The 56928-nt window shown below is 39.6% G+C and carries 66 protein-coding genes and 3 pseudogenes (1 of these 69 only partly in view); 5 read left to right on the top strand and 64 right to left on the bottom strand.

The features are described 5' to 3' along the window. The first annotated feature begins 111 nt into the window (after positions 1-111). On the top strand, positions 112-483 hold the full coding sequence (locus ACIRUQ_RS05090) for a plasmid mobilization protein (protein ID WP_081695198.1): 372 nt from the start codon (positions 112-114) through the stop codon (positions 481-483). Next, on the top strand, positions 470-2017 hold the full coding sequence (locus ACIRUQ_RS05085; protein ID WP_021738332.1) for a relaxase/mobilization nuclease domain-containing protein: 1548 nt from the start codon (positions 470-472) through the stop codon (positions 2015-2017). The genes ACIRUQ_RS05090 and ACIRUQ_RS05085 overlap by 14 nt, the downstream gene beginning before the upstream one ends. A gap of 66 nt (positions 2018-2083) precedes the next feature. Here ACIRUQ_RS05085 and ACIRUQ_RS05080 read toward each other — a convergent pair whose 3' ends face one another. From ACIRUQ_RS05080 to ACIRUQ_RS05045, 8 genes and pseudogenes are all read right to left on the bottom strand, one after another. Continuing rightward, positions 2084-2239, bottom strand: coding sequence for a rubredoxin (locus ACIRUQ_RS05080; RefSeq protein WP_021738136.1), 156 nt, complete (start codon positions 2237-2239; stop codon positions 2084-2086). Between the two features lie 90 nt (positions 2240-2329). Further along, the gene (locus tag ACIRUQ_RS05075; protein ID WP_023920586.1) at positions 2330-2704 is read right to left on the bottom strand and encodes a desulfoferrodoxin family protein; all 375 of its coding nucleotides are present in this window, start codon (positions 2702-2704) and stop codon (positions 2330-2332) included. A gap of 83 nt (positions 2705-2787) precedes the next feature. Further along, a complete protein-coding gene (gene rbr / locus ACIRUQ_RS05070) occupies positions 2788-3459 on the bottom strand; it encodes a rubrerythrin (protein ID WP_404856549.1) in 672 nt (223 codons plus the stop codon). A gap of 105 nt (positions 3460-3564) precedes the next feature. Further along, positions 3565-3954: pseudogene (locus ACIRUQ_RS05065) on the bottom strand (flavin reductase family protein); the annotation flags it as partial. 7 nt (positions 3955-3961) lie between these two features. Beyond that, entirely contained in the window at positions 3962-4369 is a 408-nt protein-coding gene (locus ACIRUQ_RS05060) for a Fur family transcriptional regulator (RefSeq protein WP_055288775.1), read from the bottom strand. 128 nt (positions 4370-4497) lie between these two features. Further along, complete coding sequence (gene yaaA, locus ACIRUQ_RS05055; RefSeq protein WP_055288777.1) at positions 4498-5247, bottom strand: peroxide stress protein YaaA; 750 nt, start codon at positions 5245-5247, stop codon at positions 4498-4500. After that, positions 5247-5702 carry a thioredoxin-dependent thiol peroxidase gene (bcp, locus tag ACIRUQ_RS05050; protein ID WP_021737556.1) on the bottom strand — a complete coding sequence of 152 codons (456 nt, stop codon included), beginning with the start codon at positions 5700-5702 and terminating at the stop codon, positions 5247-5249. Before bcp ends, yaaA begins: the two co-directional genes overlap by 1 nt. 3 nt (positions 5703-5705) lie before the next feature. Next, positions 5706-5915 (bottom strand): DUF6219 family protein, encoded by a 210-nt coding sequence (locus ACIRUQ_RS05045; protein WP_055288779.1) that lies wholly within the window; start codon positions 5913-5915, stop codon positions 5706-5708. Positions 5916-6366: 451 nt separating this feature from the next. Between ACIRUQ_RS05045 and ACIRUQ_RS05040 the strand changes: the two genes are divergently transcribed. After that, positions 6367-7026 (top strand): Crp/Fnr family transcriptional regulator, encoded by a 660-nt coding sequence (locus tag ACIRUQ_RS05040; protein ID WP_242831169.1) that lies wholly within the window; start codon positions 6367-6369, stop codon positions 7024-7026. A 122-nt stretch (positions 7027-7148) separates the two neighbouring features. Here ACIRUQ_RS05040 and ACIRUQ_RS05035 read toward each other — a convergent pair whose 3' ends face one another. The 56 genes and pseudogenes from ACIRUQ_RS05035 to ACIRUQ_RS04760 form a co-directional block, all read right to left on the bottom strand. Beyond that, positions 7149-8840, bottom strand: coding sequence for an FAD-dependent oxidoreductase (locus tag ACIRUQ_RS05035; RefSeq protein WP_021737560.1), 1692 nt, complete (start codon positions 8838-8840; stop codon positions 7149-7151). A 1-nt stretch (position 8841) separates the two neighbouring features. Continuing rightward, on the bottom strand, positions 8842-9162 hold the full coding sequence (locus ACIRUQ_RS05030) for a rhodanese-like domain-containing protein (RefSeq protein WP_021737561.1): 321 nt from the start codon (positions 9160-9162) through the stop codon (positions 8842-8844). A gap of 12 nt (positions 9163-9174) precedes the next feature. Further along, positions 9175-9480, bottom strand: a complete 306-nt coding sequence (gene trxA, locus ACIRUQ_RS05025) for a thioredoxin (protein WP_021737562.1) — start codon at positions 9478-9480, stop codon at positions 9175-9177. Between the two features lie 92 nt (positions 9481-9572). Next, positions 9573-9983 (bottom strand): annotated as a pseudogene (locus ACIRUQ_RS05020) (hypothetical protein); the annotation flags it as partial. Positions 9984-10127: 144 nt separating this feature from the next. Beyond that, a complete protein-coding gene (locus tag ACIRUQ_RS05015) occupies positions 10128-10730 on the bottom strand; it encodes a Type 1 glutamine amidotransferase-like domain-containing protein (RefSeq protein ID WP_021737564.1) in 603 nt (200 codons plus the stop codon). A gap of 439 nt (positions 10731-11169) precedes the next feature. Next, positions 11170-11604 carry a bacteriohemerythrin gene (locus ACIRUQ_RS05010; protein WP_044963926.1) on the bottom strand — a complete coding sequence of 145 codons (435 nt, stop codon included), beginning with the start codon at positions 11602-11604 and terminating at the stop codon, positions 11170-11172. A gap of 75 nt (positions 11605-11679) precedes the next feature. Further along, positions 11680-11844: a rubredoxin gene (rd, locus tag ACIRUQ_RS05005; protein WP_022035254.1), complete on the bottom strand. Its 165-nt coding sequence runs from the start codon at positions 11842-11844 to the stop codon at positions 11680-11682. A 565-nt stretch (positions 11845-12409) separates the two neighbouring features. Beyond that, complete coding sequence (locus ACIRUQ_RS05000) at positions 12410-12583, bottom strand: hypothetical protein (protein WP_022035256.1); 174 nt, start codon at positions 12581-12583, stop codon at positions 12410-12412. A 356-nt stretch (positions 12584-12939) separates the two neighbouring features. Beyond that, entirely contained in the window at positions 12940-15069 is a 2130-nt protein-coding gene (locus tag ACIRUQ_RS04995) for a hypothetical protein (RefSeq protein WP_021739639.1), read from the bottom strand. Between the two features lie 302 nt (positions 15070-15371). Continuing rightward, entirely contained in the window at positions 15372-16202 is an 831-nt protein-coding gene (locus ACIRUQ_RS04990; RefSeq protein ID WP_055288781.1) for an LPD16 domain-containing protein, read from the bottom strand. Between the two features lie 24 nt (positions 16203-16226). After that, positions 16227-17546 carry a YodL domain-containing protein gene (locus tag ACIRUQ_RS04985; RefSeq protein ID WP_021739641.1) on the bottom strand — a complete coding sequence of 440 codons (1320 nt, stop codon included), beginning with the start codon at positions 17544-17546 and terminating at the stop codon, positions 16227-16229. Between the two features lie 122 nt (positions 17547-17668). After that, entirely contained in the window at positions 17669-18046 is a 378-nt protein-coding gene (locus tag ACIRUQ_RS04980) for a DUF5684 domain-containing protein (protein ID WP_021739642.1), read from the bottom strand. 6 nt (positions 18047-18052) lie between these two features. Further along, entirely contained in the window at positions 18053-18979 is a 927-nt protein-coding gene (locus ACIRUQ_RS04975) for a DUF5688 family protein (RefSeq protein ID WP_044963920.1), read from the bottom strand. A gap of 64 nt (positions 18980-19043) precedes the next feature. Further along, positions 19044-19262 (bottom strand): hypothetical protein, encoded by a 219-nt coding sequence (locus ACIRUQ_RS04970; RefSeq protein ID WP_044963921.1) that lies wholly within the window; start codon positions 19260-19262, stop codon positions 19044-19046. A 234-nt stretch (positions 19263-19496) separates the two neighbouring features. Next, on the bottom strand, positions 19497-19904 hold the full coding sequence (locus ACIRUQ_RS04965) for a hypothetical protein (protein ID WP_055288784.1): 408 nt from the start codon (positions 19902-19904) through the stop codon (positions 19497-19499). Between the two features lie 90 nt (positions 19905-19994). Then, the gene (locus ACIRUQ_RS04960) at positions 19995-20372 is read right to left on the bottom strand and encodes a hypothetical protein (protein WP_055288786.1); all 378 of its coding nucleotides are present in this window, start codon (positions 20370-20372) and stop codon (positions 19995-19997) included. A 36-nt stretch (positions 20373-20408) separates the two neighbouring features. Then, positions 20409-20846 (bottom strand): hypothetical protein, encoded by a 438-nt coding sequence (locus ACIRUQ_RS04955; RefSeq protein WP_055288788.1) that lies wholly within the window; start codon positions 20844-20846, stop codon positions 20409-20411. Positions 20847-20865: 19 nt separating this feature from the next. Then, on the bottom strand, positions 20866-21492 hold the full coding sequence (locus tag ACIRUQ_RS04950) for a hypothetical protein (protein ID WP_055288790.1): 627 nt from the start codon (positions 21490-21492) through the stop codon (positions 20866-20868). A gap of 156 nt (positions 21493-21648) precedes the next feature. Next, entirely contained in the window at positions 21649-22134 is a 486-nt protein-coding gene (locus ACIRUQ_RS04945; protein ID WP_021738793.1) for an SMI1/KNR4 family protein, read from the bottom strand. Positions 22135-22190: 56 nt separating this feature from the next. Beyond that, on the bottom strand, positions 22191-22802 hold the full coding sequence (locus tag ACIRUQ_RS04940; RefSeq protein WP_021738792.1) for an SMI1/KNR4 family protein: 612 nt from the start codon (positions 22800-22802) through the stop codon (positions 22191-22193). A gap of 62 nt (positions 22803-22864) precedes the next feature. Further along, positions 22865-23575, bottom strand: coding sequence for a hypothetical protein (locus ACIRUQ_RS04935; RefSeq protein WP_021738791.1), 711 nt, complete (start codon positions 23573-23575; stop codon positions 22865-22867). A gap of 15 nt (positions 23576-23590) precedes the next feature. Further along, positions 23591-23878, bottom strand: coding sequence for a hypothetical protein (locus ACIRUQ_RS04930; RefSeq protein WP_404856536.1), 288 nt, complete (start codon positions 23876-23878; stop codon positions 23591-23593). A 196-nt stretch (positions 23879-24074) separates the two neighbouring features. After that, positions 24075-24350: a hypothetical protein gene (locus ACIRUQ_RS04925; RefSeq protein WP_404856535.1), complete on the bottom strand. Its 276-nt coding sequence runs from the start codon at positions 24348-24350 to the stop codon at positions 24075-24077. Positions 24351-24690: 340 nt separating this feature from the next. Next, on the bottom strand, positions 24691-25314 hold the full coding sequence (locus ACIRUQ_RS04920) for a hypothetical protein (protein ID WP_021738788.1): 624 nt from the start codon (positions 25312-25314) through the stop codon (positions 24691-24693). A 3-nt stretch (positions 25315-25317) separates the two neighbouring features. Further along, on the bottom strand, positions 25318-26733 hold the full coding sequence (locus ACIRUQ_RS04915) for an AAA family ATPase (protein ID WP_242853555.1): 1416 nt from the start codon (positions 26731-26733) through the stop codon (positions 25318-25320). Positions 26734-26827: 94 nt separating this feature from the next. Continuing rightward, positions 26828-28702: pseudogene (locus ACIRUQ_RS04910) on the bottom strand (AAA family ATPase). A 277-nt stretch (positions 28703-28979) separates the two neighbouring features. Further along, on the bottom strand, positions 28980-30242 hold the full coding sequence (locus ACIRUQ_RS04905; protein WP_022036570.1) for a DNA primase: 1263 nt from the start codon (positions 30240-30242) through the stop codon (positions 28980-28982). Between the two features lie 19 nt (positions 30243-30261). After that, on the bottom strand, positions 30262-31428 hold the full coding sequence (locus ACIRUQ_RS04900) for a DUF1351 domain-containing protein (RefSeq protein ID WP_055288796.1): 1167 nt from the start codon (positions 31426-31428) through the stop codon (positions 30262-30264). A gap of 26 nt (positions 31429-31454) precedes the next feature. Next, positions 31455-31835: a hypothetical protein gene (locus tag ACIRUQ_RS04895; RefSeq protein ID WP_021738783.1), complete on the bottom strand. Its 381-nt coding sequence runs from the start codon at positions 31833-31835 to the stop codon at positions 31455-31457. Then, positions 31828-32028, bottom strand: coding sequence for a hypothetical protein (locus ACIRUQ_RS04890; protein ID WP_404856534.1), 201 nt, complete (start codon positions 32026-32028; stop codon positions 31828-31830). Before ACIRUQ_RS04890 ends, ACIRUQ_RS04895 begins: the two co-directional genes overlap by 8 nt. After that, positions 32022-32408 (bottom strand): hypothetical protein, encoded by a 387-nt coding sequence (locus ACIRUQ_RS04885; protein WP_022036568.1) that lies wholly within the window; start codon positions 32406-32408, stop codon positions 32022-32024. The genes ACIRUQ_RS04890 and ACIRUQ_RS04885 overlap by 7 nt, the downstream gene beginning before the upstream one ends. Then, positions 32353-32832: a hypothetical protein gene (locus tag ACIRUQ_RS04880; protein WP_022036567.1), complete on the bottom strand. Its 480-nt coding sequence runs from the start codon at positions 32830-32832 to the stop codon at positions 32353-32355. Before ACIRUQ_RS04880 ends, ACIRUQ_RS04885 begins: the two co-directional genes overlap by 56 nt. A 236-nt stretch (positions 32833-33068) precedes the next feature. After that, positions 33069-33914, bottom strand: coding sequence for a sigma-70 family RNA polymerase sigma factor (locus ACIRUQ_RS04875; protein ID WP_055288798.1), 846 nt, complete (start codon positions 33912-33914; stop codon positions 33069-33071). Between the two features lie 48 nt (positions 33915-33962). Further along, positions 33963-34292 carry a hypothetical protein gene (locus ACIRUQ_RS04870; RefSeq protein WP_055288800.1) on the bottom strand — a complete coding sequence of 110 codons (330 nt, stop codon included), beginning with the start codon at positions 34290-34292 and terminating at the stop codon, positions 33963-33965. A 40-nt stretch (positions 34293-34332) separates the two neighbouring features. Then, on the bottom strand, positions 34333-34908 hold the full coding sequence (locus ACIRUQ_RS04865) for a sigma-70 family RNA polymerase sigma factor (protein ID WP_055288802.1): 576 nt from the start codon (positions 34906-34908) through the stop codon (positions 34333-34335). Beyond that, positions 34902-35303 (bottom strand): zinc-finger-containing protein, encoded by a 402-nt coding sequence (locus ACIRUQ_RS04860; RefSeq protein ID WP_021738776.1) that lies wholly within the window; start codon positions 35301-35303, stop codon positions 34902-34904. The genes ACIRUQ_RS04865 and ACIRUQ_RS04860 overlap by 7 nt, the downstream gene beginning before the upstream one ends. Before the next feature lie 426 nt (positions 35304-35729). Then, the gene (locus ACIRUQ_RS04855; RefSeq protein ID WP_070103928.1) at positions 35730-36899 is read right to left on the bottom strand and encodes a tyrosine-type recombinase/integrase; all 1170 of its coding nucleotides are present in this window, start codon (positions 36897-36899) and stop codon (positions 35730-35732) included. A 167-nt stretch (positions 36900-37066) separates the two neighbouring features. Then, a complete protein-coding gene (locus tag ACIRUQ_RS04850; protein WP_021740065.1) occupies positions 37067-38077 on the bottom strand; it encodes a GGGtGRT protein in 1011 nt (336 codons plus the stop codon). A gap of 6 nt (positions 38078-38083) precedes the next feature. Beyond that, positions 38084-38776 carry an iron-sulfur cluster assembly scaffold protein gene (locus tag ACIRUQ_RS04845; RefSeq protein WP_021740064.1) on the bottom strand — a complete coding sequence of 231 codons (693 nt, stop codon included), beginning with the start codon at positions 38774-38776 and terminating at the stop codon, positions 38084-38086. 256 nt (positions 38777-39032) lie between these two features. Next, complete coding sequence (locus tag ACIRUQ_RS04840; RefSeq protein WP_055288804.1) at positions 39033-39698, bottom strand: UDP-N-acetylglucosamine pyrophosphorylase; 666 nt, start codon at positions 39696-39698, stop codon at positions 39033-39035. A gap of 228 nt (positions 39699-39926) precedes the next feature. Continuing rightward, complete coding sequence (locus tag ACIRUQ_RS04835) at positions 39927-41282, bottom strand: APC family permease (protein ID WP_021740061.1); 1356 nt, start codon at positions 41280-41282, stop codon at positions 39927-39929. 105 nt (positions 41283-41387) lie between these two features. Continuing rightward, on the bottom strand, positions 41388-42089 hold the full coding sequence (locus ACIRUQ_RS04830; RefSeq protein WP_021740060.1) for a cysteine hydrolase family protein: 702 nt from the start codon (positions 42087-42089) through the stop codon (positions 41388-41390). 341 nt (positions 42090-42430) lie between these two features. Next, positions 42431-44449, bottom strand: a complete 2019-nt coding sequence (locus ACIRUQ_RS04825; RefSeq protein WP_055288806.1) for a DNA topoisomerase — start codon at positions 44447-44449, stop codon at positions 42431-42433. 144 nt (positions 44450-44593) lie between these two features. Then, complete coding sequence (locus tag ACIRUQ_RS04820) at positions 44594-45244, bottom strand: YkgJ family cysteine cluster protein (protein ID WP_055288808.1); 651 nt, start codon at positions 45242-45244, stop codon at positions 44594-44596. A gap of 144 nt (positions 45245-45388) precedes the next feature. Further along, the gene (locus ACIRUQ_RS04815; protein WP_055288810.1) at positions 45389-47626 is read right to left on the bottom strand and encodes a beta-galactosidase; all 2238 of its coding nucleotides are present in this window, start codon (positions 47624-47626) and stop codon (positions 45389-45391) included. 641 nt (positions 47627-48267) lie between these two features. Next, the gene (locus ACIRUQ_RS04810; protein WP_055288813.1) at positions 48268-48447 is read right to left on the bottom strand and encodes a hypothetical protein; all 180 of its coding nucleotides are present in this window, start codon (positions 48445-48447) and stop codon (positions 48268-48270) included. A 15-nt stretch (positions 48448-48462) separates the two neighbouring features. Further along, entirely contained in the window at positions 48463-48615 is a 153-nt protein-coding gene (locus ACIRUQ_RS04805) for a hypothetical protein (protein ID WP_022036561.1), read from the bottom strand. A gap of 31 nt (positions 48616-48646) precedes the next feature. Then, the gene (locus tag ACIRUQ_RS04800; RefSeq protein WP_022036560.1) at positions 48647-49285 is read right to left on the bottom strand and encodes an NUDIX hydrolase; all 639 of its coding nucleotides are present in this window, start codon (positions 49283-49285) and stop codon (positions 48647-48649) included. Between the two features lie 35 nt (positions 49286-49320). Then, positions 49321-50310: a phosphotransferase gene (locus ACIRUQ_RS04795; protein WP_022036559.1), complete on the bottom strand. Its 990-nt coding sequence runs from the start codon at positions 50308-50310 to the stop codon at positions 49321-49323. 10 nt (positions 50311-50320) lie between these two features. Continuing rightward, positions 50321-50413 carry a DUF6219 family protein gene (locus ACIRUQ_RS04790; RefSeq protein ID WP_022036558.1) on the bottom strand — a complete coding sequence of 31 codons (93 nt, stop codon included), beginning with the start codon at positions 50411-50413 and terminating at the stop codon, positions 50321-50323. 19 nt (positions 50414-50432) lie between these two features. Then, entirely contained in the window at positions 50433-50840 is a 408-nt protein-coding gene (locus tag ACIRUQ_RS04785) for a thioesterase family protein (RefSeq protein WP_022036557.1), read from the bottom strand. Beyond that, positions 50840-51367 carry a flavodoxin family protein gene (locus tag ACIRUQ_RS04780; protein ID WP_055288817.1) on the bottom strand — a complete coding sequence of 176 codons (528 nt, stop codon included), beginning with the start codon at positions 51365-51367 and terminating at the stop codon, positions 50840-50842. The genes ACIRUQ_RS04785 and ACIRUQ_RS04780 overlap by 1 nt, the downstream gene beginning before the upstream one ends. Positions 51368-51397: 30 nt before the next feature. Further along, positions 51398-52384: a Gfo/Idh/MocA family protein gene (locus ACIRUQ_RS04775; protein ID WP_022036555.1), complete on the bottom strand. Its 987-nt coding sequence runs from the start codon at positions 52382-52384 to the stop codon at positions 51398-51400. Between the two features lie 223 nt (positions 52385-52607). Next, complete coding sequence (asd, locus tag ACIRUQ_RS04770) at positions 52608-53699, bottom strand: aspartate-semialdehyde dehydrogenase (RefSeq protein ID WP_055288820.1); 1092 nt, start codon at positions 53697-53699, stop codon at positions 52608-52610. Between the two features lie 131 nt (positions 53700-53830). Beyond that, positions 53831-55246, bottom strand: coding sequence for an argininosuccinate lyase (argH, locus tag ACIRUQ_RS04765; RefSeq protein WP_022036553.1), 1416 nt, complete (start codon positions 55244-55246; stop codon positions 53831-53833). Positions 55247-55294: 48 nt separating this feature from the next. Further along, entirely contained in the window at positions 55295-55951 is a 657-nt protein-coding gene (locus tag ACIRUQ_RS04760) for an epoxyqueuosine reductase QueH (RefSeq protein ID WP_055288822.1), read from the bottom strand. Positions 55952-56099: 148 nt separating this feature from the next. On the opposite strand from ACIRUQ_RS04760, the gene ACIRUQ_RS04755 reads away from it, so the two are divergent. Both ACIRUQ_RS04755 and ACIRUQ_RS04750 read left to right on the top strand, forming a co-directional pair. Further along, positions 56100-56870, top strand: a complete 771-nt coding sequence (locus tag ACIRUQ_RS04755; protein WP_055288824.1) for an ABC transporter ATP-binding protein — start codon at positions 56100-56102, stop codon at positions 56868-56870. Next, a protein-coding gene (locus ACIRUQ_RS04750) for an ABC transporter permease (RefSeq protein ID WP_055288826.1) crosses the window boundary here: on the top strand, positions 56857-56928 show its 5' portion. Its footprint extends 726 nt past the window's final position; the window shows 72 of its 798 coding nt (coding positions 1-72); it begins with the start codon at positions 56857-56859; its stop codon lies off the right edge, out of view. The genes ACIRUQ_RS04755 and ACIRUQ_RS04750 overlap by 14 nt, the downstream gene beginning before the upstream one ends.

Here is a 56928-nt window from a genome sequence, read left to right as displayed (position 1 = left end):
CACAAAAATGTGTTCGCAGCACGCCTTTACATATCGGAAGGGACAGCCGATATATATTTCGTGTGTTACTTCGTAACAGAAAAACATACCATGCCAGGAGATTTTCATTTCATGGAAAACAGAAAAAAAAGAACCAATTATCCTCACTTCATTGGTGTTCGATTATCAGATTTTGAACTTGACCGTTTAGATCAAAATGCAAAATTATTGGGAATCAGCAGATCAGAATACGTTCGTAAACTACTTATTGAAAAAGAAATAAAAAACCATATTGAAATCGTTGCAGACATGGATGACCTCAAAAAACTTGTTGGCGAATATGGAAAAATCGGTTCCAATTTGAATCAGATTGCAAAATATTTTAATACCGGTGGTATGCGCTCTCTTGCCATAGAGGATGAAATCCACCAGTGTATTGCAGATCTTTTCAAATTAAGGAAAAAGGTTTTGGAAATGGCAGGTGATACTGATGGCAGTTCTTAAACATATCAAAAGTAAAAATGCGAATTATTCAGATGCGATCGACTATCTGCTTTTTCAACATGATGAAAATAATGGGAAAAAGATACTTGATGATTCCGGCAGGCCTATCCTTCGGGAAGAGTATTATATCGACGGACTTTTATGTACACCGGAATCTTTTGATAAAGAATGTGAAATCACAAATAAAAAATTTCATAAAAATCAAAATGCATCTGACATTAAAAGCCATCATTATATTATAAGTTATGATCCTACTGATGTAACGGAATGTGGACTGACTGGGGAAAAAGCCCAGGCTCTCAGCCTGGCTCTTGCAAAGAAAATATTTCCCGGGTATCAGGCTCTTATAGTCACACATACAGACGGGCACAATAAATCCGGGAATATCCATACTCACATCGTGATTAACAGTGTTAGAAAATGTACTGCTGAAAGGGCACCCTATATGTCACAGCCCCATGATCATGAAGCTGGATATAAACATAGAGCCACCGATAAATTCACCAAATATTTCAAAAAGGAAATTATGGATATGTGCCAAGAACATGGGCTGCACCAGGTGGATCTACTCATTCCGGCCAAGATAAAAATTACAGATAAAGAATACCGATTGCAGCAATCCGGCCAGAAAAAACTTGATAAGATAAATCAGGAAATCATTGATTCCGGCTTAAAACCAACATCCGGAAAATTTCAAACACAGAAACAGTATCTCAGAGATGCCATCGATGAATGTGCCCCTGTCTGTAAAAATTTTGAAGAATTTCAATCTGTGCTTTTTGAAAAATACCAAATATCTGTTACTGACCATCGGGGTCGTTACAGTTACCTGCACCCAGAGCGTAATAAACGGATTACTGAACGTGCACTTGGAACACGCTACGGAAAAGAACACTTGGAACAGGTATTTCTTCAGAAAGATCCGCTGGCTATTATTTTTGTAAAATCACATTTACGCTTGGTTGTAGACCTACAGACAAATATAAAAGCCATGCAGAATTCGGCTTATGCAAATAAGGTAAAAATCACAAATTTAAAACAGATGGCAAATACGATCATCTATCTGCAAAAGCATGACATAGATAACAAAACTTCCCTTGAATCAGCTTATGCTGCTTCCTACATGCAACAACAAAAAGCACAGGATCAGGTCACGAATCTATCCTTACAACTAAAAGATTTGAACCAGCAAATTCATTATACCGGGCAGTATCTGAGCAATAAAAAGACATATACGGCATTTTTTAATTCCAAAAACAAAGGACTTTATCGAAAAAATCATGCCTCAGAAATTCAGGCATATGAGACCGCCAGAGATTGGTTAAAACAGAATTTATCAGAGGAAACCATACCTTCCCTTAAGAAATTATATGAAAAAAAATCCAGTCTGCAACTCTCTCTGAATGCCTACAAAGATGTTCTCTCTGATTGTAAAAGCCAGGTACATGAACTGGATGTTGTCCGACAAAATGTAGATTCTATTCTAAATCATCAGACGCCAGAATATTTCAAAACATCTGAACAAGTTTTATAATCAACTAAGGCAGAAAGCCAATGGCTCTCTGCCTGCATGATATTATTCAGCTATTAACTCTATCCCTTATGCTTCTGAGAACTGGTCTTTTCCTACAAAGCATAACGGACATTCAAAATCTTCCGGAACATCCTCCCACTTTGTACCAGGTGCAATACCACCTTCTGGATAGCCCTTCTCCTCATCGTATTCCCATCCGCAAACATCACATACGTATTTCATTCGTTGTTCCTCCTTGTAAATATATTAATACACAGCCTATATTACTGTTCTATTTGTGTTGTTCTGTAACCTTAATATGTATAAATGCTTTTAGCATTTCCATAATCCATGCAGGTTACAATATGCATATACTTCTTCTACCTGTTCACCATCGCAAAGACAAAAATCTGCTACCGGCTCCTGCCCTGGATTTAACTGTTTTCTGTATATTCCCTGGTTTGTATTTAATGTAATCCACTCAATGAAATGCTCTTCAAGCATTGGATGTTTTGTCTCTCCGACCACGACATGAACATGACTGCCTTCTATCGTATATACAGGTACATGCTTCTCGACAGCAGCATCTGTCACTCCGGCTTTTAATTCCTGCATAGGTTCTCCGCAACAAATTACAGGTACACCCTTATCCTTTACCTTTTCAACAATGTTTCCACAATGCTTACAAATATAATACCTTACTTCCATGCCTTTTTCTCCTTCCATGTGTAAAATTTATAATTCAATTTTTTTGAATTAATCACTTTCTTCTTTGTAATAATCTCATCTACTTAATAATTCTCTTCATGTACTTCAAAATAGCTCTGTGGATGATTACATACCGGACATACTTCAGGCGCCTTAGTTCCTACCACAATATGTCCGCAGTTACGGCATTCCCATACCTTAACTTCGCTCTTTTCAAATACCTGTGAAGTTTCAATATTCTTAAGAAGTGCACGATATCTTTCCTCATGATGCTTCTCAATCTCACCTACTGCCCTGAATTTTGCTGCAAGCTCAGGGAATCCTTCTTCCTCAGCTGTTTTAGCAAAGCCATCATACATATCTGTCCACTCATAATTTTCGCCTTCTGCCGCTGCCGCCAGGTTTTCCTTTGTATCACCAATTCCTGCTAATTCCTTGAACCACATCTTTGCATGTTCTTTCTCATTATCTGAAGTCTTTAAAAACAATGCTGACATCTGCTCGTAACCTTCCTTTTTCGCTACAGAAGCAAAATAGGTATACTTATTTCTTGCCTGTGATTCCCCTGCAAATGCCTCCTGTAAATTCTTCTCTGTCTGTGTTCCTGTATATTTGTTTGCTGCCATCTCTTTTACCTCCGTTTTCTTTACTACTTTTTCAAAATCTGATGCCGGGTGCTTGCACAAAGGACATATAAAGTCATCTGGTAATTCCTCGCCTACATATTCATATCCGCAAATTCTGCAACGCCATATTGTCTGACTGCCCTCTGTTTTTCCAACCTCCTGTGGCTTAGGCTTAATATTATTCTGATAATAATCATATGTTACTGAAGGAACATTGCTTAAAACTTCCATATCGGTTATCTCACCGATAAACATCGTATGTGAACCCAAGTCCTCTGTTTTAGTAACTGTCACAGAAATGTATGCATTTGTACCTTCTGTAATATAATAAATACCATTTGTGCCCCTGGCACACTGCTCAAATGCTTCAAACTTATTGGTATCTCTTCCTGATTGGAAGCCAAAATGTTTGAACAATTCAAATTGTGCCTTCTGACTTAAGACTGATACAGTAAATTTTCCGGTTCTTTGAATCATATCATGCGTATAATTTGCCTTATTTACACAGATACTTAACTGGTTTGGTTCCGAAGCTGCCTGAATGGCTGTATTAATGATGCATCCGTTATCTTTTTCTGCTTCTTTAGCGGTCAATATAAACAGTCCATAACTCAACTTATACATTGCTTTTCTATCCATGCTGTTCCTCCTTTACCTTCTCCCTGCATTTCGGGCAAATGCCTTTAAATGAAATATCATAATCCACAAATTCAATTCCATGAGTGTTATGAATTCTTTCCAGCAAATCCGGTATTTGATCCATATCCACATCAAAAACTTCACCGCACTTTATGCATCTTACATGGTAATGATTTTTCAATGTAAAATCAAATCGGTTCGGTCCATCCGGAACTTCAACCTTTTTTAATGCACCTTCCTCTACCAATATATCAAGATTTCTATATACAGTTCCTTTTCCAATTCTTGGATATGCTTCTTTTATAAATTCATACACTTCATTTGCCGTAACGTGTCTTCTCATTTCGTATACGGTATTTCTTACAAGATCTTTTTGAATAGTATTTCTCCTACTTGTCATTAGTCCTCCTTATTAGGATTAGTTCTTAATAAGGATTATATACAACTATCATCCTGTTGTCAATAAAAATAGTAATAATTCTCATTATTATAAAAAGTTACCAAACTGAGCATCTTTTACCTGAATAACTATTTTATTTTTCGTTCAAATATATATTCTGAATCTGAAGATAAATCAGACCTAAACAAATATCCGAGTCTGTCAAATTTCTGAATCTCCACCGGATTTTCAATATTATTTTCCGCTATGAATCTGACCATTTCACCACGGGCCATCTTGGCATAGGTACCTTTTGTTACCAATTTATCTCCGGATAACTCACAAAATACAATCGTAATATATCTGTCCTGTGGTGTCAGATACTTTTCTATACATTTTGAGTATTCTTTTGATGCAAGATTAATGATAATCCTACTGTCATCGATTACTGAGCGGTATAACAATTCTCCCCAGTACTCATACAGATTTTTTGCATCTCCAATTCCAACCTTTGCCTGCATTTCAAGACGATAAGGAGTCACACCATCCATTGGTTTTAAAATGCCATAAAACGCAGACAAGATTCTTAAATGATTTTGCAAATACTCAAACTGCTGGATTTCAAACACAGATGGTGCCATATATTGAAATGCAATCCCTTCATATGCTAAAACAGCCGGTGTAAGCCTGTTATAAAGATCCATATTTTCCAATCTGTTAAAGTTCTGCTCTGCAATCTTGTCATTACATTTCCAGATAGCTTTCAGTTCTTCTTTTGATTTGCTTTTCATCCAGTTTAATACTTCTGCTGTCTTATCAATATAGACAGGCAGTTCAACCGGTGCTAAGTTATCGGTATCTACAATCATCTTTTTTGCAGGTGATAAAATAATCTTCATTATGCCAATTCCTTAAGCATATTTTCAGGATCATCTGCCGCCTTGACTTTATCATTTGCCTTTATAATGATTCCCTGCTCATCAATAAGATATGTAGTTCTTACTACACCCATAGATACTTTTCCATAATTTTTCTTTTCTTTCCAGACATCATATGCTTCAATAACTTTACGCTCCGGATCTGCTAATAGCGTAAATGCCAGTCCGTATTTTTCTTCAAATCTCTTGTGAGACGCTACAGAGTCCTTGCTTACTCCGAGAATAACAGCTCCCTTCTCAGTAAACTGTGGATAACGCTCAGAAAAGCCACATGCCTGCTTCGTACATCCTGGTGTATTATCCTTTGGATAAAAATATAAGATCACTTTTTTTCCTGCATAATCGCTTAATTTATGCATTTCTCCATTCTGATCCGGCAATTCAAAGTCTGGTGCTTTTTTTCCTAACTCTAACATTTACTATTCCTCCGCTTTTGTGTTTTCCACCTGTTTTCTTGTTCTTTTATTACCTGAAATCATTTTATGTCCCGTATACATAGACATGATCATACATATAAGAGTGCTACACGCAAAATACCTATGACCTGATTTGGATCCTTTATATCCAGTATAAAAAGTTCCAATCATAGTAATTAACGCTCCGATTGACCAATCCTTATGTGCTTTCATTTTATACCTCCTAATTGATTAAGCTATTTCCAAAATAAATATCTCTGGATCATTAACAATATTATACATTCTATCCATCACTTTCGACAAGCAGAGAAAGAAAAATAATCAATCCAAATACAAAAGGATGTATCACGATAATTCTTGCATTACCTTGACGCATCCTTTCCACACAAATGATTACAGTAAAATTTATTTCCACCGAATACTGCTATTCCTAACGGCAACAGGAAATCAATCATCCCAAACCAGGCGAACAAAATATTAAAAAAACAAGAGCAAAATAAATGATCGCCCATATCCATAAATAATCATACCATTGTTTCTTTTTCTTCACACCGCTACCCTCTCTTTCATTTCAATACAGTTTTCATTTATGATATATGTCAATTATTCGATTGACGCATCTTAAAAAAGCAAGTATACTATGTTCGCAAAGGAGATAACAGTTATGAGCTTCGAAAATTATTTTCCACTATGGAATAACTTAAATACAGCACATAAAAAACTAATTTCAGACAATTTGATCACACAGCATGTGAAAAAAGGAACAATCATTCACAACGGGAACATGGATTGTACCGGATTATTACTGGTTAAATCCGGGCAGCTTCGAACTTATATATTATCAGATGAAGGACGGGAGATTACACTTTACCGTCTGTTCAATATGGATATGTGTCTTTTATCCGCCTCATGTATCATACGGTCCATTCAATTTGAAGTAACCATTGAGGCAGAAAAAGATACTGATCTTTGGATCATCCCTGCTGAAATCTATAAGGGCATCATGAAGGATTCTGCTCCTGTCGCAAACTATACCAATGAGTTAATGGCTACCCGTTTTTCTGATGTCATGTGGCTGCTTGAACAAATCATGTGGAAGAGTTTGGATAAGCGTGTTGCTTCATTTCTTTTAGAAGAGACCTCTATCGAAGAAACAAATGAATTGAAAATCACTCACGAAACTATCGCCAACCATCTTGGTTCCCACAGGGAAGTTATCACTCGAATGCTTCGATACTTTCAAGGTGAGGGGCTCGTCAAACTCTCCCGCGGCAAAATCACAATCCTTGATCCAAAAAGACTGGAAACACTCCAAAGGTCATAAAACTGTTTTTTCTGTAACATATAAAGAAGAATCCTCCATTTATCAGAATTATGAAAGTCATTCTAATAAATGGGGGATTTTTTTATGCTATAAGAAAATTATAAAAATATCGTGATTATTTTTTAATAATCCATACCACATGCATATGCCCTTTCAATCAGCGCACGGTCATTGACCACTGCATCATAGAAGCGAAATCCGCCAGAGAAATTATACGTTTCATAACCGTTTCCTTCCAGAATACAGCTCGCAATATAACTGCGCAGACCACTCTGGCATATCAGATACACAGGCTTTCCTTTCTCAATTTCACTAATTCGTTCTCTCAGTTCATCTACAGGTATGTTTTTGAATCCATCAATATGCCCCCTGCTGAATTCACCTACAGTTCTCACATCTAGCAACACCACATCTTTATCTTTAGAAATCTTGTCCATATCTTCCAAATGCCATTGCTTTAATGTCCCTTTTGCAATATTGTCTATCATAAATCCAGCCATGTTTACCGGATCCTTTGCAGAAGAATAAGGTGGTGCATATGCCAGATCCAGATCTTTCAACTGGGTTGCATTCAGCCCCGCATGAATTGCTGTTGCCAGCACATCAATACGTTTATCAACTCCTTCATATCCAATAATCTGAGCGCCAAGCAAACGATAGCTCTCTTTTTCAAAAACCACCTTTATGGTCATCACTTTTCCACCAGGATAGTAACCGGCATGACTCATAGGCGAAAGAATTACTGTATCTACCTCTAATCCTGACTTTTTGGCATTGGTTTCATTGATACCTGTAGTGGCTGCTGTCATATCAAACACTTTTATAACGGAGCTTCCCTGACTGCCCAGGTAACGACTATCACCGCCACAAATATTATCAGCGATGATTCTGCCCTGTTTATTGGCTGGTCCTGCCAAAGAAATCAGCGCATCATTACCCGTAACATAATGTTTTACCTGAACTGCATCACCTGCAGCATAAATATCCGGTACAGAGGTTTCCATTCTGTCATTCACTACAATACTTTCCTTAATGCCAAGTTCAAGACCGGCTTCTTTTGCTAATACTGTGTCTGGTGTGACTCCGATTGCCAGAACTACCATATCAGCCTGAAGGTATGGATTATCTTTCAACAGAACCTCTACTCCGTTGTCTTTTCCTTTAAATCCTTCTACTGTATAGCCCAGTACCAGTTTTATCCCATGCTTTCTCATTTCATTATGAATCATGGATGCCATATCCGGGTCAAAAGGGTTCATCAGCTGCTTAGACCGCTGGACAATCGTAACATCCATGCCAAGCTCCCTCAAATTTTCTGCCAGTTCCAGACCAATAAAACCGCCACCTGCCAATACAGCCGATTTTGGATGATTCTTATTTATATATTCCTTTATCCGAAAAGTGTCTTCTACAGTACGAAGTGTAAAAAGTTTATCAATACCTACTCCGGGAAGTCTCGGCTGTGTAGGCTTTGCACCTGGAGAGAGGATTAGCTTATCATAGTATTCTTCAAATATTTCACCGTTTTCTAAATTCTTCACTGAAACAGTTTTACATTCGGGATGTATTGAGATAACTTCATGATGAATTTTCATGTTAATACGGAAGCGTTTAAAAAAACTCTCTGGTGTCTGTAGTGTAAGTTCTTCCGGGTCTGTGATTACGTCTCCAATATAATATGGAAGCCCACAATTCGCATAGGATATGTATCCGGATCTTTCAAACACAGTAATTTCTGCATGTTCATCCAGTCTGCGTATTCTTGCTGCAGCTGTAGCTCCTCCTGCCACACCTCCTACGATTATTACCTTCATCTTATTTTTCCACCTTTCCTGAGTAAGCTGCAATGCCACCGATATTATTTACTTTAGAATATCCCATTCGTTGCAACATCCCAGTTGCCTGACGGCTCCGAGAACCGGAATAACAGTATACAAACAGAGGGATATCCTTATTCTTCGCTACAGAAACAATATTGTCTAGTTGCTGCAACGGCACATTTTTACTTTCTGGTATATGTCCTTCCTGATATTCCTGCGGAGTGCGGACATCCAGAAGAACTGCACCAGCAGTCCTTTTATATTCTTCTATGCCTTGATTAATATTCGACTGTTTAAAGAAATCAAAAAATCCCATTAGCACACCTCCCTAAAGCATTTCTAAAATCGCATTCTTAGGTCTCGCCCCTGAAACCTGCTGTACAATCTTCCCATTCTTCATAACCACTAAAGTCGGAATGCTCATAATACTGAACTTATTTGCCAGTTCAGGCTCTTCATCTACATTAATCTTTCCAACTTTAATATCCCCACGCTCACCTGCAATCTCCTCTACAATAGGTGCTACCATACGGCAAGGCGCACACCAAGATGCCCAAAAATCTAAAAGAACGGTTTTATCGGAATTCAGTACTTCGTTCTGAAAATTATTTTTATTGATATTAATAGCAGACATTTTACAGTCCTCCTTATCTTTTTCTTTTTGTAGCTTTATTTTAGTCTTTATTTCATTTGTTTTCCGTGATTACATCACCATACCACATTAAATTAACTTCTTGCCATACCATCTACACTTAATATAACAGTCATTGCTATCGTAAATGTCATTTCACACAGATATATAAGTGGCTGTGCCCAGTCAGCATAACTTCCTGTAAATGCCGGAAGTCCTGCATTGATAAATGCATTACATACCACAATCGCAAGTGCCATCGTTACTGCCTCAAACACACATGACAGGAAATATTTGCAGTAGGTAGCCATTGTATGGCTGACCATTCTGTTTCCTGCCATCGTGGAACAGGCAATCGCACCGAGCGGCACAATAATCAGAATCTTTAAGAACCTGAAATACACTGTGTAGCTGATAAAGAATCCACAGATAATAATGATGATTGCAATCAAAGCTGTAAGTATCAGCATTACTAAACTTTCACCAAATCCAATGCCTGTTGTAATGATTAAATCGAGCTTTTCCCGATGTGTTTAGCTGTTACCACCTCCTTTCAAGGCGCAAAAAAAGCACCTTAACCTTATTGGCTAAAGTGCTTGTATTAGTTTGATATTAAATTGTTGTGAGTCAGCCAAACTTGAATTTTCAAATTAGTCTTTGCAAATAACCTTTGAACCTTCACCATCAATTACAATTCCCTGACGGTTGTTAATTGGGCATAGATTCAAATCCGAAAATTCAGTCATTATTTTCTCAGTAACTTTCTTAAATGGTGCTGTAAGATAATGCGGAAGAACATAGAAATCAATCAAATCAAGCCCTGCATCATCTTCTTGTGAGTAGTCCTCCGGCTTTTCATCCATTTGTTCAATATATTGGATAGTTGGAGCGCATATAATCGCACCCGCCGATTCACCGATCATCAGTTTTCCCTTTGCCAATTCTTTCTTCAATAGCTCATCTGTTCCCGTTTTACGGAGCTGGTTCATAAGGAAGAAAGAATTTCCACCAGTAAAATATATCACATCCGCATCTTCAAAAACGGACTGTATCGTTAAATAAGCCTCCGTTGAAATATCAATTTCCGTTACGGCTGCTCCCAGTTTATTGAATAGCTTTCGAGCCGAGCCGACATAACCGGTATAGCCTTCACGCAGCGAAGCTGTGGGAATAAATGCGACTTTCTTGTTATCAATTTCTTCTTTTATCAAACTTCCTACACTTGAAAAGTGCGAACATAAAAACAGTTTCATCCATATCCTCCTTAATAAATCCCGATTTTAATGTCTCTATTATACCATAATGATACTATTATAAAAAAGGAAAAAGAGCTCCTTCGAGCTCTTTTGGGTCAGTTCTACAAACTGGATTTTGGTTGTTAAAGATTTGCAAAATATTTTTCTAATGAATCCACAAACTCACCAATATGAATTCCATCTACAAATGAGTAATACACCTGTACATATATTGGCAAGTTTTTACCTGAATTTCTTTTGGAAATATATGTATATGTTATCCACAACATAGGGTAACAATGGGAAACTATCATTTCATAGTAATACTGTGAAATAAATAGGTTTCCTGTTCATTTGTAACTTTCTTAGTGTCGACACAGTATTCTCAAAGTTTATTCATCATAGGAACATTCACCACTTTGTCTAAATTCTGATAAAACGCATTTACTGATTTATTTTATAACCGGTCAGGATTTTCTCTTATAAAAATAAATTCCGCTACAGAGCGGTCATTTGTTTTAATGTGTCCAAACAACCAGTCAATCACATTTTTCTGTACAAGTTCACTGAACTGATCCGTTGGTCCTTCATAATCATTAAGGTATTCATACAGTACCTGAATTGTCTTTTTAAACTCTTCATGTTTTTCGTGATGCGTTTCACGCCCTGGATAACCAACGTTTTCCTGAAGCTTTTCCTCTTCTTTGAAATGAAAGTTAGTATACTCATCCAGATAATCCAGCATTTTGATTGCTTTTACCTTGCTGTCGCCATTTTGACAGGCAGTTAAAAAGTTTTGGATACGGTCAATCAATTCTTTATGCTGGGTATCGATAGTTTTATTTCCTGTAATTAAATTATCATCAAAGGTAATATTTAAATCGTAAGTCATAATCTGGTCTCCATTTCTTTTATATATTCTCTTGGAATTATTTGTGTCTATCAGTTTCATATTAGCATTATCTGCTTAGTCTTCTACAGGAACAAAAACATCTTTTCCCAATCCACAGAGTGGACATACCCAGTCATCTGGAATATCCTCAAATGCAGTTCCTGGAGCAATACCTCCGTCTGGATCTCCTACTGCCGGATCATAAATATAACCACATGGTCCACATTCATATTTTTTCATAGTCATTTTCTCCTTTTCCTGTTGATTTATTTTTGTTACTAGATTTCCACCGTATTTTTCAGTGTTTTGTCTCTTTGTTTTCTACATCATTATACATAATAATTTCACTATTTTCAATAACAGTAATTGTTAATATTTTATGTTTTCAGATCTATTCTTGTCTGCATCAACTATTACGCAACAAGTAGATTCTACACGATTTCTGAAAACATAGCAGTGCATTGTTCTTTCTCATGCAACATCATTTATTACCATATATCGGTCTAATTTCTTTATATCCACTATTATCCAGTCCGCCTTTTCCACATCCATAATCATTCATCATAGTTTTAATCCTCCATCTCTTCTGATTAATCGTTTTCTTTTTGATAATTATAATTTACATCAAAACATGGGGTATAAAAACCCCACCATATCCTGTAATTATTTACGGTTTTATTTAGCAACAACTGCAAAATCTGCATCTACCACACTCAATCTCCCATTATCCTTACTCTAAATCAACAAAAATAGCACCCAGAAAGCATTTTTAAAATGCCTTCCAAGTGCTCCATCACTACTCAGTTTACTTCTTTTTCTCTCGCTCTAACTGCATTTCCAAATATTTTGATACCGGCTTTCCTTCTTTTGCTGCTATTTCTGCCTGATGCCGACGTAATCTTCCAACAATGGATTTTTTCTTTCCAAGTATCTCTTTTTTAGGCTCAGAGGCTTCCTGGTCATTATCAGGTACACTCATTCCACCAGAAGTCCTTGCATTTTTCTTCTGCAGAAGCATAGAATGATTTGAGGTCGATTGCGATATAGGTCTTTTGCTTTGCCATCATTCTATGCCCCCCTTTTAAAATTCCTTTGCCTTTTGCTTTTTGTAATAGTACCCCCCTGTTAGATAACGGGGGTTTAGAAAGCTCGCTTCGCTCGCATAACCGCCAAAGTGAACCAGACACTCGCCAGCAGGCTGGCGTGGCGATTTGTCTTACGACCGCCACCGTGTCTGGATCACTCCGTCGGTTGCTGTTTGCGTCCTTAAAAATACGTTTCTAAAGCAGGGGATAAGAAAAGGACAGAAACCTTTGTCCCTGTCCTTATCCTTGCTTATCTGTTTCTTCTGCGTTTGAAGAACAATGCTGTCAGCATTCCTGCAAGGGAAATGACCATTACCATACTCCACAGCAAAATATTTGTACTATCGCCTGTCTTAACTGCTGTATCTGGCTTTGTAGAAGTAGTAGGCTGTTCTTTGTTGGAAATCATAGAAATGACTGCTATTTCTTTATAATCACAACGTTCACAAACACGTTCTTTTTTGCCTGTTTCTGTGGTTGTTGCTTCCTTGATGACTTTCCATTCTCCCCACGTATGACCTGTCGCATCTACCTCGTTTCCTTTGTAGCTATGACTACAATTCCTGCAAGTATATGTCGTATATCCTTTCTCTGTGCAATTTGGTGGTGTAACGACTGCAACATAATCATGTTCGTTTACAGTAAACTGTAGCTCCGTTGTTGCTATTTGAGCATTAGCTGCTGTTACAGTAAGCGTTGCCCGATATATACCTGTTGCTAAACTGTCTTTTGGTGCTACTGCTACTTTTAGAGTGTCGTTTGGCTGGATGGTTGTAGTACCATCACCACTCAACTCGAACTTATCCTTATCTGTACCCGTGATAGATATATCTACATTCTCTAAATCAACATTTCCGCTATTTGTAATCGTAAATTCCTTTGCGTTAATTGGTTGATATCCTACGCAAGTTCCTGTAAATGTTCCGTCACCACTTAAAAGCATGCTGTAAACTGCCTTTGTTGCAGGTGGCAGTGTGATATTCACATCACTTGCTGGCGTACCTATAATGGTAAAACCGTTTTTAGTGATATTTGTTACTGTCAATCCGTTCAAGCCCTGGATACCATCCTCATAACCATCCGGAAGAAAATATCCGTCAACAGCTTCTACTATAATATTCGTAATTGCCGTGTTTGGAACAACTTTCTGCACACCATTTTCCGATGTGATATTCAATCCCGCACCCGCAACAATATTCACAGCAGTTTCTTGTTCTTTCTCTGCCAAAGCCGCATATGTGATTCTATTTGCTGTATCTGTTGTTTCCAGCCATATCTTGCAATTCGCAAAATTATCTAAATTCATACCACTTGCAGAAACTTCTGTTTCATTCGTAATTTGTTTCGCATACGTACCATTGCTGTTTTGTGCAACCAGATATGTACCATTTGGAACATCTGTTAAGATAACCTTGCTTTCATCATAAGAAATTACGGCTGAACCTAGGTTCTTACTATACTTACCGGCGTCATAGCGTAATGTAAACGCTCCATCTCCATCCGTATCCTGCAATGTTAAATTACCTGTAGATGTTGCTGACGGAACAGCCGATGCAAAAAGAATCGTTGATGAATTCAGTTCAAAAGCAGGTCTTATTTTTTCTACATTGCTTGTTTGAGCTCCATTAAAAGCAGGATAATTCTTAGAAGGCCACGCAGTCAAAACACTACTTCCATCATTCGGATCATCATTACTAACAAATGGTGAACGAATCCAAAATAATTCAAGAACAGATTTTCCCCAATAACTTGGATCAATACGAAGACCGTCATTCAAATCATTTGCGCTGTTCTTTCCCACAGTAATGTGATTATAATCTTCTTGGTCTCCATAAGCCAAATATAGCTTGTCCGTCGTGGAATAGACGCTGTTGTTTTTCGTATCATCCGTATAAATCGTTGTTTCATTTATCAGTGCCTGTTCTGAACTTGTAAAAAAAGAAGCTTCCATCTCTTTTAAGGTAACATTCCTTATATAGCTCGCACCGTAGTGATTCGGGAAAACTTCTGCCGGTTCTCTATCAGGATAGGTACAGTTCCACTTATCATCATATGTTTTATTGTCCATATAATTTGATTCAAATTGTACATCATCTCTCATAGAACTTGCCGAAAATAACGTTATGCTATCATTACTTTGACTTCCTGCAATCCACCACTGTTGATTGTTGTTTCCGAAATAGACTTTTGCAGGATTTTTCACTCCGTCATTATCATTTGTATCATAGTTTTTTAATTCTTCAACAGTTGAAAACTGCTCTTTCGTTGGCGATTGATTTTCCTCTGCATGAACGCTGGTACTAAACGTCGGAAACATAGTCAATACCATTGCACTTACCAGCAAAAATGAACAAGGCTTTTTCAAATATCTTTGTTTCATATTTACTTTCTGCTCCTTTCCTTGACTTTTCTCAAAAGGTACACCTGTTAATAGTCACTATATCATTATCTAGTATAGCTGAAAACGCCTGTTTTTTCAAAAAAAAAAGAAAGCTCGTCGATTAGGACGAACTTCTGTGTTTTATGGAAGTATTTGCTTTGACTGCTTCACAAGTGTATAAGCCACTGTCACACATATTGCTACATTTTTGCAGTGATTTTGCATTTTAGGGAAAAGAAAAAACTGACCCTGCCAGTGCTTGCTATGCCCTGTCAGGTATCGGTTCCTTCCCTTATCTCATCTTACTTTTCTCCTCCGCTTTCGATCCAGTCTTTAACTTTGTCATGATCCAAGACAATGATATCTTTCCAGTCCACTTCCAGTTCTTCAAAAAGATCATTCATTGCGTCCCAGATAGTCCATGCTCCATTTCCGGTCAGCCTGCCGCCATCCAGTATATGCTCCTGTGAGTCATACAGGGTATAATCAAATTCCATTTCACTTGTCTGCATGCAGACATACAGGGATTGGGACGGAACAAATAATGCGAAATGCTCCGGTGGCAATGCTTCAAAATACGGATTGTCCCATGCACCAAGTGGCATATGCTCCACAACATCCTGCTGCTGTCTCGTTGGCAAAAAGCGCTCCAGCTTCTGTTGCTCATAAAGAGGTTCAAACTTTTTCTCCAAGTCTTGGATAATCCCATGCACATTATTAAGCAATACCCATTTTGTAAACCGCTCTCTTGTCCACTCTTTTTTCTCCTCCTCCGTCATCTGACGATGTATCCGGACATGACTTACCGGAAGCTGCTGGCAGATATTCTGCAATGCTACCAGAAAATTTTGATTCTCATTTACAGATGAGGAAAGATGAAATTCTAAGGACAAGGCATTTTTTCCACCAATGCGGTAAACTACGTCAAAATCCAGTCCCTTGATGCGGATTCCAAGCGTTGCACGAATGCGCTTATCCTCTATGACGGTCTGCCACTGTGCATAATCCCGAAACTGCTGCATTGCTTCTTCCGCATGTTCATAACGTTCGCATACACTCTGCTTACAACCGCGTGTTGTCCATGTTGCAAGATCCTTGATCACATAATAAGTAACAATTTTGTTTTGTTCCATTTACTTTTTCTCCTTCTCTTTCTATTACACTGCTACATCCTTTGGCTCTTTCTTGAAAAAATCTGTTACTGGTTGAAATCCTATGTTATCTACAAAATAACTATCCGTTTTCCCCTTCCGGTGCAGTACAACAACATCACTGATGGATAAGGAATGCCCGAAGAAATCAGAAGGTCGGTCTATGTTGAACCGGCAGTAAATATCATCCAGTGTAGTTTTTTCATCCAATGGTGCCGTATAGGTTACGTCATACCTCGTATGCTCCACAGACACACCTCTGCTCTGCCAGAATGACAGATCCATAAAATAAAACTGCCGATTTTCCATATTTTCTTTCAACTGATAGATTTCAAAATAGTCACCCGCAACACCGGATATCTCCTGACCGGAGTCTTCCGATTCCGCCTTTCTTTTGCGGGCATTCGTCTGACTGATCTGCTCCTCTATCCGATCGATCAGATCTGCCGCTGTTGTCTGGATCGTATGCAGGGATGCCCGCAGTTCCGGCATCTGCCGACCACTGCTCCAGCCTATCAGATATGCAAAGGAATAATCGGAAGTATCCAGTCCCAGATACTGACATACCACATAAGCAATACTTTCTGCCTCTACTTCTCTGGTACCTGCATCTTTTCTTTCAACCTTATCGTTATCAGCATGCAGCATGGCATGTGCGATCTCATGGATCATTGTTTTGACCGTCTGCAACTGGCTCATATCCTTCTGGATCGCGATAACACGTTTGGTCACATTGCAGTATCCTTTCGCTCCGCTCTCAATCTCGATAAAAGAGACCGGCATTGGGGATACCATAAGCAGTGCCTGTATGAGAACTTCATAATCGGTTACCGCTCCCGTCAGTTCGTCTACCCCTAACTGTGGCAACTCCTTTCCTTCCGTCTGAGTAACATCAAATACCCGGACAACACGAAAGCCTACGATCCTCTGTTCTGATTTTTCTTCCAGTTCCTCTGACTGCTCCGCTTTTTTTGTATGCTTCGTATCTTCTGATTCCGGTTCCAGAATCACTACTTCCTGATCCTGTTTCTTACTTTCCTTCTTGTATTTGTACGCCATTGGTGCCAGGATACAGATCCCGGTCTCACCTTTTTTCACATGACGCCCAAACTTCTGCTTCCATGCATGAAATCCGGCAACCAGTGTTGCATCCGGACATTGCAATAAGATCAGTAGTGTATTCCGGTAACTGTAATGGTGGAACCTTGCCATAATGGTCAAATACTCCAGATAACGGTCACTCTCAAACAATGCAGTGATCCCATCCTCCAGCTTTTTCGTCAGTTCCTGCACCTGCTCTTTTCTGTCTGTTTTCTCAGCTTTCATCTTGTTCTCCCATTAATAAAAGAAAGAACAGATATTGCTACCTGTTCTTTCCACGTCTTTTGCTTATTTAACTACTCCGCTTTCTTTTGCTTCATTTTTCATTTTTCCTGTTCTCCATTCTGCTATTTTTTATAAATATGTTTTCCATATCCAAGAAGCAGATATGATAATGCGGGAAAGCATACAATGCCTGCCGCCATCAGTTTTCCTGTTCCATAATGTTTTGCCAGCTCATAAGCCATATAAATTCGAAGGATTAACGCAAAGATGCCGGCTCCTGCTACAGCCAGAATCAGTGACCGGTTAAAATGCAACAGCCAGGATACCAGACTGCTGACCAGGTATAAAAGAAATTCTTTTTGTACACCTGCCAGCCGGAACGCAAGATATTCATTCAAAATCGGCACAAATGCCAGTTTTTTGTCAAAATATCCTGCTTTCTGGAACATCCGCATAAGACCAATGGCACTTGCCAGATATAAAATCACTGTTTTCATCATATGGTATTACTCCTCTTCGTAGACACATTCCAACTTGTGTGTTTTGGAATTATAAAAGTATGCATGGTCTGACAGTATGAATTTCTCCATCTTTGCCACTTTATTTGCCTCTCCTATCATTTTATTTAAAGCTGTTCTTTCTTCCTCACTACAATCAATCTTTCCGGATATTAAGATAAGCTCATAAATACTTGCTGGTATTACATAATAATCTCCACCAAAACGATCAGATGCCATTTTTAAAAACTGCTTATTCAGCATGATATTTGCACCATACTCCCCATCGAGTGAATATGCCAGATGTACATCAGGCATTTCCAGTTCAGGATTCAACCGCATTTCCAGTTTTACCAGTGAGTAGAATGTTGCATCCTGTCGAAGTATTCCTCTTGCACAGGAATTTTTATATGCCAGATTGAACGCTTCCTCTTCCGATAACTGAATCTGATCCAACAGCATTTTACTTAATCCGATACTTAACAGCTCTTTTCCAACCGAAAATTCGTAATTACATAATACAGATAAATCCAGGAATTTTCGATGGATGCGATGTTCCAAAAGCGCATGGTTATTTTTGGTCTGTACGAGGGCAAGAAACAGATGTTTCCCGATTTCCTCTTTCGACATTGTTTTTACCTTTTTTAACAATGTCATGATCTCCTCACCATTTTTCATGCGCTCATAAAACAGGTTCGCTTTTTTTCTTAAAATCTGGCATAAAGAAGATTTATGCTCCAGATATTCTTCATAAATATTTTCCAAATAAATAGTCGGAGAAATTTTTACCCCTGCTAAACTGATCCCGGTTAATCTCTGATTGTTCTTTACCACCGATTCCACTCTAAGCGTACTCTTTTGATAGCATTCTGGAAGGTATTCACAAAAATGCTCCAATACATAGATTTTTACTTCTTCAAGTGTCATTTCTTTCATTTTTCTTTTGTCCTTTCCATTTTTCGTTATCACATGGCAGCGCCTTTGCTTTGCTATAGGCAATTTATCCCTTTAAATAAAATGTAATTCCTGCCTTTGATAACTCCCGTAATAATTTTCGGGTCTCTTCTGCATTCTGCATCAGTTCCATAGCCATCCCGGCATGTGTCATCTCATGCCAGGTTCCCTGCTCATCGCAGAAATGTATGACGCAATCTGTTCCAATTAAAATGCCATGTTTCTGACACATCTGCACCAGTTCCAGCGCAGAAATAAATAACATGTCATGCTCTCCTTTCTCTTTTATTTTGCCTTTGATTACTGCAGGTAGAAATCCCTGCTCTTGTGACATAGGCTGCTGCCTATCTGTGAAGATTCTTGTAAAAAGAATGTGATAACTTATGCTTCTTATATACGCCGATTCCATTTTTTCGGAAACTAAAAAAAGTACCCACAGCTTTGTGAGTACCCTTTCGGTATGGATTTTTCCATATGTTATGACTTTAAGTAATTTACTTTATTCCCAATCAAATTCATCAATACTGTTTTTGATCTCCGCAGAAACAGAACTATCATTTTTCAAATCGCGCATAAGTTCAGCAAACATTTCACGCTTTGGATTTTCCGTATCATTATAGCAACGGTGCACCATCCAGATATTATGTGGAGTTGGATTTTTTCTTACCGACGAAATCAGTAATTCTTCATATCCATGTTTATAAAATTGCTCTACAAAATGAACCAGATCCCCCGGCATTCCAAAATCGACCAGTGGATTTGTACCTATGATTTCTAAAATCGGCTCCACTAATTCAAAAGGTTCTGGATATTGGTTGATAGCATCTATCAGATCATCTTCTATATAATATTCTTCATATGGTTTTGCTGCATTTTGCAATCCAGCAATTATCTGCTCTTTCGTCATAAATCCAACCTTCTCTAAAAATCTGCTTTTCTCTCTGGCGTCATAGCAACAAGGACTATTCCACTAATAAGCTTTTTGCCAAAATCTTACTTATTGTTTCATATTCTTGTCAGCATACAAATATATTTTATCCCAGAAAGCCTCATAATCATTGTTCAGTGCTAGTTTTGAATAACAGCTATCTATCCCATCTTGCGACATGTCACTTTCCAATTCAATCAAAACCTGTGCTTCCGTAGTCACCCCTATATCAGTCAGAGCATCGATAACATTTCTATAACTTTTAAACTCTAAACCATCCATAGCCAGCTCTGTGTCATAATCAATAACGGTTATGATATTCCTGATCCATGTTGGATAATTTGCTAATTCTTCTCTTACTTCTGGATACTCATAAATGTCCGCCATTTTCTGTACAAAATCTTCACCATTTGTAAATTCTGCCAATGCCTTATCTATAAAATTCATCTATGCTTGCCTTCTTCCATAAATCACAATCCAAACCTAATCCCACACAATTTCCAGACATTGATAATTCTCTGGAATTTCCGGTATACAGGAATAATACAAAGCAGGTTCTGATTCTGTTACTCCATCCGAACACAGCCAGTCGCAATCCACAATATTTTCTAATTCATCAGCTTCCATGTCTGTACACACTATGACGGAATCCCCGACAAGGTTTAAACGTTCCATTCCGTCCTCTTCCACAATTTCTGTATCATCATGTAACGCAACACGCACCCATGCTACATTTGGCAGTTTCTCAATCTCTCGAAACTTTTTCCACATTTCATCCAGTGTTGGGCGGCCATTTTCCCACTGGTTTGGAGCAATCGAATCTTCTTCTGAATTTCCATCAAAAAATTCATCCAGCGTTAATAATGGAAACTTATCCCCATTTTCTTCTAATATTTTTTTGAATACCTCAAGTGCTATCATAAATACAACATCCCCTCTTTCAAATGATATTTCTATATGGCAGTTTTCCTACTTTATGCTTTTGTATCTCTTTCTCACATATTTCATGAAGCCTTTCACAATCACTTGACTCCTCGCGAATTTTTTCAAACCATCCTTCTACTCCTCTATCTTTATTTCTAAAAAAAGGATGATTTTTATCCTTTTGCACATTATTCCAAATATATTCAAGGATATCGTCAAGTATTTTCTTTTCTCCATACCAGCCACACACCAGTGCAATATCTTTATATTCTTCAAACGATTTTCTCTTTGGATTACTCAAAAAAAGTTTATATCCGTCTACAATTTTATCTAGTGGGACATCACCTTTAAGCGGGATCAACAATTTATTTTTTAACCTTTCTGCCGAAAACATATATCTTTCTTCATGTTTTTCTAACGCTATTGTTTCACTGGTACACTCTAATGATGTTGTAATGCTAGAATATTCTCCGCATAAATTATGTACATAAGCAACTGGTGTATAGTATGTATTTCTGACTACTTTTAAATAAATTCCTGTTATCAATGGTCCTAATCTGTTATCCATTTCAAGTAATTTTGTCTTTTTTAATTCTGGGAAAAGTTGCTGCCAGTCATCTGTTATCTTCTTTTTTGTTGCCACCGGTCCATTCCTCTCTTATTCCATATCTTACGATCCAATCCTCTTTATTTCTCAGCAGATAATATTTCTTTTAACTCATCAATCGTTTTATCCAAAATATCCGATGATATTGGATATTTTCCGGCTTCCCTATGCGCTATTGCTTCTTCCAGTCTTCTAAAAATTATCCATTGCATTTTGCAAATTATCTTTAAAAAACTTATAGAAATTATCAAAACGCTCCCGTATACCATCTTTATCATATTGACTCCATGATGAAATTTTTCCACTCACACTATCAATACAATAGTAAAATTCATCACAATCTTCTATAATGATATACTTCTCTGGCAAACCATTTTTTCTTTGTTCCAATGTTATTTCTACAAATTCTGGTTTCCCGTTCTTACAATACCCCATTATGTCGAACCAATATCCACCACAGCCATATTCTTTTAAAAACCATATAAAAGGATCTGGAATTTTTAAAGCTAACTTCTGTTCTGCCTGTGTTATTTCGGCATCTGTTGCTCTTTTTCCTAAAAAAGCATTTCCAAATATAGCCTGATTTTGTTGGATTATAAATTTTAATTCCTTTTGCTCTTTTGAATAACTTTCTTTGTGTGTTTCGTTCTTCTTTTTAAATTTTTCAAACAATCCCATACCTACATTATCTCCCTCTAACGTTTTTAATTTCTATAGCAGCAAAATCATCATTTTTATTTTCCAAATTTATAGCATTCAGGATACGATGTCTTCTGTATCAAAATATCTGCTTTTGATTCTGTAATCTGCTGCACTATAACACATGGCAGGGTATTTACCTGTTGGTAAAGAACACCCGTTGATATTGAAAGCGCAAATATCTTTTTCGTCTCTGCTAAAAATTTCAATTTTTCGTCTGGCAGTTTTGTGATATAAACATTTCCATACTCAGTATCGTCCTCCTCATCCATTTCACATCCATTTTCTACCCAGGACTTAAAGTTAAACCATTCTTCTGGTTCAGAGCTTCCTATTTCTGCAGCATCTAAAAATCCACACAGTACAGCTCCCTTTTCTGCTTTTATAATGAGTTCCCGATCGCCATTATCATTTCCTATGCTTATGTATCCGGGAGCATATTCTGCAAATTCATTACATTCACAACTTTCAACAATCCTTTGTGTATCGTATAATACACACAAATTCATAACCATCCCATTTGCATAACGTAAAAATTCTTTGTAGACTTTTGGCAGTTCCCCATTGATACGCTTCTCCGCAAAATCGATTTCTTCTTTGGTTACAGGATTATTTTTTTCTATATATTCCAAATTCTTTAGATTCATAAAAATACCCCATGCTTAATCTTTGATTTTCTTTTGTAATTTGTCTAAAAACCACAAACGCTTTATAATGTATACAGTTCTTTACTCATCTTTTTATACGATGCTTTCTCACAGAAAGATTTTCGTCTTCGGTTAATCATATCAATAACCATTTGTTGAGCAGATTCCTTTGAAGATAACTGACATTGAATGTTTTCAATACAGTAATTATAAAATTGTTCATGCCATTCAATATAATAATCCCCAGAATAAAAACTGTCCTTTAATCTTTGCAGATAATGTTCAAATACTTCCTTTCCTTCTTCAAAATCCCCTTTCATGAAACAGAGCATTGCCAGATGATATAACTCCCAGAATCGTCTATGTTCTGGCAGTTTCTCAACTTGCTCCTGCAAACAGGATTTTGCATATTCCATATCTGAAAATTTTCGATATTCGTCTATTTCCTTCAAAGCACTTTTTGCCAGTTTTTCTATGACAATCTGAAACGCCTCATCATCGTTTTTATATTCCACATAACCAACACCGGTACTAACATCACATCCATAGTTATATGATAGCATTTTGTTTAGGCTTTCTGTAGATTCCCATAAAAATGAGACTCCGGCATTCAAACTTGCCCCTTTAGAATAACCATTTGTTGCAAATTCAACGATAATGAAATAGTACCCATTATCATCTACCCAACTTCTTGAACTTCCTATTTGAAACAAATTTTCTGGCTCTAAAAATTCCTTAACAGTTGTTTTGATTATTTTATTATGTGGCAACATATAATGCCAGCTCCTTTACAATTCTACATTTTTATTTACCGATTTCTGCGGAATACAATTTAATTTTTTCACCATGAACTCAAATATTTCAGCCTCATATCCTGACGAATATAGCATTTGAAAATTATTGCACTGATGGATAATAATATACTTTTGTGTGTTTTCGAAAAAGTCAACCTTGAAATCTGCAGTCAATATTCCATTAAACGCAAGGCGTTTTACACCTTTTACTTTAATAAAATATTCACCACTTTTTTCATAAAAATCATAATCCAACGTATCATTTACATCATGTACTTTCAATTTTCGAACTATTTCATCTCGCGACAGTTCCGTCCGAAATATCAAATCCTGTCCCACATTTTTATATGTTCCATTAGAATATTTCACATATCTTTTCCAACGCATGACAATAATCAGTACGGAACAGACTGCCAATATACAAAAAAATATATAAAATACTGGAATCCTGTTCATCATGTTCCCTCGCTCTGTTTTACTAATTTTTCGCCATCTCTTTCCAATAGTTCTTCAACATTTCCAGTATTCTTTTGGCATCATCAATTTCCGTTTTCTGATTATATTCTCCCATTTCACTGAAAATTCCGGATTCACTTACAATCCCCAATAACCATTTCCCCAATAGATTCTTTTTATACTTGAAAACCAAACAATTTATACCGTCCTCATCTGCAAATGCATTTGTATATTCTATCTTCGTCGGTTTCTTTCCCAATTCACTTGGATCAGATAACCAATCTTCCAATTCTTCCATTGCATTTTTAATTGTTTTGTTCATAACCATACCTGCCTTGTCCCCCTTTTTCTGTTCTGGCCTTCTAATCTGGTTTTTGCATAGATCACATAAACGCTTCGGTTTTTTTAAGCTCCAAAAACTCTTTACCTGCCGCTGCTTGTTACTTTCATTTTACCATACTGCCTGCCTTTTTCCATCTATATTTTTGGCAAATATGGTGCATTGATTACTCTGATAAATATTCCTGGCTTTTGACATAAGTTGATATAATTATGTGTTTTTAGAAACAAAAAAGAGTACCCACATCTTTGTGAGTACACTCTCAATATAGCTTCTGCTTATTTACTTTGTGTTTTGATCACTGAATGTTTAGTTCACCGATCAGTTTTCTCCCATCTTCTGTCCGCTGCATTTTTACGGCATGATGATGAAACTGCACGATTTCTCCAACATCCACACTGATTCTATGATTCTCCCATTCGCTCTCCGGCTTTGGTGGCAACGGTTTTCCAAGAAGTGGTACAATGATTTTCGGATCTTCGCTTTGCTCCGAATGCCAAAATCCCGTAGTTTCATAGGTTGTATATACCTCAACCTCATCAATATGTATCCCAAGCACCCGTTCCAATGCGCAGACGTTAAAATAGCTGGCACGCGTTTTTTGCTTTATCTCATGCCACTTTTTATCATCAACTTTACTTTTCATTTCGATCAGATGCAAGATCCATTTTCCATCTTTTTTCTGGAGCAACACATGATCTACACTTCTTTGTAATTTCAGGGGACTTTCACGTTTAAGGAAATTACACTTCCCTTTGTGATCATAATCTTCACAGCATAAGTTATCTCCCTGAATGGTCACCTGCAGCTCGCTTCTGCCAGATTCGCTCTTTTCCTCCAAGCAGTAAGAATCATTTTCCGGAAGGAAAAAATCTTCTTCCAAAAACTTCTCAATTCCATATGCAATCCGTTCTTCTACCATTTATCAGTCCTCCTGAAATGCATACACTTCCTCTACAATCTTTTCGAGGGCATTATTGAATGTAGGCACAACGAATCCGTACTTTGTTGCTTCCAGCGCTTCTAAGTGTGTTTTTCCATTATTGTCTGGAACAAACTGATACATCTGAACATCTTCTCTGGAAAGCAGATCTTCTTTCCGGTATCCATATTCTTTCTGCAGTTCACTACTCCGCACATGGTTTTTCAATTTCATCATGTTATTGATATGCTGTAAAATCGTATCACTGTGCGTAGTGATCCATACCGGAATCCCAAGATTCATCATATTAATAAGCAATCGTGCCATTTTCTGCTGCAATTCTGGATGCAGATGTGCTTCCGGTTCTTCAATGATCATCGCATTAAAATTGATCCCGGATTTCAGCACCAACAGCAGCGGAGAAATCTCCGAAACAATGGAAGATGCCACATACAGTGGAAGCTCTTTCTCACTTCCCTCCGGTTGATATTTGATCACTGGCATCATATCTTTCTTTACGGACAGATTTCCCTTTGTCATCTGCTTTTCAATATATTCGATGATCTTTGCATACTTTTTGCTGTCTTTTTTATTGATTTCAAACTTTGTTATCAACTGCAAAAAATCTACATACGGAAGTGTCAGGGTACTTGTGTTATCCTGCAATTCCGGTGAAAAACTAATCTGCAGTGAATTTTCAATCAACTGGGCATACGTGAGCATAAATCCGGTTCTTGATGCCGGTAAGTAAATTGGTTCCCCATTCCGTCTGCCCTTTACGACCGGCGTATACCATGGTGCTGCAATTCCTTCCATTAATAAATTCCAGCAGATATAAGCATTCATACGGAGTAATTCTTCCCGGTTTGCCGCTTCCACTTCTGGGAATTTAATATATCCGCCTGTGACAGAATATCTGGATGCAGACGCATCCCAAACCATCTTGATCGGATGATTCCTCTCATAATGTCTGATCTTTAGTTTTTCAATCTCAACCTCATAGTTAAAAATTTTTTTTACCAGAGCTTTTTTCTGTGTACTCAGTAATTCATTAAACCAGGTTATATACAGGTCTATCGCATCATCCGTCAGTGCAGTTTCTGTGTTAAGATGTTCTTTTAACCAGCTTTCGCACTGCTTGTATGCCTTTGCTTCAGAGGGCTTCTTTGGGAAAATATCTTTACCTAAAGTCAATATTCCCCATAAAATACTCATCAAATAACTTTTTCCGCTATTGTTATCACCCACAAAACACATTAACGGTGCGATCGTAACATCTGCACTTTTTATTTTTGCAAAATTTTCAACGTGGAGTGTCCATTTTTTATCCATTCCCGTCTCCTCTCCCATCAGGTTGCTTTTTTGCTCTAGGATAACCCCTGTTTTCTGCCTGACATCTTTATCATTTAATACTACCATATGCCATCCCTTTTTTCAAATTATTCGCACATCATCATAGGGAAACTGCCGCTTCCACGAACAAACATTCATGGAGCGGCAGCTTCATTTTTCCCTATATGACAGTTTTTAGTTTTCTTTCATTATGCGCTACTTTCCGCATCCGGTTCCCATCCATAAGCCGGAATCCTAGATAGGAGTTTCTACGCTCCATACGGTTGCCAGATGCATACCATAGCGTTTCTTCGTTTCCAACGATCACCAGCTTTTTCCTGGCGCGCGTCATAGCAGTATACAGAAGGTTCTTCTGCCGCATGCGACCAAAGATCTTGGTGAATGGCAGGATCACGCAATCGTATTCGCTGCCCTGAGCTTTATGCACTGTCAATGCATACGCTAACTCCAGCATGGAAAATTCTTCTGACGTGTAAGTACGTTCCACGCCCGTCTCATACAAGATCGTCAGTTTCCGTTCCGTCTGGTTGATCTCTGTAATGTAACCAACATCTCCGTTGCTTACATCCTCTTCATTTTCCAGATGCATCACTTTATCCCCCTTGCGGAAACACCGGCTTCCAACCAGCAGTTCAACCGTTCCTGCCGTTTTCGGGTTCATAAGTTCCTGCAGCACCCGGTTTAGCTGGATACACCCAAGCTTTGTTTTACTTCGAAACGGTGTGAGCACCTGCATGGCTTTTGAGGAAATCCCCTGTTTTTGCAGAGCGCGGATCACCTGGAGCAGACCGTCCAGTGTATCCTCTTCCTGCCAGGTCTGGCAGAGCATACAGTCTGTGTTCCATAAAAACCTGCCCCGTCCGCGGTTGACACAGCTTGCATTGGTAAGAATCGCACTCCCCTGTTTCTGCCGGAAGGTTTTTGTTAGATAAGTAACCGGAAACACCTGGCTTCCGATCAGGTCAGCAAACACATTTCCTGCCTGTACACTGGGAAGCTGGTCACAATCTCCGATCAACACCAGCCGCGTCCCCTTATCCAATGCTTTCAGCAATGCATACAGTAACTGCATGCTCACCATGGAACACTCATCAACGATCACTAGGTCTGTACTTAGTTTTAATTCCTCTTCTTCCTCACGTTCCTGCTCCTCCTAACGGATCTCAAGCAAGTGGTGCATCGTGACTGCAACTTTTCCGGTACTCTCCGCCATTTTTCGGGCAGCACGCCCGGTAGGGGCACACAAGGTGAGTTTTCCTTCCGGATGCAGCATTTCTTCTGCACAGATCAGTACTTGTAAGAGACATGTCTTTCCAGTTCCCGGTCCACCAGTAATGATGCTCACTGTTTCTGTCAGCGCATATGAAACGGCGTTTCTCTGCTCCTTTGAGAGTGCCAATTTTTGCCGTTTTTCTGCTTCCACTAATGCTGCATCGATCTTATCTTTCGTTAATTTCTGCTTTTGTCCGTCCCATAAAAGTCTCAGCAGTTTTTCTGCTGACTCACTTTCTGCAAGGTACATCGGTTTCCGGTAAAGCACACCGCAGTCATAGATCAACGTCTGGTTTTTCACCAGGTACACAAGTCCTGCTTGCATGTATGGGAAAAACACTGACCGGTCACACCCCGGTGTCCGCAGGATATTCACTGCCTTTTCAAACAAGTCTTCCTTCTGCATAAATACATGTCCGTTTTGTTCATTCTGTTGCATGACAGCGGACAGAGCAAAACAGATCCGGTCACCATGGATCGGATCAAATCCTTCTCTTTGTTTTTGCACTGCATCAATCATGGCAAAGGTGATCCCTTCACACATGCAGAGCAGATATGGACGGCTTTGTAACACCGAAAGTGCATCTGGTATCCCGGAAAATTTCTGATAAACTTCTTTTGTTTTTCCGCTTGGAATCCGGTAGTCTGCCAAAAACTGTACATATTCCTGTAACTCCTGGCATTTTTTAAATGACGCAACGATCTTTTCCGCTTTTGTCTCCGAGATTCCCTGTACTGTAACTAACCGGACGGGATCACGCATGGCTTGAAATGTTTCTGCTCCAAACGTATCCACGATGCGGTCTGCCGTTGCACTTCCTATTTCGGCAATCCCGCTGCTCACCAGATACCGTTTCATCCCTTCCGATGTCGTCGGCAATACTTCTTCACAATACGTCACCTGAAACTGTTTACCGTATTTTTTATGTTGGGAAAAATTCCCATGCAGGACACATTCCCCTTCCGTACACAGCAGGGAGCCAACGGCCGTCAGTTCTCCTGCTTCCGTCTCATAGACCACCACCTGGTAATCATCAAACTCACAGCGCACCTGTACGGGCACTGCCCGGATAGCCAGCTCCTGCATGACTCATTCCTCCTCGCCGCATACTGCAGTAATCGTCAATCCCTTTTTTGTTTCCAAGCCACAGACCGCTGACCGGATCTCTGTCCCAGTGATAGGATCTGCCGATCAGACCTGCCTTGGTGATCACTTTTTGCAGGGAATCCTGTGCTTCCTGGATCATCTGCCTTTTTCGTTCCTTATATCTGCAACTTCCATCCGGGCAGTAGGCTTCACGCCCGCCTGACTGTATGCAGGCAGCGCACTTCTTGGCTTCATAGTCCCGCATGCAGGCTACCGGCATATACTTGTCCATGTCGTAGGCTTCATAGGCAATCTTATGATGATGCTGCTTTAGAAGCTCCTTCAATCCGCCAAGGACATTCACCCCCGGCACTCCGATCACACTGACACCGATATCCGAAAGCAGACAGTACGTTACATATGCTTTTAAAATACCCTCTGTGATGATGACAGACTCTGCATCCGGATCGCCATAAAAGCAGACCGGGGCTCCGGACGAAATTCCTGCCCTTTTGCCGGAACTGGATAACCAGATATACTTCTGCTTTTTCGGGTTACGCAGCCGGATCTGCATCCCGACCAAATATCCATCCTGCAGCACCGGACAAAAGTAGCCTTCTGCCCATACATTTAACTGCCAGTTACCTGCTGCATTTTTATAAAAACCTGGTACGTTTTCCAGCATACAACCTTCCCTCTTTAAAATCCGGCAGATGCCCACCGGATCAGATGGCACAGACCGAAACAATCCCGCCTCTATCTCTGCATCAGTAAGCATCCGGCGTTGCAGGTCCAATCGGTCTATCGTCTGCAACGTCAGATGACGTAACAAGCTCCGGTAGGTATGGTCTAACACGTTCACCGGAGCTTTGGTCTTTTCTGTTTTTCTGTCTGTTTCTTCCACCCGTTTTTTTGGGGTGTGATCCCTGTGCCCTTTTTCAAGCGCATCCCTCAGATCTGCATATGCACGTTTATAACGATCGGCTCCGACATATCCGGCTTTCTGATCCAGATACAAATCCAGCATATTTCCATGCCTGCCGCATGAGAAACACTGGAATACATTTTTTTCCTTTCCATCCTTTCTGATACATATTGTATTTTTTCCTCGCCGGTCGCCACAATACGGACAGCAGATGGAAATGGAATCCCCACCTGTATCCTGTAATTTTTCAATTCCAAGGTAGTCTGCAACCTCGCTGATATTAAAACTCATGTCATGTCCTTTCTGCATCTTAGTGAATGTGATACCCGATACCACGTTGTGTCAAAAACTGGCAGACTTCTTCCTGGTGTACCCTATGTACCGTAAACGTACACAGTTCTGCCGCCTGTGTCTGCAAAATGGGTTGCTGCACTGACCGTTGGATCGGTGCATTTCCCCGCTGTACCGGTTGCTGCCGTTGCATCCCCTGCCGGATACCATATGCCGGTCGCGACATTCCCTGTCCGGATGTGGCGGCTGCCCACCTTCCTGACATTGTGCTTCCACCTGTCGGAATACCAGTCTGGTAACTCATCCCGGCTCTTTGTACCGGCATGGCCTGTGTCTGCCTTTGCATCTGCTTCTGCATACGAAGATAGGTCTGTTGCTCCAGCTCCTGTTGCTTTTGCTGCATCTGCTTCTGTGCCGCTTCCTGTTCTTCTTTCCGTACAGCCGCTTCCCGCTCTCTGGCATAAGATTCTGCCTGTTGCATTACCTGCCGGGTTTCTGCTTCCACGCGTGCCTGTGCTTTTGCTGCTTCTTCTGCAGCAATGCGTATCCGCTCCCGCTCAAGTGCTTCCGCTTCTGCCTTTTTCTTGGTTATAAAGGTTATCGCATCCTGCAAGTTTAAGTCCACTTCATACAGCTTTCGTGCCGCCTCAAAATCATCTTCACCCGCAAGCTGCCCTAAGAGCATTATATTTTTCTGGTAAGACTGGATTGCTTCTGTGATTGCCATCTTCCAAGTTTTTTTGCTGCAACTTTTATTCAGCCATTTCCCGTCATAGATCTGTGTCCACAGATCATAGGTAATCCCTGCTTCTGCCACTGCCTCCCGGTAATATTTTGTGATTTCTTTCTCGCGCTCCTGCTTTTCGATAAGCACATATTCCTTGATTTTTCCATCCAGCGTATCGCAGGACTCCTGGATCATTGCCAGCAGCTCATCTGCCGCCATCTCAAATGCAGTGTATGGTTCCAGAAACTGCTCCTTGACCACTCGTTTTCTCTCTTTCAGGGCATCACTCAGTTTGTTTAGAGTGGCACGCCCCTCTTTCATCTGTTTTATGGCATCGTCACCGGTATAATTGCTCAGATTATACTTCTGCAGTTTTTGGGCAAGCCACTGTTTCGTCTCTTCGAAATTGGTCTGGATTGCACCTGGGGTGATCTTTGCTACAATTTGTAACTGTTCCATTTTTTCTGTCCTCTCTTTCTTATTTTTTATAGATTTTCTACCTGCACCGTTTTCATCACATAATACAGTTTTGCATCTCCTTTGGAGATACGGATTCCGTCTCTATGTTCCGCGATCGCCGCACCGGAAAAATATATTTCCGACACCGTCCGGATCAGATGGAACCGGAATCTTGCTTCCGCTTCATCTGCCGTTGCCAGGATCACCCTGCTCCCATAGGATTCCGGTTTACTCCAAACCGTATAGATCATGTAATACTCTATGGTTTCCTCTTCCAGATCTTCCTCATAGGCTTTCGACCAGGTTTCCCACAAAAACAGATACAGGATCGCCGCGATAACAAATGCCACGATCCCTGCCATGAATACACACAGTGAGACATCCATTCCTTTTAGAATATCAACCATCTTCTTTTCCCCTTTCCATTGAAAATTGTAAAAACGGTTCCATCGGTATCTCAAACAGTTCACAGATCAGTTCGGCTTTTCCCTGCCGGTATTTTCCATATCCATGCTGTTTTCCGGTTACGTTGGTTCCGATTTCATACACTTCTGCTGCATATTTTTTATGTTTCTGCCAGAAGCTTTCCATTTTTAACACATTCGTTTCCATTGTTTAGCCAGCACTCCCTCCTGCTTCGACAGATGCCGCTGTAATTTCAGGAACATCCGTTCCCGCTCAATACCACTGTGGATCTCCTTCCATAAAGCCATCCTATCCCCCTGCTTCGCATACAGCTTCTGACAGGATAGTTGCTGACACCGGGCATTACACGCCAACGCTTCATTCACAATCTCCAAAAGATTCAGACAGCGTGAAAAACAGGCATCTTCTCCCGGACGGATCACAAAAAATCCATTAACCCGTATCGAAAGTTTATATCCCTGTCCCAGTAAAAACTGCAGCAATACAGACCATTCATTTTCAAAAAAGCCCAGGCTTGGCTCCAGCATCTGTGCATGTGTTTGTAATGCTTTCATGTTCTAATCCTTCCTCTGCCTTCTGCACGTTATATTCTCCGACCAGACGGTCGATGGTCTCTCTCCATAAAAAAAATTCCAGTTCGATCCGTCTAAAATGTTCCTTTCGGTAGATCATCTGGCAGATTTTCTCCTCTTCCTGTGTGGTCAGGCTTAAAAATTGCCTCATAAACCACTGATATTTCTGCTCATCTTTCAACTTAGGCAGGTGATATTCGGAAAGCATCCGTTTTTGTATGACCTTAATCCGCTGCCGGATCTGCTGCCATAACTGTGCATATGCTCTGGCGTACCTTTGATCCCATTCAAGATTTGGAACAAGCTCCCGGTTTTTGTTCAGGATATAAATCTCATCCTGCAATTTCTGGAAACGCTGCCGCAGATCCATACTCTTGACACAGTCCTGAAAAACCGCATAATCCATGGCATCCCCTCCTTTCTCTATGTTAGTTTCATTTATCAAATAAACAGGATTGCTCCCGATTGTAATTGGATTCCGAGCGCAGACAACGCTCCACATGATAAGAAATAGTTCTCGCTATTTTTTAGACGTTCTGTATATACAGAATAGATGACCTCTATTAATAGAAATACGTCAGTTCTTCTTTTTCGGAAACTTAAAACATCCCCTGGCAAAATGCCGGAGGATGTTTCATTCCGTTAGATGATATGTTTTTTTCTCAAAAGCTCTTTGATTGCGATGATTCGCTTGCAGATATACTGCTTGGATACTCCTACGCTTTCCGCGATCTCCGAGCGTGTCATGTCATTGTCAGCATACTCAAAAACATAATCGATGATCTGCCGGTCGGTCTCATTCTGAAGCACCTCAATGACCATATTTTCAAATTCACGATTCATCACTTCCTGACACACTTCGGATTCCAGATCATAATCGTATTTTAACTGTTCTGTCCACTTTTCATCGTCATTTCGTGGATGATCCAGAGATTTGATTCTTGCTCTTTGCAATGCTTCCAGCAGATTTCTGGTTACATTTTCGCTTTCCCCGATTATTTCCGCAAGTTCCGCGATCGTAGGTCGCCTTCCATGAAGCAGCTCATAGTCCATGCAGGCACTCTGCAACTGTTGGGTTTTTTTCACGATCCTGGAAGATCGTTTGATCGTTCCATCTTCCGATAGATATCTGGAAACATATTTTCTCACCCAGATGGTTAAGTAAGTCGTAAAACTCGCATTTTTTGTGATATCGAATCGCATGATTGCCTCATACAATCCAAGCATTCCTTCCTGCACGCAATCTTCAATTTCCCCTTCCATATAATCCTTGAAACTGTAATAATGCGAAACAATGTAGAATACATACTTCATATAAGCCAGGTATAAAATATTTCTGGCATCTACATTTCCCGCCTGGGCTTCCGAAACCAAAAGATAGGTATCTTCTTTCGGACCAATATCCGGCACCTGCAATGCCCATAGTGCATAGTCACGTATTTCTCTCTTATGTTGAAAAATAGAGTTCACTTTTTTATTCCCTGCCATTTTTCTCCCTTCCTTCCTTGCGAAACGAATAGAGTTATGATTCTTTTGTTACGAAATCTCTGCTAAAAAATCTGTCTCCATCTTTCGTCTGTCATTCTCATACTGTCGTGTAAAGATCCGCTCTTCCCGGAAAAATTCTGCATGCATTTGTTTTGTAAGTTTGGAAATCTCGCCTAAAAAGTTTTCTGTATAATATTTGCTTTTCACTTCTGGCAGATGATAATCCCATAAGATATGGCTCAATAGTGCTAACGGGATTCCCGTAATATGTGAGACCAGATCCATACTGAAATTCCGGTCAACATATAATTCCGCGATTTCCCGAATAGACCATTTTTCTTTTAATCGGTACATTACTTTTCTATACGGATTCGCCATTTTTACTCCTTTTCATACTAAATCATAAAATCATTTCTAGTCATTTGAGATTATGATAACCATACCAGGCAAACATCACTGGTAACTTCAGTTTGTCTGCTGCACGCCGCATACTTACTGTAATATAGCTGGTAGTTATGCCAAGTTTTTTCGCTGTTTCTGCTTTTGAAATCCCTCGCACCTCATTACAGATTGCAAGGATTCCATACTGTATCGTTTTTGGAGCATCCATATATACCTTCATCATCTCCTTTTCTACTTCCAGATAGTCCACCGCAAACTCCGCTGCACGTAATTCACTTTCTACATCCTGTCTACATGACAACTGTTCCTCTAATTTATTGCTTCCATATTCCTGGTATATATTCCGGTTTTTCCGAAAAATACTCATCAAACGATGCCTGATTCTGCTATAAGCGTAATTATGGAGACTTTTTCCTTTTGTGTGATCATACGAATCTACAGACTGTAAGTATTCAATATACGCCTCCTGATAAAAATCTTCTATATCCATATATTTCGCAAATATTGCACTTTTACGAACAATACTTCTGGTCATATATCGGATTTCTTCCATGTTTGCCAATAATTCTTTTTCTGCATTCTTACCTAACATGTTCCGCATCTCCTTTCTAACAAAGATTTCAGAATCTGTTGTACCAGTCGGCAATAATAAATCCCTGAGCTTGCAATGTGTAACTGGTCTCTCTGCAGACCCATCCGGTCTTCCAGGTAACGATAGACGCTATGCTGATCCATACCGCTCTCCACCACTTTTTTGATAACCCTGTGAGCTTCAATCCGCTCATGTCGTAGTTGTGCATCGGCAAGTGTTCCCGCTGGTTTCGTGCTACCTTTGATTGTGCTTACATAAGAATCGCACTGTGGAAATCTTGCGCATGCCCACGCATACCTTTCCGGATGAGTTGCGTCCTTCCCATAGATATCATAAAAATGAACTAATTTTGCTTTACTGCCACAATAAGGACATTTGATTTCTTTTTTTCTCATGTTTTACCTCCTTCACCTCTGCTTTTTTGCCCTCTTCCCGAAAAAATCCAACAAAAAAAAGGACTGATTCATTTCCCTGTATTTTTACCAAGAAAATTTATCAATCCTTATCTTTGAATCTATTCTACCTAATTTGGGTTGTGTCTTGTCAATAGATTACTTCGTTATTTACAAGAAATTAATTTTTCTGGATTGTAACAATATGGTATCTTTCGTTCATTTTTATCGGATCAGATTTCTCTGATTCCTTAGTGCTATATATACGTCACTTTGTATTTTGCGTCAACTTAACTACAAGATGTAGATACATTCACATTTCACACCTGTATTCTTTTAATCAAGATACATCATATATAACAATTTATGGCAACAAAAAAAGAAGATGGCAAACACATCGGTTCCATCTTCTTTATATACTATCTATTATTAATCATACATATCATCGATAAAAAGATCTTTATTTTTCATACTAATATGCTTTGTGATACAAGCATTCATTTCATTCCTTAATTGTTCTATTGTTCTATGTGTATAGAATTTTTCTGTAACATCATCTATTTCATGTCCCACAATCAATTTCAGAATGTACTGATCCATTTTATTAGACTTTCCAATCGTAATAAATGTATGACGACATTCGTGCGGGGTATGTGTCATTTTATTTCTTTCCATTACTTTATTAAATCTACCCCTATATTTATCATAGGTCATTTCCATTCCAGTTTGACTTGTTTCATCATTGAACAAATATTCAGAATGAAGTTTCATTGCTTCATCATACCTTTTTCTAATAAGTGGTTCTATTAGCGGATGTATTGGAACAATTCTATTTCTTCCTGCATCTGATTTTAAACCACCAGACATAATTCCTTTTTCAAGATCAATATCTGCTACTTGTAATATTGCTAATTCTTGCGGTCTCCACCCTGAATATATCTGAATCAATACCATATCCGTAAATCCAAATTCAATATTATCCCATAAAATATCAATTTCTTCATTTGAAAACGGTATTTTAAGTCTTTTATTCTTTTCTTTTTCCTCTAGTATTTCAGCATCAATCTTATAATTTCTCGCATAGTTTGTAAAAACCACCTCATGCGCCATTGCATAATCAAACATCAGATTGAACATAGATTTCATTCTGGATTTCGTTCCGGCTGAAGCCATTCTCTTCTTTCCTTTATCTTTTCCCTTATCTTGAATAATATATCCATCATCCATACAACCAGACAAATGATATACCCGAATATCCTTCATTCTCATATTATACAAAGAAGAACAATACTTATATGCGGCTTTTACGGTTCTAATAGCAGCTGGAGTGATTTTTTTAAAATATTCTTCCGTCCATTTTTCGTAACATTCAGCAAACGTAATCTTGTCAGCATCTAAATCATACGGGTTCTCATTATATGCAGCAAGCGCCTGTAATGCTTTTTGTTTTGTTTCATAATATCCAAGCGTCTTATACTTTTGAATTTGTTTATCTTCCACCAGATCATAAACAAATCCGTCTGTAATTCTAGCCCTCCATGGTTTTCGCCTTTTTCCTTTCAATTTGTGTACACTGCCGTATCCATTAGGTAATTTCATCGTAATCCATCCTTCCGCTTTTCAAATGGAAACTACTGTCCATTTGTGTATTATTTGTGTATTACGCATTGTGTATTACCTGTGTATTACGTGTGTATTATATACAAAAATTGAGGGCTTGTCAAAACGAACCAAGCCCTCAAAAAGTCAGTATTTATGCGGTTTTCTTAGAACTTACCAGCCTTAGCAGCTTCCTCAACAGAAACGGCAACTGCTACTGTAGCACCAACCATTGGGTTATTACCCATACCGATTAAGCCCATCATCTCTACATGAGCCGGTACAGAAGAAGAACCTGCAAACTGTGCATCAGAATGCATACGTCCCATTGTATCTGTCATACCATAGGAAGCAGGACCTGCACCCATGTTATCCGGATGAAGTGTACGTCCTGTACCACCGCCGGATGCTACTGAGAAGTATTTTTTACCCTGCTCGATACACTCTTTTTTGTATGTACCTGCTACCGGATGCTGGAAACGTGTCGGGTTGGTGGAGTTACCTGTGATAGATACACCAACGTTCTCATGATGCATGATTGCAACACCTTCCTGAACATCATCTGCACCGTAACATTTTACGGAAGCACGAAGTCCTTTAGAATATGATTTCTCATATACGACGTTCAGTTTTGCTTCTTTGTAGTCATATTTTGTCTCTACAAATGTGAAACCGTTGATACGGGAAATGATCTGAGCTGCATCTTTTCCAAGACCGTTCAGGATAACACGTAACGGTTTCTGACGTACTTTGTTTGCTTTCTCAGCAATACCGATTGCGCCCTCAGCTGCTGCGAATGACTCATGACCAGCTAAGAAACAGAAGCACTCTGTCTCCTCTTCCAGAAGCATTTTTCCAAGGTTACCATGTCCCAGACCTACTTTACGATGATCTGCTACAGAACCCGGGATGCAGAAAGCCTGAAGACCTTCTCCAATTGCTGCAGCTGCCTCAGAAGCTTTGCGGCATCCTTTTTTGATTGCGATAGCTGCACCTACTGTATAAGCCCAGCATGCATTCTCAAAACAGATCGGCTGGATTTTCTTTACCTGATCGTATACATCCAGACCAGCATCTTTTGTGATTTTCTCTGCTTCTTCGATAGAAGCAATTCCATAACTATTTAAAACAGAATTGATCTGGTCAATTCTTCTTTCATATGATTCAAATAAAGCCATTGTCCATTACTCCTTTCTCGGATCGATGATTTTTGCTGCATCAGCTACACGGCCATACTGACCTTTTGCTTTCTCCCATGCAGTATTCGGATCATCGCCATTTTTGATAAAGTCAGTCATTTTGCCAAGGCTTACGAACTGATATCCGATTACCTCATTATCCTCGTCCAGAGCAATGCCTGTTACATAGCCTTCTGCCATTTCCAGATAACGAACACCTTTTTCTTTTGTTGCATACATTGTACCAACCTGAGAACGAAGTCCTTTACCAAGATCTTCAAGACCGGCACCGATTGCCAGACCATCATCAGAAAAAGCACTCTGAGTTCTACCATATACAATCTGTAAGAACAGCTCTCTCATTGCTGTATTGATTGCATCACAGACAAGGTCTGTATTTAATGCTTCTAAAATTGTTTTTCCCTGTAAAATCTCTGCTGCCATCGCTGCGGAATGAGTCATACCGGAACATCCGATTGTCTCGATCAAAGCCTCCTCGATGATACCGTTTTTTACATTCAGAGTCAGCTTACATGCACCCTGCTGCGGAGCACACCAGCCCACACCGTGTGTAAAACCGGAAATGTCTTCAATTTTTTTGGAGTGAACCCATTTTCCCTCTTCCGGGATTGGAGCAGGTTCATGTTTTGCGCCTTTTGCAACCGGGCACATCAATTCTACTTCTTTGGAATAAATCATTGTAAAACTCCTTTCTATGTATGAATGTTTTTGAAAGAGATCCTATACGCTATACCTATCCTTTATTGATTTTCATAGAAAACATATATTATTTCCTATCATGTGTCAACCGGGCTTTCTGCACAGGATTACTTTGTTATTTTTTTAACATCCGTATGTATTTTGACACATTTTTCATCATTCGTAAAGTCTTTTCCGACATTTTTTTTACAAAATTTCTCATGTATCAAAAATAGCACAAATGAGTCATGACTAATTACTGTTTTTCTACAATTTCATTACGGTTTTTATAAATAGAATGTGCAGGTACTACTCCACGGACTGCAGATAACGGATATACATTGCTTTCCGGACAGATCACAGTTCCCGGGTTTAACACGGAATTGCATCCTACTTCGACATTATTTCCAAGCATTGCGCCGAATTTCTTTCTTCCGGTAGCAATTTCTTCTTTGCCATCACGTACTACAACCAATGTTTTATCAGACTTGACATTTGAAGTAATGGAACCTGCCCCCATGTGCGCTTTGTATCCAAGAATCGAATCGCCCACATAGTTGTAATGTGGAACCTGTACTTTGTTAAACAGAATGACATTTTTTAATTCTGTAGAATTTCCTACAACCGCACCTTTTCCAACAATAGCTGATCCGCGGATAAATGCACAATGGCGAACTTCCGCTTCCTCATCAATGATCAGAGGACTTCCAAGAAATGCCGTCGGTGCAACCTTTGCATTTTTAGCTACCCATACATCTTCGCCACGTTTTTCATATTTCTCCGGATCCAGAGTGTCACCCAGTCTTTTGATATAATCAGAAAGTCCGTCCAAAAGTTCCCACGGATACTCTGCAGTTTCCATATATTCTTTTGCGATTGTCTCATTTAAATCGTACATATTTACAATCTTACACTGTTCCATTTTCTGCTTTAATTCCTTTCATACTATGTTTTTCATCAATCTTATTGTGCCACGTTTTCCACTCTTTTTCCAGTCCTTTTTTTCTGAATTATCCGTATTGGTAAAAATTACTGTCTGCAATAAAAAGAACCCTGCCCCGTGCAACATATCTGTCACATAAGTCAGAGTTCCCTTTTACTATATGAAACTGTCTATATTTTTCTCTGAAACAGCACATATATCCACACTTTATTTCAGTTTTTCTGTATCCGGATTTGTAATTACTTCTTTCCAGTTCTCCGGATCTTTTTTCTGCATTGCTTTTGCGTAAGCCCAGAACGGAATTCCGAGTACGATATAAACAATCAGAACAATCCATGCATTCCGATCCATCGTTGTAATCGTCACATAAATAACGTACACACAGAAAATGATAGACGCAATACCAAAAAACCACGGAATCCGCAATTTATACGGACGCTCCCATTCCGGATGAGAACGACGCAGTTTCAGGAAGGACAGTGCAACCAGCAGATATACAACTCCGGCTGTCAATCCGTAAATCGTGTAAATATAATTTACCCATGCATCCGGTGCAAATACCGTAAAGTAAATAGATAAAATACCAACGATGATATTGGCCAGAAACGGCTGTCCATGTTTGTTTACTTTTGCCAGCTTTTTCGTAAACTGTGCCTGCTTTGCAGCTCCAAACAGAGTACGGGACGCGCACATCCAGAATCCGGACAATGTGGTCAGACAGGTTCCTGTTCCCATGATAACAATTACAATACCAAGCCAGTGCATATCGATCATATCGGCAACACGCGGATCTACGATATCTGTCTGAAGCACCCAGTCCTGCGAAATAATTCCACCGACACCGACAACAGCCATACCATAGATCAATACTGTAAACCCAAGAGAACCAACGAATGCTTTCCACATTTTCTTTTTCGGGAAGTTTGCCTCCTCGGACAACTGCGGAATCAGATCAAATCCGATAAATTTCATGATCAACAACGCAATGGCTGCTGAAAATCCCTTTCCACCGGACGGGAACAGATTCCCTCTGAAATTAGAGAAACTCCAGGAGCCACTGCAAATAAAGATTACAGAGGCTGCCAGTGAAACAATCAATGTTGCCCAAAACAAAATACTCTGCAGTTTTGCGATAAATTTTAATTCTTTATTGGTCAGGAAAAACCATACCACAAGAATGATTGCCGCAACCAGCTTTGTCTGTCCGGAAGTGATTGGATGAAGATATCCGATCATGCTTGCTATACCGTAAGATACAGTAGGCATCGCCATAACATAAAGTAACAGCACAAACCAACAACAAACCCATCCGGTGTTCCATCCAAATGCATTGGAAACCCAGACATTTTCACCGCCTGCATACGGCAGCATGGTTGTCATCTCTGCATAAATAAAACATAATGGTAACACAAATACTGCACACAGGATCAGTGCTAATAAAGAACCTGTACCGGTCAGACTAAACCAATACTGAATCTCCACCATCCACGCAGCAATCATTCCGCCGGCAGCCAATGCGATCAGCTGCGGCAATTTCAATGTTTTCTTTAATCCCTGTTCCATTTTTTACACTTCTTTCTCTCAACAACTATTCCTATTGAATAATCTTATTTTGTAATCTCTCCCTTCCCCCATATATTTATATCGTCGCATCCCCCAGACACGTTTTTATTTACGGTTTTTCTCAATTACCTCGATGGTCTCATCGGAAGATAATACGTTACAGTAAATCACATTCATGATCTTCAACTCTGCATCATGCAGTTCCTGATCTGCTGCCGCGCAACCATCTTCCACACAAATAATTTTGAAATCATTATCTGCCAGATCACGAATCGTACTTGCCACGCACTGATCTGTCACAATACCGCAGACTACAATCGTCTCAATGCCCATGTTCTGCATCAGACGTACATAATTTGTTCCTGTAACAACACTATCTGTTGTCTTATTTACCACGATTTCATTATCCTGTGGAGCAAGCTCGTCGATCATAGCCGCATTTACAGAATTTACCGGAAGCAGCATTCCGTTCCATCCTTCGGATTTCTGTACTGCACAGCGATCTTCACCGTTATCCAGCAAGCAGGCAATTCTTCCATATGTAACATACATATTGTTTGCCCGGAAATAATCCAACATTTTTTTGCAGGCTGGAATTGTCACATTATCCAGTCTGTCATGGAATGGAATCCAACGCTCCCATTCTCCCATTTCCTTAAACTGCAATGCCTCACCCATATCTCTGCGCACAAATTCATTCTGCATATCAATGATCAGCAATGCTGTTTTTTTCGGATCCAGTTCGATATCCGGAAATTCTGTCATCGTCTGATAGTAAAAGGATAAATACTTTGGATTTGGTTTCATTTTTTCGCCCTCGTTTTTTCTTCAGAATGTTATCTGATTTTTATAGGTAAAAAGCACTTCAGGTAAAACTCCCAAAGTGCTCCTTCGCTTAACGTGTCATATTATACATGCTGTTCTATATAAAAGCAAGTGTTTTTTATGATTTACGTGTATATTTATTCAATTTTATTGCATATTATGCATATTTTTACGAATCGATTTTTGGTTTTATCAGAAAGTAAAGCGGACATTCGCAATCCGCTTTCGTTACTTGCTTATTCTGCGTTCAAATGGAGCATACATCAATCGATGATGATTGTGATATGCCTGCGTCCGTAATGTTCTTTTATCACAAAGCATTCTTAACGTGATTTTTTATAGAATGGTGCCACCCGTTCAAAAGAATCCTTTATGATATACTGGTTCCGAAGTCCCAGTACACCACTTGTACGACTCTGAATAAAGTGTGTCAGTTTTGTCATATATTCCTCTGGGGTAATTGTACCCTCCGCCACATAATTCAGGCCTTTTTCCCAGCTTGCCGTCAGTTCGGGATTCAGCAATGACTTGATGGATGCCGATACGGTATCATAAATCAGCTCTCCCTGTAAGGTCGGTGTAATAATCTGTGTCTTTTTATTCAGACTCAAGTATTTGTTATTCACCAGTTTCTTCAAAATCTCAGCACGGGTCGCACTGGTGCCGATACCGGAGCCTTTGATCTGCGCACGTAACTCCTCATCTTCAATCAGCTGTCCTGCATTTTCCATTGCAAGGATCATGGAACCGGAATTGTAACGTTTTGGTGGAGAAGTTTCTCCCTCCTTGATAGCATAACTCTTTACCGGAAGTGTCATCCCCTTTTTGATTTTTGCGATTTGTTCCAGTAAATGTGCATCGCCGCTTTTTTCATTAGAATCTGCATCATTTTGACTGGTTGTATCTTCTGTCTTTTTCTTCCGGAAGGAATATTCCATCACCTTCAGATACCCAGGATCTGCTAACACCTTAAAGGAAGCAAAAAAACGTTCTGTCTCCATCCCCATTGTCAGACTCACTTTTTTATAAATAGCCGGTTCGTAAAAAATAGCAAGGAAACGACGTACAATCGTCTCATATACTTTCAGTGAAACCGGATTTAAACCTCGCATAGCTCCAAGTCCCTGACCGGTCGGAATAATTGCATAATGGTCTGTGATCATTTTATCGTTGACATAACGTGTCTTCGCAATCTGTTTGTAGCTTTCTTTCTCAAGAATTTCTTCTGCAAATGGACGCACCATATTGATCCCTTTTAATCCGGAAATATTCTTTGAAATCTCCTTCGCCACAGCACTGGAAAGTACACGGGCATCGGTACGCGGATAGGTTACCATCTTTTTCTCATACAGTTCCTGCACTACGCGTAAAGTCTCATCCGGACTGATTTTAAACAGTTTTGAACAGTCATTCTGAAGTTCTGCCAGATTGTACAGTAAAGGTGGATTTTTCTTTTCCTGTTTGCGTTCCACTGACATGACTGCTGCTTCCTGCGGTTCCAGGCTTTTCATCCAGTTGATCAATTCCTGTGCATCTTTCTTTTCCCGAAAACCGTTTTCCTTATAAAGTTTCGGTGTACCAAAATATTTTGATCCGGGAACTGCGCGCCATTCGCCTTCAATGGTCAGGCCTTCAAATTCCATACTGTTTAACACACGATAAAACGGCGTTTTTACAAACTCACGGATTTCCCGTTCACGTCGCACTACCATGCCGAGCACACAGGTCATAACACGTCCGACGGAAATGACCGTATATTTCTGATTTAGAAAACCAGCCAATGTATTGCCATATTTTAATGTCAGCAATCTTGAAAAATTGATTCCCATCAGATAATCTTCTTTGGCTCGCAGATATGCAGATTCCGATAAATTATCATATTCCGACAAATCTTTTGCTTCATGGATCCCGCGTAAAATTTCTTCTTCCGTCTGAGAATCAATCCATACACGACGGCGGTCTTTGCCCTTCACGCCTGCCATCTGTTCCACCAGACGGTAGATGTATTCTCCTTCCCGTCCGGAGTCAGTACAGACGTAAATGGTATCTACATCCGAACGGTTCAACAAGTTCGATACAATTTTAAACTGCTTACTCACCCCCGGAATCACTTCATATTTAAAGGTTTCCGGAATAAACGGCAAGGTCGCCAGACTCCATTTTTTGAACTTCATATCATAGGCTTCCGGATAACTCATAGTTACCAGATGTCCTACACACCAGGTAATGACCGCATTTTCTGATTCCTGATAGCCATCGAAAGTACGCATATCTTCTTTCAGTGCCTTGGCAAATTCACGGGCCACACTTGGTTTTTCTGCTATGTATAAAGATTTTCCCATTCAAACTCCTTATTAACTATTGTTTCTACTATTCAAGTCGAACGCACGTGAGACTTGGTGCGTGATTCTGGTCAGCGAAAGCTGACATAAGCATCCCCCCTCACCCGCCACTTTGTGCTCCGCGCACTTGAAGCGGGGGAATGCTTATCTGCGTTCAAACTGTTCAAGCCGTTCGTAGAAACCATCATAAAAATTCTCCTGCTGTACAGGAGTAAAATAAAACATTTGAAGAAACAGCATATTTTTCCGTTTTGCTTCCTCTTCGTTATAATTTTGCATCGCCTGACGAAGAGACTTTGTGAGTGAATGCCATTTTACTAAAAAGTGCTCATAATCCTTCACTCCATCCATTTCAAGCCACTTACTTACTTTCATCTTTGATTTATTTTTTGCCGGACAGGCATCTGTCAGCAGAAAATAGCTCAGCTTTTCCCCTTCATAGTTTCGCCCCAGAGGAAACAAACGGCAGATTCCCGGTCGAAATCCATGAATACTGCATCTGCCTTCTTCATTTAAAAAAGAACATTTTGGTCCTGTCGCGGATGGTGCCATTTTCAGATTCGGAAGGATCAGACCATCTTCCACATGCAAATCTATCGCACCTGCAAGCAGTTGTTCAAAACTCTGTCCAAGGTTCCGTTCCAGACGCCAGACATCCATCGGATCCAGCAAAATGGATTCACCCATATCACAACAACAGGCGGAACAGCCAGTGCAGTCATGACAGCCTACTTTTACCATGTCGTTGCTGCTATATAACTTTCCATCTGATATATCTTTTAAATATTCTTCCATCTATTTCACCCGTCTTTCAAAAATCCAGTAATTGCATTATAACAAAAATGCTGATATTTTCCAAGAGGCAGATTTACAGACAAACGTCCCCTGCTCATTGCTTATCGCAATTCAAACAGAGGACATTCTCTTTTTCTTCAACTATTACAACTTTTCCTTACACTCATACACGCAACGGATATCCTTTAAACTGCAACATCTTCCATTTACATAATACGGTTGCGTTTCCAGATATATCTTATCATCTTCCTCCAGTGGATACAACCGTAGTATCAATTCCATTGGAAAATCAAATCGTTTCAGACTGACTTCCCAGACATCACCAATATAATACTGATCCGCAATTTTCTCACCATTCAGGTAAAGTTCTGCCTGATCTGCCTGAAAATCAATCCGAAGAAAGATATTATCTTTTGCTGCATCATATGCTTTGTCATAGGAAATTCGAATCACATATTCCTGATAATCTTTGCCAGTATCGTCAATCACACATGCTTCTGACTCGGAAAAATCTGTTTTTTCTGCTCTGTCAAAAACATTTTTTTCTTTCCGTACAATGCGGTTATTTACATCTGTATGTGTAAATGACGCGACAGTCTGATTGTCTGCTGCCGCCAGATCATGACTCAGCACGCAAATTGTGGATGCATCACCTTCCACATGTAAGAAATCCGGAATGATATCTGATTTTTTCCATCCATTGTCAATCCACGTTTTAACATCTTCCACAGTTGCATCCATGATTATCCAGCAGTTTTTCTGTGCATGATCACTGCGACAAATCACCTCTATCCCATTTTCTGTTTCCAAAATAGGTAACGTACTGAAAAACAATATATTTGGATATTTTTTCATGCACCATGCACATTTTGCCCAGGTTCGATCCATACTGATAAGCACTTGGCCAGACAGTTTTTCATCTGCCTCATACTGCATTTTGTCAATTCCATAGAAAAACCATAGTTTCTGGTTGATATTGCATAATGGTGTCTGATTAATCCAACGTAATGTCACGTCATCTGACAGCGGAAAATTAAACGGATAAAAGAAGTAAGCTCCATTTTTAATATCCTGTTTTGGGAAACGTATTTCTCCATCTACTGTCTGAACACGCAACATCACATCTTTATGCTCTGCCATCTCATAGCCACGTTGATAATTATTTACAAACAGATAACCTTGATCACCGTTTCTGCGCGTAATCATGCGAAATGCAGATAAATCTTCTGCATCCTGAAAATCTCCGGTATGAACGGAAGTACTCTCACAGTCATCCCCCGCAAACTGTGGCTGCATATTACAAAATGTCTCCCCATAATCATGTGCAAACATAGAAAGAAGTTTCAATTCTTTTGCTGTCTCTGAAATCTGACCATATTCCCGGATCGGTGCCTGAAAATCATAAGAAAGTTCAGGGACATCGCAAAAAGACCCCACCGCCGTCGATTCCTGTAAGCTACTGAGTTTTCCTTTCGGATTTGTCCCACCGTGATACATATAATAGCCCAACAGGTTACAACCGCTTCCAAGTTTGCATACTGACATCGCTCCGATATCTTCTGCTGCCACCCGTGGTCTGCGATGATGTGTCACCTGCACACCGCCACCAAGTTCTGCGGTCAGATACGGATACGCATCTTTATCAAATGACAATTCCATGCCCGGCGCATAATCACTGCCAATATTTCCATCATTTCGCACCGTTGAAAACAGATAATTCTTGTTTGGCGGAAGCTGTTTTAAAGAAGCATCCCATGGGGCATCACAATAACCGCCCATAACCGGTGTCAGATCACCAAGTACCGCACCGCCCCATCCGGTCGCTGTCCAATAAGGTGCTTCAAAACCAATTGTTTTTGCCAGTTTTGTTAGCGTACGCATATGTTGCTCCCCGGCAGCACCTCGTAAACCACCCACATGACCATATTCATTTTCAACCTGGATACCAAGAATGCAATGTGTTCCTTCCACTTCTTTATAAATTTTCTTCCAGAAACGTTCCACCAAAGCCAGGTAATCCGGATCATCGCTGCGCAATTTATATCCTTTTTTCAGCAGCCAGTCCGGAAAACCACCATTTCGTGCCTCCCCATGCGCCCACGGTCCAATACGAAGCCACACATGCATCTGCCATTTCTCGCACAATTCCAGAAAACGATGCAGATTGCGCTGACCGGAAAAATCAAAGACACCTTCTTCTTCCTCATGATGAATCCAAAATACATAGGTTGCTATAATATCCATGCCACAGGCTTTCATTTTTCGAATCTCATCTTCCCATTCCTTCTCCGGGCATCTGGAAAAATGAAACTCCCCCATCATTGGAAAAATTGCTTTTTCATTTTTGATTAATGATACTTCGTTAATACTGTATTTTTCCATTCAAAATTCCTTTTCTCATATTTATTTTCATCAAGATTTGTAAACTGAGTAATTTGTTTTTTACTTTGTTTCTGTGTCTATTATATCATTTTAGTTCCATACTTCCTATTTATTTTTTATCCAAAAACTTGCTTTTCTTTTTTGAAAAATTGCTCCGCAACATATCATCTTGTTTTAACTATTTTGTTTCTGCTATAATTCAGCAATAAACCTAATATGATTTGGAAACGAAAAAAAGCCTTCTGCCATTTAGCAAAAGACTGTGTTTCTTATAAGTAAAGCGGACATTTGCAATCCGCTTTCACTACTTGCTCAGGAACGCAGTCGCTTTGTGACCTGTCAGTGGGAGCTTTTAACTCCCACTGACATAAGCATCCCGCTTACCCACCGCTTAGTGCTCTACACACTTGAATCGGGGGAATGCTTATTCTGCGTTCATATAAAATATTTCTGATGACTGCTCATCTGTATCTGTTCGCAAGGTATATATCATTATATGTAAAAAATTATTACTGTTTTAGGTATTTTACTGAGCAGCCATCTCGTTGGTTATATTTTATCAAACTATTCTTTGTTTTTACATGCCCGTTTTGGCACAAAAAAGTGCCTATTTCAGCAAACATTGAAATAGGCATAAATTATTATCTTCTGTTTTCTGAAAATTGACACTTATTTGTCCAGTCACGGCAAGCAAGCATCGCGATAGAAAACTCCACCGGAGTCAACAGATTCATAGCAAACAGACGCTGACCTTCTGGAAGATAACGCAAATAATCGCTTAACAACGGCAATTCTTTTTCCGGTGGAATATGAATCAGCACACTTTTCTACAATTTTCACACAGGCTTTTGCCTGTGCTGAAAAAAATAGGCTTCTGCCTGTGCAATTTCTGCCAGTTCTTCATCCTCAAATTCATTTAGCGTGTCTGCCAGTCTGCCAGGTTCAAATGCAGTTCCAAGTAATGGCAGAACCATTCTTTTGCATTTCATGTCATTCCTCCAAGTTATCATAAATTACTTTTTAGTCAAACAAAACTTTCCAGTGTTTCGCTTCATACGCATCAAAACACATTAGTATCTGTTCTTTGGTTGTTTTTTCATTTGCCAGATTTTCCGGTATTTCGTCTTTTGCAAAATATTTTGTCTCTGTCGTTTCAATATTTGAAACAAAAGCCCCATCAATTACAGAACACTGGATAAAAATCTTGACCACACCATAAACATATATCGGCAAATTATGTTTATTTCGATCCTGAACAGCGATCATACGGTCTGCTTTTACATGTAAACCAGCTTCTTCTAATGTCTCTTTGATCGTATTTTCCGCTACCGATTGGTTAACATCACACCAGCCGCCCGGTAACGACCAGGTTCCGTTTTTTTCATGCACTAATAAGATTTTTCCATCCTCGAAAATTGCTGCTCTGGTATCAACCTTAGGTGTCTGATAGCCAGTTTCATTACAGAATAAGTCTTTTACTTTTTCTACTGGAATATCTGTTTTGTAAGATAACATTTCTGCTGAAATTTCCCGCAAACGTTCATAACGCTCCATATCATATACGTCATGTCCATAGGTCATCCCCGCTTGCGCTAGACTTTGGATTTCAATCGCCCAGTCCAACCATTTCTTCTTTTCATCATGTAAATTTAATGCCATATCCTTCTCCTCTTAAGATAGCATATATTAAAATTTTATAGATATTGTAAAATCCAGTTTTTCAATATCATCTGCTGTTTATCATACATCTTTAACTCAAATAATGTTTTCGTTATCTGTTCCCTTGCTGCATTTTTCACAATCGGATTCTGTGCTTCTATCAAAACCTGAATATTATATGCTAACCAGCCCAACATAGCATCGCATCCACATAGAAATATCTCATTCCAATATTCGTACTTTACATCTATCCATGAAAGATATGCATTCATCAATGCATCAAATTTTTCCTTATTATAATTCTGATTTTCATCAACAATCCAATAGTTTAGTACCTGTATCAGTTCCTCATACGGATTTATATAACCAGCAGCTTCCCAGTCAATAATATATGGAACATCGTTTTTCCACATAATATTTTTAGGATCTAAATCTCGATGACTTATCACCTGATTACATTTCAGTTTTGCGGCATTTTCAACCACATCACAATCCCATTGCTCCAACTGTAAAACATTTTCCTGAAAAAGCGAATACACTTCAACATCTTTTTTCAAGGCAGATAAAAGATACTTCCATTCATATTTACAACGCACTGTATTTTCCGGATACAATCCCTCCACGCAAATATTTGAAGCATGGATTTTTCCTAATTGCTCTCCGACTTTTGCACAATGAGCAGCTGTTATATCTGGATAAAAAACTGATTTTCCGTCAAACCATTCAAAAATTTCATAATATGCATGATCCACTTCAAAAATCATTTTTCCAGCCACAGATTTTACACAAATTGCAGAAATATCATTTTCATTTTTTAATCTATATGCAATACGTTCTGCCTGTTCAAGTTTTTCCAAGGCATCTGGCTTATTCATAACATTAGAATTTAATACTTTTATTGCATATTTCCCTTGATTAGTTTCAACACAATACATTTTATGCAGCAGACCGCCAGTGACAATTTTGGGTTCTTGCTCGAAGTCCCCTAACTCGCATATTCTACATACCTTCTCTAAATTATTCATTTTGATAAATTTACTTTGCCTTATGAATTATTTTATGACCTGAATAAATTGCCATGATCATACAAAATAATGCCGCAATGCTCCACCATTTATGTGCTTTCATCGTCTCATCCCTCCATTTCTTACTCTGCCAGTTCACTCAATGCATGATAAAAGTCCGGATATTCTCTTTTTAACCGAATCAGCTTGCCTTCCGGATTGATAAATCCATGTTCTGAATATCCTTGACATACAATTTCTCCTTGCGCATTTGTCATAGTATATTGCAATTTCAATTTTACTTCTTTGAATTCTTCTACTATGACGTCAATGTCAATAACATCTTCAAAGGTTGTGCTTTTTTTATATTTGCAGTTTACTGCTATAACCGGAGATATAATGCCTATTGACTCCAGTTTTGCATAGTCCCATCCAATCTGTCTGAGAAAATCAATTCTGGCTTCTTCCATCCAACGGATATAATTTGAATGATGTGTAATCCCCATTTTATCTGTTTCATAATACTGCACAATATGTCTGTATTTCTGCATTATAAAGACTCTCCCAATGCTTCTACCTCTGTCAGCTTCGGACAGGTACTCATGCTGCCTTTGCTTTCCATATTTGGAACAGTAATGATTCCACAGTTCTCCCACTTCACATAAGCAGCTGTTGCACGATACTGTTCGATTGCAGCATCAAATACATGATCTGCACCGGCATCTAACAACAACGCTGTTTTATGAAAATGAAATCCTGCTGTTGCCCCCACATACAAACGATCGATGACTGCTTTTAACTGTGCAGTGATATCGAACCAGTAAATCGGAGATGCAAATACAACCATATCCGCATCTTTCAATTCTGCATACACCTGTGTCATATCGTCTTTCTGTGCACATTCTCCATTATGAGAGAAACAGTACTCACACGCCATACATCCACGGATTTTCATGGTACCAACAGGTAAGTTGACTACTTCATGCCCTTTTTTCTCAGCACCTTTTGTAAATGCCTGCGTCATAATTTCTGTATTTCCACCTTTACGTGGACTTCCGTTTAATACTACGATTTTCATATTTATGTTCTCTCCTTTTTCATTAAAAATCTAATCCCAGTTCTCTTCCGGATATTTCATACCCCAGTCTTTCCGAAGTTTTGTCATAATGTCCATGACATCTTTCGTATATTCCAGATGCATTCCATCTGCATTACCGCTGCGCACTGCCTGCTCCATATCCAGCATTTCATAATACAATGCATTAGCAGTCTCACCTTCTGTAATTTCTGTCCGTTCCCCGGTTTCGGCGTCTACGATAACTGCTTTATCAGCGCGTGGGTACTCCATAATTTCTATATATCCTTTTTCGCAGCTGATCATGGCGCGTTTTGGCTGTTTTGAATGCATGGATAATGCTACTGTTGCCATCTGTCCCTGTGAATTCTGCAGCAAAACAGTTGCCTGCTCGTCGGAACCTGTCGGAGATGGTTTCCACTGACTTAATATATTGGTCGGAGTCTCATCCATAAAACTACGGACAATCGAAAGTGCATAAACACCAATATCAAGCATTGCTCCTCCCGCCAGATTCAGATTGAAAAAGCGGTTCTTCATATCATATTCCTTAAAACTGCCAAAATTCATTGTTATGATCTGGACTTTTCCAAGTGCTCCTTCTTTTACGATGTTCCACAATTTCTTATAAATCGGCATATGCCAGATGGTCATCGCTTCTGCCAGAATTAAATTCTTTTCCTGTGCCAGTGCGATCATCTGATCCAGTTCTCTGCTGTTTAATGTAATGGATTTTTCGACAAAAAGATGCTTTCCATGCTGTAATGCTTTTTCCATAAAGGCATAATGCGTGTTATGTGGACTGGTAATATAAATAATATCAACATTTTCATCCTCAAACATATCATCGATCTGATCATATACTTTACCTACACCATATTTTTCTGCAAAATCTATCGCCTTCTGATGAGTACGGTTTCCAACTGCATACAGGGATTTTCCCATTTTCTGCAGTGCCTGCGCCATTTCATTTGCAATCACACCGGTACCAAGTACCGCCCAGTTAAGGTTTTCTCTCATCTCTTTTGCCTCCCGAAATTTCTTTGCTTATCTGCCACATATTTTCTCACAGATTCATTATTTTTTCTATGCTTTTTCTGTAAAAACTTGATAAACTTGTATGTTTTGGCATTATATTTCCAGCCATACATTTGGAAGTGTAATTTCAAAAAGGATGAGCCTTCCAATTTCAGCGGAAAACTCATCCTTTTCTTATTATTATGTATTTTTTATCAGCACGTAATTATTTTTTTGTAATATATCCCTGTGCTTTCAGAAGTTCTGCACAAAGAACCGCTCCACCTGCAGCACCACGAACCGTATTATGGGAAAGTCCTACGAACTTCCAATCATATACAGAGTCCTCACGCAGACGCCCTACATTGATACCCATGCCGTTTTCATAATCAACATCAAGCTGAACCTGCGGACGGTTATCTTCCTGCATGTAGCGGATAAACTGCTTCGGTGCACTCGGAAGATTTAACTCCTGCGGAACGCCGCTGAACTGCTCTAACTTTTCAATGAGCTGCTCTTTTGTCGGGTTCTTGCGGAATTTCACGAAAACTGCTGCTGTATGTCCGTTTAATACCGGAACACGGATACACTGGCAAGTGATAACCGGTGAAGTTGCAGGAACGATCTCGCCTTTCTCCTCATCGATCTCACCCCAGAGACGAAGCGGCTCTTTCTCGGATTTTTCTTCCTCTCCGCCAATGTACGGGATAATATTTTCTACCATCTCCGGCCAGTCTTTGAATGTTTTTCCGGCTCCGGAAATTGCCTGATAAGTAGTTGCAACAACTTCATACGGCTCAAACTCTTTCCATGCTGTCAGTACCGGTGCATAGGACTGAATAGAGCAGTTTGGCTTTACAGCGATAAATCCGCGTGTTGTACCAAGACGTTTTTTCTGATACTTGATAACGTCCATATGCTGTGGGTTGATCTCCGGAACTACCATCGGTACATCCGGTGTCCAACGGTGTGCACTGTTGTTTGATACAACCGGTGTCTCTGTTTTTGCATATGCTTCCTCAATGGCTTTGATCTCGTCTTTTGACATATCTACGGCACTGAATACAAAATCTACTTCCGAAGCAACTTTCTCTACTTCATTTACGTTCATGACTACAATGTCTTTTACTGCTTCCGGCATCGGAGTTGTCATTTTCCACCGATCGCCAATGGCGTCCTCATATCTCTTTCCGGCTGAACGCGGGCTCGCTGCGATCGTTGTTACTTCAAACCACGGATGGTTTTCCAGCAGAGAGATAAATCTCTGACCTACCATTCCTGTTCCGCCTAATATTCCGACTTTTAATTTCTCACTCATTTTTACATCCTCCATTGCGATCGTTTTTTGATATACATCTCACTTTTTGTCCGTTTACCGCGAACAATTGTCTTTGTCTTGTGCTATCTTATAACAATTCTCAGAAAAATGCAAGTCCTTCTTTTATTTCTTTACTTGGTTTCCTGTAAAATTTCAATATTTTCCAGCCAGTCATGTGCCAGATATTCTTTTTCAATTGCGATTACCTGCATCATGGCTTCTTTACTCGGTGCACCGATGGTCAGACGTTTGTTCACACAGGTATCCATGGAAATAGCATCATAAATATCCTCTTCAAATACCGGACTGATGGCTTTTAATTCATCCAGAGACATATCATCGATTGCAATGCCTTTGTCGATGCAGTACAGTACAATACGACCTACGATTCCATGCGCATCACGGAACGGAACACCATGATTTACCAGATAATCAGCAGCATCTGTCGCATTTGTAAATCCATGGCGTGCACTCTTGCTCATAACTTCTTTGTTGAATTTCATTGTAGAAATCATACCGGTAAACAGTGCCAGACAACCTTTGACGGTATCAATGGCATCAAACGTCAATTCTTTGTCTTCCTGCATGTCTTTATTATAAGCAAGCGGAATGCCTTTCATAGTAGTCAGAATAGACATCAATGCACCATACACGCGGCCTGTTTTTCCACGTACCAGTTCAGCAATATCCGGATTCTTTTTCTGCGGCATGATACTGCTGCCGGTGCTGTATGCATCATCGATTTCCACAAATTGATACTCGTTGGAATTCCAGATGATGATTTCCTCGCAGAAACGGCTCAAATGCATCATGATTGTAGATAATGCGGATAAAAATTCAATAACATAATCACGGTCAGATACAGAATCCATGCTGTTTAAGGTCGGACCTTCAAATCCAAGCAGGGATGCCGTATATTCTCTGTCTAACGGGTAGGTGGTTCCTGCTAAAGCACCTGCACCCAGCGGGCAGTAATTCATACGATCGTAAATATCATGCAGACGGCTTCTGTCACGTTTGAACATTTCAAAATAAGCACCAACATGGTGAGCTAATGTAACTGGCTGTGCTTTCTGCAGATGTGTGAATCCAGGCATGATCGTCTCAGTATTCTCTTCCATGATTTTTAACAGTTCCTGTAACAGATCTCGTACAAGTTCATCTGTGTAAAGCACTTCCAGACGTGTATACAGACGCATATCCAATGCAACCTGATCATTTCTGCTTCGTCCGGTGTGAAGTTTTTTACCGGTATCACCCAGACGGTCAATCAGATTTGCCTCCACAAAGCTGTGGATATCCTCATATTCATCTGTAATTTTCAGTTTACCGGATTCTACATCTTTGCAGATCTCATCGAGTGTCCTTACAATATCCTGCATCTCTTCTTTTGTCAGGATTCCCTGCTTTCCAAGCATGCATACATGCGCGATGCTTCCCTGGATATCCTGTTTGTAAAATTTCTGGTCAAAAGAAATTGATGCGTTAAAATTATAAACCAGTTTGTCCGTCTCCTTTGTGAAACGTCCTCCCCATAATTGTGCCATCTCGTTGTTCCTCCTTCAATTCTCTTATCTGCGCACATCTTATCCCTGTCAAGATTCTTCCTGCGCTTTTGCTCTTTTTTCCTGTTCCCGCTGCAACTTTGAATAGACACAGCCGCAATAATCCTGCCGGTACAGACCATAAAGTTCCGACAATTCCACAGACCGCTTATATCCATTTTTCTTCTTAAAGTCAGAATTCAAAAAAGCAGTAGCTCCGTGACAGTATTCTTCTGCCACAGCCTCTCCTACCTCGTTCAACAATGTTGCATTTTTCAGCGGACTAATGGTCAGTGATGTCGTGAAATAATCAAATCCATGTGCCTGCGCCAGTTTTGCTGTTTCTGACAAACGCAGCACAAAGCATTTTTCACAGCGGATACCGCCTTCCGGAACATGCTCTAATCCTTTCACCTCCGCAACAAACCGTTCAGGCTCATAGTTTCCTTCCATGAAAGACACCGGATATTTCACAGGCAATTCCCGGATCAGACGTTTTTCCTCTTCCACACGCTTGTGATATTCCGCTGCATCCGTGATATTCGGATTATAAAAAAATACCGTGATGTGAAAATATTCCGCCAGATATTCCAATACATAGCTGCTACATGGTGCACAGCAGGCATGTAATAACAGACTCGGAACTTTTTGCTCCGTTTGCAGTTTTTGAATTTTCTTTTCCAGTTCTTTTTGGTAATTCTGCTTCATAACTTATTTATTTTATACGATTCCTGCTATTTTTACAATAGCAACCAATGCTATTTTCACATACATTATACTATATCCGTTACAGTTCACTCATCACATGTATGCAAGATAATGCTTAATACTATTATAAATTTGAAGGAGGACTCTCATGCATTCGTTGTTTGAAATTCAACATTTGTCCTATGCATATCACACGATGCAGGGGGAAACCGCTGCCTTATCAGATATCACCTTTACCGTTAATACAGGAGACTTTGTTGCCATCGTCGGACCCAGCGGATGTGGAAAATCCACCCTCTTAAATCTGCTGGCCGGCATGCTCACACCGGAATCCGGCACACTGCTTTTAAACGGTACTCCACTGACGACAGACAGCCGATGCCATATCGGATATATGTTGCAGCAGGATTATCTGTTGGAATGGCGCAGCATCTGGAAAAATGTACTACTTGGACTTGAAATCCGTCATGAAGTAACAGAAGAAAGCTGTTCTTATGCAAAACAGCTTTTGAAACAATATGGTCTGGAGAAATTCTCTCATTCTAAGCCAAGTCAGCTTTCCGGCGGCATGCGGCAACGTGCGGCTCTGGTCCGTACTCTCGTATTAAAACCGGATCTGCTGCTCTTAGACGAACCGTTTTCCGCACTGGATTATCAGACACGCCTGTCGGTCAGCAACGACATCGGTTCCATTATCCAAAAAGAAAAGAAAACAGCGATTCTTGTCACACATGATCTGGCGGAAGCCGTCAGTCTGGCAGACCGCATCATCATACTCACGGAACGTCCCGGACGTATTCAGCGCATTATACCTGTGGCATTTCCGGAACAGCTGACACCGATGGAGCGCCGGAATCACGCTGATTTCAAAACCTATTTTAATCTTATCTGGAAGGAGCTGCACCATGAAACGACCTGAAACTGCGCAGGAAACCTTCCTGTATCAGCATCAGCAATACAAACGTAAAATACACTTT

It is taken from the genome of Eubacterium ramulus, from assembly GCF_045002895.1.
Lineage (GTDB): Bacteria > Bacillota > Clostridia > Lachnospirales > Lachnospiraceae > Eubacterium_I > Eubacterium_I ramulus.
The sequence above is the reverse complement of the archived record's forward strand: the minus strand, read 5'-3'. Positions and strand labels throughout refer to the sequence as shown.

Bases quoted from the DNA above. Each gene is read 5' to 3' on its own strand.
- ACIRUQ_RS04845 (WP_021740064.1), bottom strand. From the start codon at position 38,776: ATGATTTATTCCAAAGAAGTAGAATTGATGTGCCCGGTTGCAAAAGGC.
- ACIRUQ_RS04945 (WP_021738793.1), bottom strand. From the start codon at position 22,134: ATGGGATTGTTTGAAAAATTTAAAAAGAAGAACGAAACACACAAAGAA.
- asd (WP_055288820.1), bottom strand. From the start codon at position 53,699: ATGAGTGAGAAATTAAAAGTCGGAATATTAGGCGGAACAGGAATGGTA.
- ACIRUQ_RS04800 (WP_022036560.1), bottom strand. From the start codon at position 49,285: ATGGCATTAAATTTACATGATGAAAAGAAGAAATGGTTGGACTGGGCG.
- ACIRUQ_RS04915 (WP_242853555.1), bottom strand. From the start codon at position 26,733: ATGGTAGTATTAAATGATAAAGATGTCAGGCAGAAAACAGGGGTTATC.
- ACIRUQ_RS05000 (WP_022035256.1), bottom strand. From the start codon at position 12,583: ATGAGTGTACCTGATAATGACCAGGAAGCCTCTGAGCCTAAAAAAGAG.
- ACIRUQ_RS04995 (WP_021739639.1), bottom strand. From the start codon at position 15,069: ATGAAACAAAGATATTTGAAAAAGCCTTGTTCATTTTTGCTGGTAAGT.
- ACIRUQ_RS04780 (WP_055288817.1), bottom strand. From the start codon at position 51,367: ATGAAAATCGTAGTATTAAACGGAAGTCCACGTAAAGGTGGAAATACA.
- ACIRUQ_RS04865 (WP_055288802.1), bottom strand. From the start codon at position 34,908: ATGTTAGGTAAGAATGCAGAAAAAGAATTATTGGCAAACATGGAAGAA.
- ACIRUQ_RS04870 (WP_055288800.1), bottom strand. From the start codon at position 34,292: ATGGCGAATCCGTATAGAAAAGTAATGTACCGATTAAAAGAAAAATGG.
- ACIRUQ_RS05010 (WP_044963926.1), bottom strand. From the start codon at position 11,604: ATGACTTACGATTTAAATATTACCTTTGATGATAATTTAATTACAGGA.
- ACIRUQ_RS04985 (WP_021739641.1), bottom strand. From the start codon at position 17,546: ATGAAAGCTGAGAAAACAGACAGAAAAGAGCAGGTGCAGGAACTGACG.
- ACIRUQ_RS04960 (WP_055288786.1), bottom strand. From the start codon at position 20,372: ATGAATTTTATAGATAAGGCATTGGCAGAATTTACAAATGGTGAAGAT.
- ACIRUQ_RS05085 (WP_021738332.1), top strand. From the start codon at position 470: ATGGCAGTTCTTAAACATATCAAAAGTAAAAATGCGAATTATTCAGAT.
- ACIRUQ_RS04835 (WP_021740061.1), bottom strand. From the start codon at position 41,282: ATGGAACAGGGATTAAAGAAAACATTGAAATTGCCGCAGCTGATCGCA.
- ACIRUQ_RS04850 (WP_021740065.1), bottom strand. From the start codon at position 38,077: ATGGCTTTATTTGAATCATATGAAAGAAGAATTGACCAGATCAATTCT.
- ACIRUQ_RS04935 (WP_021738791.1), bottom strand. From the start codon at position 23,575: ATGTTGCCACATAATAAAATAATCAAAACAACTGTTAAGGAATTTTTA.
- yaaA (WP_055288777.1), bottom strand. From the start codon at position 5,247: ATGAAGATTATTTTATCACCTGCAAAAAAGATGATTGTAGATACCGAT.
- rd (WP_022035254.1), bottom strand. From the start codon at position 11,844: ATGAAAAAATATGAATGTGGACCATGTGGTTATATTTATGATCCGGCA.
- ACIRUQ_RS05060 (WP_055288775.1), bottom strand. From the start codon at position 4,369: ATGACAAGTAGGAGAAATACTATTCAAAAAGATCTTGTAAGAAATACC.
- ACIRUQ_RS04925 (WP_404856535.1), bottom strand. From the start codon at position 24,350: ATGGAAGAATTGGAAGATTGGTTATCTGATCCAAGTGAATTGGGAAAG.
- ACIRUQ_RS04840 (WP_055288804.1), bottom strand. From the start codon at position 39,698: ATGGAACAGTGTAAGATTGTAAATATGTACGATTTAAATGAGACAATC.
- ACIRUQ_RS04790 (WP_022036558.1), bottom strand. From the start codon at position 50,413: ATGAAAGCACATAAATGGTGGAGCATTGCGGCATTATTTTGTATGATC.
- ACIRUQ_RS04755 (WP_055288824.1), top strand. From the start codon at position 56,100: ATGCATTCGTTGTTTGAAATTCAACATTTGTCCTATGCATATCACACG.
- ACIRUQ_RS04815 (WP_055288810.1), bottom strand. From the start codon at position 47,626: ATGGAAAAATACAGTATTAACGAAGTATCATTAATCAAAAATGAAAAA.
- ACIRUQ_RS04820 (WP_055288808.1), bottom strand. From the start codon at position 45,244: ATGGAAGAATATTTAAAAGATATATCAGATGGAAAGTTATATAGCAGC.
- ACIRUQ_RS05035 (WP_021737560.1), bottom strand. From the start codon at position 8,840: ATGAAGGTAATAATCGTAGGAGGTGTGGCAGGAGGAGCTACAGCTGCA.
- ACIRUQ_RS04875 (WP_055288798.1), bottom strand. From the start codon at position 33,914: ATGGCAGGGAATAAAAAAGTGAACTCTATTTTTCAACATAAGAGAGAA.
- ACIRUQ_RS05045 (WP_055288779.1), bottom strand. From the start codon at position 5,915: ATGAAAGCACATAAGGATTGGTCAATCGGAGCGTTAATTACTATGATT.
- ACIRUQ_RS04920 (WP_021738788.1), bottom strand. From the start codon at position 25,314: ATGGTAGAAGAACGGATTGCATATGGAATTGAGAAGTTTTTGGAAGAA.
- ACIRUQ_RS05090 (WP_081695198.1), top strand. From the start codon at position 112: ATGGAAAACAGAAAAAAAAGAACCAATTATCCTCACTTCATTGGTGTT.
- ACIRUQ_RS04905 (WP_022036570.1), bottom strand. From the start codon at position 30,242: ATGAGTTTTAATATCAGCGAGGTTGCAGACTACCTTGGAATTGAAAAA.
- ACIRUQ_RS05040 (WP_242831169.1), top strand. From the start codon at position 6,367: ATGAGCTTCGAAAATTATTTTCCACTATGGAATAACTTAAATACAGCA.
- ACIRUQ_RS04805 (WP_022036561.1), bottom strand. From the start codon at position 48,615: ATGAAATGCAAAAGAATGGTTCTGCCATTACTTGGAACTGCATTTGAA.
- ACIRUQ_RS04900 (WP_055288796.1), bottom strand. From the start codon at position 31,428: ATGGAACAGTTACAAATTGTAGCAAAGATCACCCCAGGTGCAATCCAG.
- ACIRUQ_RS04980 (WP_021739642.1), bottom strand. From the start codon at position 18,046: ATGATGAAAACAGTGATTTTATATCTGGCAAGTGCCATTGGTCTTATG.
- ACIRUQ_RS04895 (WP_021738783.1), bottom strand. From the start codon at position 31,835: ATGGTTGATATTCTAAAAGGAATGGATGTCTCACTGTGTGTATTCATG.
- ACIRUQ_RS04955 (WP_055288788.1), bottom strand. From the start codon at position 20,846: ATGATAGCACTTGAGGTATTCAAAAAAATATTAGAAGAAAATGGGGAT.
- ACIRUQ_RS04760 (WP_055288822.1), bottom strand. From the start codon at position 55,951: ATGAAGCAGAATTACCAAAAAGAACTGGAAAAGAAAATTCAAAAACTG.
- ACIRUQ_RS04885 (WP_022036568.1), bottom strand. From the start codon at position 32,408: ATGAAAGCATTACAAACACATGCACAGATGCTGGAGCCAAGCCTGGGC.
- ACIRUQ_RS04785 (WP_022036557.1), bottom strand. From the start codon at position 50,840: ATGCAGAAATACAGACATATTGTGCAGTATTATGAAACAGATAAAATG.
- trxA (WP_021737562.1), bottom strand. From the start codon at position 9,480: ATGTCTGCTATTAATATCAATAAAAATAATTTTCAGAACGAAGTACTG.
- ACIRUQ_RS05075 (WP_023920586.1), bottom strand. From the start codon at position 2,704: ATGGAAGTAAGGTATTATATTTGTAAGCATTGTGGAAACATTGTTGAA.
- ACIRUQ_RS04830 (WP_021740060.1), bottom strand. From the start codon at position 42,089: ATGAAACCAAATCCAAAGTATTTATCCTTTTACTATCAGACGATGACA.
- ACIRUQ_RS04880 (WP_022036567.1), bottom strand. From the start codon at position 32,832: ATGGATTATGCGGTTTTTCAGGACTGTGTCAAGAGTATGGATCTGCGG.
- ACIRUQ_RS04965 (WP_055288784.1), bottom strand. From the start codon at position 19,904: ATGACGAAAGAGCAGATAATTGCTGGATTGCAAAATGCAGCAAAACCA.
- ACIRUQ_RS04855 (WP_070103928.1), bottom strand. From the start codon at position 36,899: ATGAAATTACCTAATGGATACGGCAGTGTACACAAATTGAAAGGAAAA.
- ACIRUQ_RS05015 (WP_021737564.1), bottom strand. From the start codon at position 10,730: ATGAAACTGTTTTTATGTTCGCACTTTTCAAGTGTAGGAAGTTTGATA.
- ACIRUQ_RS04990 (WP_055288781.1), bottom strand. From the start codon at position 16,202: ATGGAACAAAACAAAATTGTTACTTATTATGTGATCAAGGATCTTGCA.
- ACIRUQ_RS04975 (WP_044963920.1), bottom strand. From the start codon at position 18,979: ATGAAAGAAATGACACTTGAAGAAGTAAAAATCTATGTATTGGAGCAT.
- ACIRUQ_RS04825 (WP_055288806.1), bottom strand. From the start codon at position 44,449: ATGGGAAAATCTTTATACATAGCAGAAAAACCAAGTGTGGCCCGTGAA.
- ACIRUQ_RS04970 (WP_044963921.1), bottom strand. From the start codon at position 19,262: ATGTTATTTATTTCTGCGCTGGAACTGGTGCAGATGTGTCAGAAACAT.
- ACIRUQ_RS04775 (WP_022036555.1), bottom strand. From the start codon at position 52,384: ATGAGAGAAAACCTTAACTGGGCGGTACTTGGTACCGGTGTGATTGCA.
- ACIRUQ_RS04940 (WP_021738792.1), bottom strand. From the start codon at position 22,802: ATGAATCTAAAGAATTTGGAATATATAGAAAAAAATAATCCTGTAACC.
- ACIRUQ_RS05030 (WP_021737561.1), bottom strand. From the start codon at position 9,162: ATGGGATTTTTTGATTTCTTTAAACAGTCGAATATTAATCAAGGCATA.
- ACIRUQ_RS04795 (WP_022036559.1), bottom strand. From the start codon at position 50,310: ATGAATAATTTAGAGAAGGTATGTAGAATATGCGAGTTAGGGGACTTC.
- bcp (WP_021737556.1), bottom strand. From the start codon at position 5,702: ATGTTAGAGTTAGGAAAAAAAGCACCAGACTTTGAATTGCCGGATCAG.
- ACIRUQ_RS04860 (WP_021738776.1), bottom strand. From the start codon at position 35,303: ATGAGAAAAAAAGAAATCAAATGTCCTTATTGTGGCAGTAAAGCAAAA.
- ACIRUQ_RS05080 (WP_021738136.1), bottom strand. From the start codon at position 2,239: ATGAAATACGTATGTGATGTTTGCGGATGGGAATACGATGAGGAGAAG.
- argH (WP_022036553.1), bottom strand. From the start codon at position 55,246: ATGGCACAATTATGGGGAGGACGTTTCACAAAGGAGACGGACAAACTG.